General features: G+C 39.1%; 51 protein-coding genes (2 of these 51 running past the window's edge). 19 read left to right on the top strand and 32 right to left on the bottom strand.

The genetic code is table 11. The features are described from left to right. The 4 genes from C9J51_RS02920 to C9J51_RS02905 all read left to right on the top strand — a co-directional run. A protein-coding gene (locus C9J51_RS02920; protein WP_107274852.1) for an AsmA family protein crosses the window boundary here: on the top strand, nucleotides 1-3,541 show its 3' portion. 374 nt of this gene lie to the left of the window's left edge; only the last 3,541 of its 3,915 coding nucleotides appear in the window; its start codon lies beyond the left edge, outside the window; the stop codon is at nucleotides 3,539-3,541. 164 nt (nucleotides 3,542-3,705) lie between these two features. After that, the gene (gene norR, locus C9J51_RS02915; protein ID WP_045040076.1) at nucleotides 3,706-5,229 is read left to right on the top strand and encodes a nitric oxide reductase transcriptional regulator NorR; all 1,524 of its coding nucleotides are present in this window, start codon (nucleotides 3,706-3,708) and stop codon (nucleotides 5,227-5,229) included. A 179-nt stretch (nucleotides 5,230-5,408) separates the two neighbouring features. Beyond that, nucleotides 5,409-7,070, top strand: coding sequence for a hydroxylamine reductase (gene hcp / locus C9J51_RS02910; RefSeq protein WP_045040075.1), 1,662 nt, complete (start codon nucleotides 5,409-5,411; stop codon nucleotides 7,068-7,070). 116 nt (nucleotides 7,071-7,186) lie between these two features. Next, nucleotides 7,187-8,209: a hybrid-cluster NAD(P)-dependent oxidoreductase gene (locus C9J51_RS02905; protein WP_045040074.1), complete on the top strand. Its 1,023-nt coding sequence runs from the start codon at nucleotides 7,187-7,189 to the stop codon at nucleotides 8,207-8,209. 104 nt (nucleotides 8,210-8,313) lie between these two features. Here the strand turns inward: C9J51_RS02905 and C9J51_RS02900 are convergent, their stop codons facing one another. Beyond that, nucleotides 8,314-8,685, bottom strand: a complete 372-nt coding sequence (locus tag C9J51_RS02900; RefSeq protein ID WP_045035442.1) for a hypothetical protein — start codon at nucleotides 8,683-8,685, stop codon at nucleotides 8,314-8,316. A 422-nt stretch (nucleotides 8,686-9,107) separates the two neighbouring features. Here C9J51_RS02900 and cspE (C9J51_RS02895) point away from each other — a divergent pair, with 422 nt between their 5' ends. After that, a complete protein-coding gene (cspE, locus tag C9J51_RS02895) occupies nucleotides 9,108-9,320 on the top strand; it encodes a transcription antiterminator/RNA stability regulator CspE (RefSeq protein WP_045035441.1) in 213 nt (70 codons plus the stop codon). A 159-nt stretch (nucleotides 9,321-9,479) separates the two neighbouring features. Here cspE (C9J51_RS02895) and C9J51_RS02890 read toward each other — a convergent pair whose 3' ends face one another. From C9J51_RS02890 to C9J51_RS02880, 3 genes are all read right to left on the bottom strand, one after another. Next, nucleotides 9,480-11,855 carry a Lon protease family protein gene (locus C9J51_RS02890; RefSeq protein WP_107274851.1) on the bottom strand — a complete coding sequence of 792 codons (2,376 nt, stop codon included), beginning with the start codon at nucleotides 11,853-11,855 and terminating at the stop codon, nucleotides 9,480-9,482. 221 nt (nucleotides 11,856-12,076) lie between these two features. After that, on the bottom strand, nucleotides 12,077-12,958 hold the full coding sequence (locus C9J51_RS02885) for a 6-carboxytetrahydropterin synthase (RefSeq protein WP_045039800.1): 882 nt from the start codon (nucleotides 12,956-12,958) through the stop codon (nucleotides 12,077-12,079). Between the two features lie 172 nt (nucleotides 12,959-13,130). Further along, nucleotides 13,131-13,817 carry an outer membrane beta-barrel protein gene (locus tag C9J51_RS02880; RefSeq protein WP_052667925.1) on the bottom strand — a complete coding sequence of 229 codons (687 nt, stop codon included), beginning with the start codon at nucleotides 13,815-13,817 and terminating at the stop codon, nucleotides 13,131-13,133. Nucleotides 13,818-14,092: 275 nt separating this feature from the next. On the opposite strand from C9J51_RS02880, the gene C9J51_RS02875 reads away from it, so the two are divergent. Then, a complete protein-coding gene (locus C9J51_RS02875) occupies nucleotides 14,093-15,574 on the top strand; it encodes a C69 family dipeptidase (RefSeq protein ID WP_045039799.1) in 1,482 nt (493 codons plus the stop codon). A 78-nt stretch (nucleotides 15,575-15,652) separates the two neighbouring features. Here the strand turns inward: C9J51_RS02875 and C9J51_RS02870 are convergent, their stop codons facing one another. Continuing rightward, entirely contained in the window at nucleotides 15,653-15,931 is a 279-nt protein-coding gene (locus C9J51_RS02870; RefSeq protein ID WP_045039798.1) for a hypothetical protein, read from the bottom strand. A gap of 278 nt (nucleotides 15,932-16,209) precedes the next feature. On the opposite strand from C9J51_RS02870, the gene C9J51_RS02865 reads away from it, so the two are divergent. Next, complete coding sequence (locus tag C9J51_RS02865) at nucleotides 16,210-16,449, top strand: hypothetical protein (protein WP_045035436.1); 240 nt, start codon at nucleotides 16,210-16,212, stop codon at nucleotides 16,447-16,449. Between the two features lie 88 nt (nucleotides 16,450-16,537). Here C9J51_RS02865 and C9J51_RS02860 read toward each other — a convergent pair whose 3' ends face one another. Then, nucleotides 16,538-16,936, bottom strand: coding sequence for a hypothetical protein (locus C9J51_RS02860; RefSeq protein WP_231579342.1), 399 nt, complete (start codon nucleotides 16,934-16,936; stop codon nucleotides 16,538-16,540). A 212-nt stretch (nucleotides 16,937-17,148) separates the two neighbouring features. Beyond that, nucleotides 17,149-17,355, bottom strand: coding sequence for a DUF3283 family protein (locus C9J51_RS02855; RefSeq protein ID WP_045035435.1), 207 nt, complete (start codon nucleotides 17,353-17,355; stop codon nucleotides 17,149-17,151). Between the two features lie 440 nt (nucleotides 17,356-17,795). Here C9J51_RS02855 and deoD point away from each other — a divergent pair, with 440 nt between their 5' ends. Both deoD and C9J51_RS02845 read left to right on the top strand, forming a co-directional pair. Beyond that, nucleotides 17,796-18,506 (top strand): purine-nucleoside phosphorylase, encoded by a 711-nt coding sequence (deoD, locus tag C9J51_RS02850; RefSeq protein ID WP_045035434.1) that lies wholly within the window; start codon nucleotides 17,796-17,798, stop codon nucleotides 18,504-18,506. 196 nt (nucleotides 18,507-18,702) lie between these two features. Next, complete coding sequence (locus C9J51_RS02845) at nucleotides 18,703-20,193, top strand: lactate dehydrogenase (RefSeq protein WP_045039797.1); 1,491 nt, start codon at nucleotides 18,703-18,705, stop codon at nucleotides 20,191-20,193. A gap of 519 nt (nucleotides 20,194-20,712) precedes the next feature. Here the strand turns inward: C9J51_RS02845 and C9J51_RS02835 are convergent. After that, nucleotides 20,713-21,177 carry a hypothetical protein gene (locus C9J51_RS02835; RefSeq protein ID WP_107274850.1) on the bottom strand — a complete coding sequence of 155 codons (465 nt, stop codon included), beginning with the start codon at nucleotides 21,175-21,177 and terminating at the stop codon, nucleotides 20,713-20,715. Nucleotides 21,178-22,021: 844 nt separating this feature from the next. Between C9J51_RS02835 and cspE (C9J51_RS02830) the strand changes: the two genes are divergently transcribed. The 4 genes from cspE (C9J51_RS02830) to C9J51_RS02815 all read left to right on the top strand — a co-directional run bounded on the left by cspE (C9J51_RS02830) (nucleotide 22,022) and on the right by C9J51_RS02815 (nucleotide 27,141). Next, nucleotides 22,022-22,234 (top strand): transcription antiterminator/RNA stability regulator CspE, encoded by a 213-nt coding sequence (gene cspE / locus C9J51_RS02830; protein WP_045028318.1) that lies wholly within the window; start codon nucleotides 22,022-22,024, stop codon nucleotides 22,232-22,234. Nucleotides 22,235-22,919: 685 nt separating this feature from the next. Next, on the top strand, nucleotides 22,920-23,870 hold the full coding sequence (gene tal, locus C9J51_RS02825; RefSeq protein ID WP_045035433.1) for a transaldolase: 951 nt from the start codon (nucleotides 22,920-22,922) through the stop codon (nucleotides 23,868-23,870). A gap of 81 nt (nucleotides 23,871-23,951) precedes the next feature. Next, entirely contained in the window at nucleotides 23,952-25,946 is a 1,995-nt protein-coding gene (gene tkt / locus C9J51_RS02820) for a transketolase (protein WP_045035432.1), read from the top strand. Nucleotides 25,947-26,829: 883 nt separating this feature from the next. Next, complete coding sequence (locus tag C9J51_RS02815; protein ID WP_045039795.1) at nucleotides 26,830-27,141, top strand: cation diffusion facilitator transporter; 312 nt, start codon at nucleotides 26,830-26,832, stop codon at nucleotides 27,139-27,141. Nucleotides 27,142-27,271: 130 nt separating this feature from the next. On the opposite strand, the gene C9J51_RS02810 is transcribed toward C9J51_RS02815, so the two are convergent. Next, nucleotides 27,272-27,712 carry a bifunctional diaminohydroxyphosphoribosylaminopyrimidine deaminase/5-amino-6-(5-phosphoribosylamino)uracil reductase RibD gene (locus tag C9J51_RS02810; protein ID WP_045039794.1) on the bottom strand — a complete coding sequence of 147 codons (441 nt, stop codon included), beginning with the start codon at nucleotides 27,710-27,712 and terminating at the stop codon, nucleotides 27,272-27,274. Nucleotides 27,713-27,868: 156 nt separating this feature from the next. On the opposite strand from C9J51_RS02810, the gene C9J51_RS02805 reads away from it, so the two are divergent. From C9J51_RS02805 to C9J51_RS02795, 3 genes are all read left to right on the top strand, one after another. Beyond that, nucleotides 27,869-28,159, top strand: a complete 291-nt coding sequence (locus C9J51_RS02805) for a hypothetical protein (protein WP_107274849.1) — start codon at nucleotides 27,869-27,871, stop codon at nucleotides 28,157-28,159. Nucleotides 28,160-28,456: 297 nt separating this feature from the next. Beyond that, complete coding sequence (locus C9J51_RS02800) at nucleotides 28,457-29,788, top strand: peptidoglycan DD-metalloendopeptidase family protein (RefSeq protein WP_045039792.1); 1,332 nt, start codon at nucleotides 28,457-28,459, stop codon at nucleotides 29,786-29,788. 242 nt (nucleotides 29,789-30,030) lie between these two features. Further along, entirely contained in the window at nucleotides 30,031-31,083 is a 1,053-nt protein-coding gene (locus C9J51_RS02795; RefSeq protein ID WP_045035427.1) for a succinylglutamate desuccinylase/aspartoacylase family protein, read from the top strand. A gap of 100 nt (nucleotides 31,084-31,183) precedes the next feature. On the opposite strand, the gene C9J51_RS02790 is transcribed toward C9J51_RS02795, so the two are convergent. The 6 genes from C9J51_RS02790 to C9J51_RS02765 form a co-directional block, all read right to left on the bottom strand. Next, nucleotides 31,184-31,774, bottom strand: coding sequence for an NTP transferase domain-containing protein (locus tag C9J51_RS02790; RefSeq protein WP_244907459.1), 591 nt, complete (start codon nucleotides 31,772-31,774; stop codon nucleotides 31,184-31,186). Continuing rightward, a complete protein-coding gene (locus tag C9J51_RS02785) occupies nucleotides 31,746-32,726 on the bottom strand; it encodes an XdhC family protein (RefSeq protein ID WP_045039790.1) in 981 nt (326 codons plus the stop codon). Before C9J51_RS02785 ends, C9J51_RS02790 begins: the two co-directional genes overlap by 29 nt. Before the next feature lie 74 nt (nucleotides 32,727-32,800). Then, nucleotides 32,801-34,072, bottom strand: coding sequence for a cytochrome c (locus C9J51_RS02780; protein WP_082064107.1), 1,272 nt, complete (start codon nucleotides 34,070-34,072; stop codon nucleotides 32,801-32,803). After that, complete coding sequence (locus tag C9J51_RS02775; RefSeq protein ID WP_045035423.1) at nucleotides 34,069-34,599, bottom strand: (2Fe-2S)-binding protein; 531 nt, start codon at nucleotides 34,597-34,599, stop codon at nucleotides 34,069-34,071. Before C9J51_RS02775 ends, C9J51_RS02780 begins: the two co-directional genes overlap by 4 nt. After that, nucleotides 34,596-37,439, bottom strand: coding sequence for a xanthine dehydrogenase family protein molybdopterin-binding subunit (locus C9J51_RS02770; RefSeq protein ID WP_052667917.1), 2,844 nt, complete (start codon nucleotides 37,437-37,439; stop codon nucleotides 34,596-34,598). The genes C9J51_RS02775 and C9J51_RS02770 overlap by 4 nt, the downstream gene beginning before the upstream one ends. A 499-nt stretch (nucleotides 37,440-37,938) precedes the next feature. Beyond that, nucleotides 37,939-38,475 carry a Dps family protein gene (locus C9J51_RS02765; RefSeq protein ID WP_045035421.1) on the bottom strand — a complete coding sequence of 179 codons (537 nt, stop codon included), beginning with the start codon at nucleotides 38,473-38,475 and terminating at the stop codon, nucleotides 37,939-37,941. 253 nt (nucleotides 38,476-38,728) lie between these two features. Between C9J51_RS02765 and C9J51_RS02760 the strand changes: the two genes are divergently transcribed. Further along, entirely contained in the window at nucleotides 38,729-39,649 is a 921-nt protein-coding gene (locus tag C9J51_RS02760) for a M14 family metallopeptidase (protein WP_045035420.1), read from the top strand. A gap of 67 nt (nucleotides 39,650-39,716) precedes the next feature. Continuing rightward, entirely contained in the window at nucleotides 39,717-40,193 is a 477-nt protein-coding gene (locus C9J51_RS02755; RefSeq protein WP_045035419.1) for a methylated-DNA--[protein]-cysteine S-methyltransferase, read from the top strand. On the opposite strand, the gene C9J51_RS02750 is transcribed toward C9J51_RS02755, so the two are convergent. From C9J51_RS02750 to C9J51_RS02715, 8 genes are all read right to left on the bottom strand, one after another. Further along, on the bottom strand, nucleotides 40,190-40,408 hold the full coding sequence (locus C9J51_RS02750; RefSeq protein WP_045035418.1) for a TIGR02450 family Trp-rich protein: 219 nt from the start codon (nucleotides 40,406-40,408) through the stop codon (nucleotides 40,190-40,192). The two genes, C9J51_RS02755 and C9J51_RS02750, sit on opposite strands and share 4 nt — an antisense overlap. 21 nt (nucleotides 40,409-40,429) lie before the next feature. Beyond that, nucleotides 40,430-41,071, bottom strand: a complete 642-nt coding sequence (locus tag C9J51_RS02745; RefSeq protein WP_107274848.1) for an HAD family hydrolase — start codon at nucleotides 41,069-41,071, stop codon at nucleotides 40,430-40,432. Between the two features lie 157 nt (nucleotides 41,072-41,228). Continuing rightward, nucleotides 41,229-42,386, bottom strand: a complete 1,158-nt coding sequence (locus tag C9J51_RS02740) for an N-acetylneuraminate epimerase (RefSeq protein ID WP_107274847.1) — start codon at nucleotides 42,384-42,386, stop codon at nucleotides 41,229-41,231. A gap of 33 nt (nucleotides 42,387-42,419) precedes the next feature. Further along, entirely contained in the window at nucleotides 42,420-42,884 is a 465-nt protein-coding gene (gene nanQ, locus C9J51_RS02735) for an N-acetylneuraminate anomerase (protein ID WP_107274846.1), read from the bottom strand. Between the two features lie 77 nt (nucleotides 42,885-42,961). Further along, nucleotides 42,962-44,440 (bottom strand): sodium:solute symporter, encoded by a 1,479-nt coding sequence (locus C9J51_RS02730; RefSeq protein WP_045035414.1) that lies wholly within the window; start codon nucleotides 44,438-44,440, stop codon nucleotides 42,962-42,964. Between the two features lie 42 nt (nucleotides 44,441-44,482). Continuing rightward, nucleotides 44,483-45,379: an N-acetylmannosamine kinase gene (locus tag C9J51_RS02725; protein WP_045039789.1), complete on the bottom strand. Its 897-nt coding sequence runs from the start codon at nucleotides 45,377-45,379 to the stop codon at nucleotides 44,483-44,485. Then, on the bottom strand, nucleotides 45,376-46,092 hold the full coding sequence (locus tag C9J51_RS02720; RefSeq protein ID WP_045035412.1) for an N-acetylmannosamine-6-phosphate 2-epimerase: 717 nt from the start codon (nucleotides 46,090-46,092) through the stop codon (nucleotides 45,376-45,378). Before C9J51_RS02720 ends, C9J51_RS02725 begins: the two co-directional genes overlap by 4 nt. Before the next feature lie 264 nt (nucleotides 46,093-46,356). Further along, on the bottom strand, nucleotides 46,357-47,226 hold the full coding sequence (locus C9J51_RS02715) for a MurR/RpiR family transcriptional regulator (RefSeq protein ID WP_045039788.1): 870 nt from the start codon (nucleotides 47,224-47,226) through the stop codon (nucleotides 46,357-46,359). Nucleotides 47,227-47,510: 284 nt separating this feature from the next. Here C9J51_RS02715 and C9J51_RS02710 point away from each other — a divergent pair, with 284 nt between their 5' ends. After that, nucleotides 47,511-48,404: a dihydrodipicolinate synthase family protein gene (locus C9J51_RS02710; RefSeq protein WP_045039787.1), complete on the top strand. Its 894-nt coding sequence runs from the start codon at nucleotides 47,511-47,513 to the stop codon at nucleotides 48,402-48,404. Nucleotides 48,405-48,481: 77 nt separating this feature from the next. Here the strand turns inward: C9J51_RS02710 and C9J51_RS02705 are convergent, their stop codons facing one another. The 9 genes from C9J51_RS02705 to C9J51_RS02665 all read right to left on the bottom strand — a co-directional run. Then, nucleotides 48,482-49,159, bottom strand: a complete 678-nt coding sequence (locus C9J51_RS02705; protein ID WP_045035410.1) for a YoaK family protein — start codon at nucleotides 49,157-49,159, stop codon at nucleotides 48,482-48,484. A 452-nt stretch (nucleotides 49,160-49,611) separates the two neighbouring features. Further along, a complete protein-coding gene (locus tag C9J51_RS02700; protein ID WP_045039786.1) occupies nucleotides 49,612-51,219 on the bottom strand; it encodes an NAD(P)/FAD-dependent oxidoreductase in 1,608 nt (535 codons plus the stop codon). A 262-nt stretch (nucleotides 51,220-51,481) separates the two neighbouring features. After that, on the bottom strand, nucleotides 51,482-52,228 hold the full coding sequence (locus C9J51_RS02695) for a carbohydrate-binding family 9-like protein (RefSeq protein WP_045039785.1): 747 nt from the start codon (nucleotides 52,226-52,228) through the stop codon (nucleotides 51,482-51,484). Between the two features lie 125 nt (nucleotides 52,229-52,353). Continuing rightward, nucleotides 52,354-53,406 carry a glycoside hydrolase family 88/105 protein gene (locus C9J51_RS02690; protein WP_045039784.1) on the bottom strand — a complete coding sequence of 351 codons (1,053 nt, stop codon included), beginning with the start codon at nucleotides 53,404-53,406 and terminating at the stop codon, nucleotides 52,354-52,356. A 12-nt stretch (nucleotides 53,407-53,418) separates the two neighbouring features. Further along, nucleotides 53,419-54,174: a 2-dehydro-3-deoxy-D-gluconate 5-dehydrogenase KduD gene (gene kduD / locus C9J51_RS02685; RefSeq protein ID WP_045035406.1), complete on the bottom strand. Its 756-nt coding sequence runs from the start codon at nucleotides 54,172-54,174 to the stop codon at nucleotides 53,419-53,421. 85 nt (nucleotides 54,175-54,259) lie between these two features. After that, on the bottom strand, nucleotides 54,260-55,090 hold the full coding sequence (gene kduI, locus C9J51_RS02680) for a 5-dehydro-4-deoxy-D-glucuronate isomerase (RefSeq protein WP_045039783.1): 831 nt from the start codon (nucleotides 55,088-55,090) through the stop codon (nucleotides 54,260-54,262). A 62-nt stretch (nucleotides 55,091-55,152) separates the two neighbouring features. Then, nucleotides 55,153-56,316, bottom strand: coding sequence for an N-acetylglucosamine-6-phosphate deacetylase (nagA, locus tag C9J51_RS02675; RefSeq protein WP_045035404.1), 1,164 nt, complete (start codon nucleotides 56,314-56,316; stop codon nucleotides 55,153-55,155). A 2-nt stretch (nucleotides 56,317-56,318) separates the two neighbouring features. Beyond that, the gene (gene agaF, locus C9J51_RS02670; protein WP_045039782.1) at nucleotides 56,319-56,762 is read right to left on the bottom strand and encodes a PTS galactosamine/N-acetylgalactosamine transporter subunit IIA; all 444 of its coding nucleotides are present in this window, start codon (nucleotides 56,760-56,762) and stop codon (nucleotides 56,319-56,321) included. Nucleotides 56,763-56,847: 85 nt separating this feature from the next. Further along, nucleotides 56,848-57,671, bottom strand: the 3' portion of a protein-coding gene (locus C9J51_RS02665; RefSeq protein ID WP_045035402.1) for a PTS system mannose/fructose/sorbose family transporter subunit IID. 70 nt of this gene lie beyond the right edge of the window; 824 of the gene's 894 nt are visible here — the last part of the coding sequence; its start codon lies off the right edge, out of view; the stop codon is at nucleotides 56,848-56,850.

Genomic DNA, 57,671 nt, shown 5'->3' with positions numbered 1-57,671 from the left:
TATTAATCTAAAAGATATCTCGTTAGACTTACTTCGAGATCAACAAGGCAATGAAAACTGGATCTTTAACCAACCGACCACACCGCAGAAAGCATCAAAATCGTCAGCATTCAAATTAATATTAAGTAATGACATTAACGCTGAAAAAATTCATATTAACTATCAAGACCAAGCAAAAGGAACGTATTACAGCGGCTACCTTGATCATCTCGCGTTAACAAAGCCCGATAAATGGTTATTGGTCGCTAAAGGTAATGCCATTGGCAGTGAATATAATCTCTCATTAACGGGAGATTTACAAAAACTGATTAATAACCAACACGGGCAATTATTTGCCAAAGGCAGTTTTGCAGGTGCTGAATTAGATATTGACGCCAACATTACCCCGTTCAGTAGTGATGATGATTCAACCGCAAACATCAGTTTACAATGGAAAAACACCCATCAAATTTCACACCTTCTCGGTCTCGATTTACAACATGTTGCGCCATTATCAATTACCACCGAATTGAGTGCATCAAATAAAGGCTTTGCTTTCGATAACATTCAAGTTCGTAGCCCAATCACGTCTGCAAATGGTCATGTTAATGTACGTTTTGCACAAAATTCCCAACAATTAAATATGATTGATGGCAAATTAAATATTCCAGTGATTGATCTTCGTCCATGGTTACAACCGCAGCCACAAATGATGCGAGCAACCATGTATGCCGCTGCGCCACCACAATCACCATTACAAAAAGCCTTAGACCAATGGCTAGTAAAAACCCAAACTCACTTTGGATTAACTATTGGTAAAATCAAAGGACTAGGCACACCCGTTAACGGAATTTCACTCAAGATTACCGGTGAAAAAGGTAAATTATCTGCACCGATGACAGCCAATATTGCCAATGTTGCCTTTAAAGGTAATGCGAGTATTGATGCAACGCAATCGACCTCCAACGTTGACGTTACTTTAGGGGCTAAAAACTCATCATTAGGCGAAATGGCAGGCTGGATTTCAGGATTACCAAATGCGACAGGTCATCTTAAAAATGCCCAACTGCAATTGACAACCGAAGGCACAAAATTACAGCAATGGTTAGATAACAGTCAACTTGGACTCATTATTAATGACGCCAATGTCGACTGGGGCGCTAAAGCCTCATTCGCAATTGATAAAGCACAATTACATTCGGGTATGGAACAACCATTCAGCTCTAATGTTACTGGCAAAATAATGAATATTCCTGTTAATATCACGGCAAAAGCAGGCACATTATCTGACATTATTAATCATCGTAACTGGACACCATCATTGCACTTTTCTAGCCCAGTGTTAGATGTAAAAGCGCAAGGAAAGTTAGTTAACACTGACTGGAAAAAAGGCAGCTGGTTTGATGTTAATGTCCACAGTAACGATGCTGGAAAACTGAGCCCATGGTTAGGTACCCGTGCCGCTATGCACGGTGAAATTAATTTCAACGGTAAGCTAACCAACAATGGTCAATGGCTTGATCTTAATATTCCTGATGTCGCTCTACTTAACAGTCAGGGAAAATTAAATTTACAATGGCGAGCACAACAAGATCATCATTTTTTAAAACTTAACAGCCAATTTAAAACATTAGATTTCACCCAATTAAGTCAGTTTGTTAATAAAGCAAGTTTGCCTCAAGTTGAACAAACAGTCCCTACCCAAGGGGTTAATCTTGATGTGCCTATTTTAAGCAATAAAATCGTTATTGCAGATGCTGATGTTAATTTGCACGTTGATAAAATGTTATGGGCACAACAGCAAGTCAATAACATGGCATTTAAGGGGCAAATTAGAAATGGTAAACTCAGTACATCCCCGTTTAGTGCGACTTATGCGGGCAGCGTTTATCGTGGTGATATCGCGTTTGATATTAATAATCAGATCATTAATTCACAATTACACTTAGCGGTAAATAGACCTGATATTGGTCGAATTTTACATCAATTTAATATCATTAATCATTTCGATATGCGTTTAGATAGCGCCAAACTTGCCGTCTCATTATCAGGCAAAACACTATTAGAATTAATGGAACAAGCAAAAATTGATGCTCAGCTTAATGGCGGTCAATTAAAACTTGCTGATAATTACACGGGTAAAGCCTTTAATATTACTCTAAATCAAGGGCATTTTATTACTGGCCCCAATACTGCAACCCACCTCACCCTTGATGGCCGAGCAGCAAATAAACCCGTTGCCATTAACCTTGATTCAGTATCATTACAACAAGCCAATGATGGCCGTAAATCGATTCCCGTTAAACTAGATGCCAACATAGGTGACATCAAATTTAATGCTCAATCGCAAGTCGTATTGCCGATTGATCCTAAAAATCTCAATCTTAGTTTTGAAGCAACAACACCCAACTTAAACCGCTTTGATGATTTTACAGGGATCAAGTTACCCCCTTATGGACCCGTAAAAGTCTTGGCATCATTATCAATGGATAATATCGGTTATCATTTGCGTGACATGCTCATCAAAGTCGGTAGCAGCACACTTAAAGGCCGTGGTGATTTTTTACCGCCCCTTAAAGGTGATGACCGCCATCGCCCTGAGATTAAATTGGCACTGAATGCTCCGTTTATTCAACTTAATGATTTCAAACTTAAACACTGGCAAGCATGGCTACCTGAGAACCAAAAAAATAATAAGCTTATTGTTAAAAACCAACCCGTGAATGTTATCAGCCCGCAGGGATTAAATTTATTCAATGCTGATTTTAAACTAAACGTCGGCAATGTTCGTTCAGGTAAAGATTGGCTCGGCGCTGGTAGATTGGATTGGACCTTACATAATGGTCTATTAACGCTGAAACCATTGCATATTCAATTACCCGGTGGTGATATCAATATTGATGGTTCTGTTGCGCCTAAAGGGGATAAATTTGCCATCAAACTTAATGGGTTGGTGAAGAATTTTGATTACGGCATTATCGCCCGTCGTATCGATCCTAAAACTGATATGCACGGTAAGATCAGTGCCAAATTTGATTTAAGCAGTGTTGCTAATACACCAGAAAACTTAATGAATAATGCCAATGGTTTTATTGGGTTTGCGGCATGGCCTAAAGCTTATCAAGCGAATCTCATCGATCTGTGGGCGGTGAGTTTAGCCGATGCTGTATTACCGACATTTACCACCAAAGATAACTCGGTACTCAACTGTGTTGCTGGCGGATTTAATGTTCATAATGGCAATATAAAACAACGTGATTTATTGCTTGATACCTCACGCATTCAGGTTCACGGCGCATTTGATGCTAGCTATAAAAAACATGACTTTAACTTGTATCTATCGCCACGATCTAAAAGAGCACAAATATTTAGCCTACAAACCCCTGTAGAAGTGCATGGTACGTTTGAGAAGTTTAATCTTGAAATACCGCTCTCTGCCATTTTTGAGACCTCAATACGGTTTACAACCAGCCCTGTCGTCGCCCCTTTACAATGGCTATTTGAAAAACCTATTGCAGCAAATGGGAGCGCGGAATGCCAGCGAATTTGGCAAGCACAATAAATTATTAACTTAAAAAATGCTCAATACTTAACATTAAAAGATGGATTTATAATCCATCTTTTTTTTATTTTGTTGTTTTAGAATAAAGAATCCCAATCTTTACTATGATGTAATAAAGACATCAAATATATTGTCATTCCATCATCAGCATCGACTAGGTTATTATGAATTCAAAACTCGATAATGTACTGCTTAACATAGCCCTTAACCTCAGCGCTAACCTTGCGAGTAAACAGCATTATCAACATCTCATTGATGGTATCGATCAAGTCTTTCCCTGTGATGCAAGTGCACTCTTTATATTGGATAAAGAAGGTCTATTAACACCGATTGCGGTTAAAGGTTTATCCCCTGCCGTATTAGGACGACGCTTTTACCCTCAAGCCCATCCGCGTTTAGAAGCAATTATGGCCAGTAAACAACCGGTCCGGTTTGATGCCGATTCACCATTACCCGATCCTTTTGATGGCATTTTACTTAATGAACAACAAACCATTGATATTCATGATTGTTTAGGTTGCAGCTTGTATGTCGAAGGTCAATTAGTTGGAGTATTAACGTTAGATTCCTTAACCGTTGGCGCATTTGATGACATTGAAACCGTTGCTATTGAAACCTTTGCCGCTTTAGCAGCGGCAACATTACGTAATATTGCTCAATTTAATGCACTTAAAGATCAAAATAAAAAGCAAAAATCACTCACAAATACACTGATCCAACAAGCACGTTTACAACAAGGTGAAATGGTCGGAATCAGTGCCGTTATGCAACGATTACGAACCAATATTGCCACCGTTGCAAAGTCTGATTATGCAGTGCTTATTAGTGGTGAAACAGGAACGGGTAAAGAACTGGTCGCTCATGCTATTCATGCTCAATCTGCACGTGCTGATACACCAATGATTTATATTAACTGTGCCGCATTGCCAGAAGGATTAGCGGAAAGTGAGTTATTTGGTCATGTAAAAGGAGCATTCACAGGCGCAAATAGTCATCGAGCAGGTAAATTTGAATTAGCTGATGGTGGAACATTATTTTTAGATGAAATTGGCGAATTACCTTTAATTTTACAAGCAAAACTATTACGGGTGATCCAACAAGGTGAACTTCAACGTGTCGGCAGCGATCAACACTTACACGTCAATGTGCGAATTATTGCAGCAACAAATCGTCAGTTAGAAGCCGAAGTCGAGCTTGGTCATTTTCGAGCCGATTTATATCACCGTCTTAATGTATTCCCTATTTTTGTACCATCATTGCGTGAACGCCATGACGATATTCCCGTTCTTGCTGGCTACTTATTAGAAAAAGTCCGTCACCAATTTAATATTCCCAATCTTCATATTCATCCTAAAGTATTAAGTATGCTTGAATCAAAACCATGGCCTGGTAATATTCGTGAGTTAGAACATACACTTACACGAGCAGCCTTACGAGCAATACAAGATGAACAAAACACCATCACAAATCAATATTTTGATCTCCCGCCCACAAGTGATGTTAAAAACACATCGTCATTTTTCCCCGAACAATCACAACCCATGCGTCAATTAGTCGAACACTACCAAAAACAACTAATTGAACACACGCTTGAAAAAACAAACAAAAACTGGGCAAAATCAGCAGAATTTTTACAAATGGATCGCGGTAATCTCTACCGAATGGGGAAAAAATTAGGTATCAAATAATACTAGCATAAAAATAATGATGTCATATTTACAACAAAAGTGATGTATTTATAACATCATCAATAAATGAAAATTCAAATAAACATATTAAAAACAACAACATAAAAACTGGCACAGTTAATGCTATATAGTAAATAGATCATATTTATAATTAGATAATCAAACGCTGGAGCTTTTTCATGTTTTGTATTCAATGTGAACAGACAATAGAAACACCCATTAAAAAAGGCTGTTCTTACGCCGCAGGTATGTGCGGTAAAACTGCTGAAATTTCAGATCTACAAGATGTGCTAGTTTATACCTTACAAGGGGTATCATATTGGGCAGATCTTGCACAGAAGTTTGATATTGTTGACGACGAAATTAACCATTGGGCACCACGTGCATTCTTCTCAACCTTAACCAATGTTAACTTTGATCGCGATCGCATTCTAGCGCTAACCAATCTTGCTGCCAGTTACAAAGCACGCTTAACACAAGCTGTTACCGCTGCAATGACACTAGCACAACAGCCATTACCGACCCTACCCGCAGTGGCTGAATTTGAATTACCCGATAATATTGATGCTATCTTAGCGTTAGCACCACAAGTTGCGGTTAACCGCGGCTATGAAACCATCAATGAAGATGTCATTGGTTTACGTTTATTGTGTTTATATGGCCTAAAAGGCGCAGCGGCTTACATGGAGCATGCGCGTGTGTTAGAGCAAACAGACAATGCTATTTATGCACAATACCATCACATCATGGGCTGGTTAGGCACAGATCCTACTGATCTAAATGCATTACTTGAGTGTTCAATGGAAATTGGTCTAATGAACTACAAAGTAATGGAGATGCTTGATTTAGGCGAGACCAATACCTTTGGTCACCCAGTACCAAGCCAAGTTAACGTTAAGCCAATTCAAGGTAAATGTATTTTAGTTTCAGGTCATGACTTGCACGATCTTGAAAAGATCCTACAACAAACTGAAGGCAAAAATATTAACGTTTACACCAATGGTGAAATGTTACCTGCTCACAGCTACCCTGAACTGAAGAAATACCCTCACTTAGTGGGTAACTACGGTAGTGCTTGGCAGAACCAGCAGATTGAATTTGCCAATTTCCCTGGCGCAATCGTAATGACATCAAACTGCCTAATTAACCCGAATGTAGGTCAATATGCAGATCGTATCTTTACACGTAGCATCGTGGCATGGCCTGGTGTCGCACATATTGAAGGTGATGATTTTACTCAAGTTATTGATTGTGCATTAGCATTAGACGGCTTTAAGCACACTGAAATCGAACATATGATCACTATCGGTTTTGGTCGCAATGCATTAATGGCAGCCGCGCCGGCTGTTATTGATCAAGTTAAACAAGGCAATATCAGCCACTTCTTCCTTGTTGGTGGTTGTGACGGTGAGAAAGCAGAACGCAGTTATTTCACTGATTTTGCTGCACAAGTTCCTCAAGATTCACTAATCTTAACGTTAGCTTGTGGTAAATATCGCTTTAATAAAAATAACTTTGGCGACATTAATGGTATTCCACGTTTACTCGATGTGGGCCAATGTAATGATGCTTATTCAGCCATTCAGTTAGCACTCGCATTAGCGAAAGAATTTGATTGTGGTATTAACGAATTACCACTAACTCTAGTGTTATCTTGGTTTGAACAAAAAGCGATTGTGATCTTACTAACCTTATTTGCATTAGGTGTTAAAGGTATTTATACAGGTCCAACAGCACCTGCATTTTTAACCGATAACCTATTGGCTATTATTGCTGAAAAATTCGATATGCGTTCGATCTCAACCCCTGAGGCAGATCTTAAAACTATCTTAGGCGCGTAATCTTACACGTATAGCATTGACGTATAACATTATTGCCCCTGTTGTTTATATAACCTGTTGTTTATATAAATAATAGGGGCTTTATTTATTCATTTCGATTTTTTATAGGCATGATAATGTTAGATAAATGGCAAAATCACCAACCAGAAACATTTGTTTGTATTAATAAATGGCAACAAACACCAGACACTGTAACCATCGAATTACAGCCACTGGTTGGTGCCGAATCCATTGATTTTAAACCAGGGCAATTTGTTAGTTTAGGTATACGCATCGATGATAAATTACTATTTCGTGCGTATTCAATCAGTTCAACACCGCAACAATCAACCTTAGAACTCACGATTAAACGGGTGGATGGCGGCAAAGTATCAACTTACCTTGTAGATACATTGGCTATTGGCGAAAAAATACAATTATTAAAACCAACAGGTGACTTTAACTGTATTGATCATCCACCTGAAAACCAAAGTGTATTATTGATCAGTGCCGGTTGCGGCATTACGCCAGTTTATTCTATGGCTAAATATTGGCTTGAACATAACGCGAATATTGATATTTGCTTTATTCATGTCGCAAAAAGTCCGTCACAGACTCTCTTTTTTGAACAGCTTAATCAATTAGATCGTGATAATAGTCACTTTAATTTACAGCTACTTTTGAAAGATAAAGTGAACACAGACTGCCATCAAGGTCGATTAGATAAAACATGGCTAGAACAGCTCACGCCTAACTTGCATCAACGAACAGTTTATTTATGTGGCCCAGAAGGATTTATGGAAGATGTAAGTCAATACTTACAACAACTTGAATTTAATATGGCACAATTTTTTCAAGAAAGTTTCACCCCAATAGCCGCCACAGAAACACTCACCACCGCATTAACACTCAATGTACCGGCTTTTGGTCAAACATTAACGGCTAATCATGGTGATAATTTAGCAGCCGCACTTGAAAGTGCAGGATTACCTCTTCTTGTAGCTTGTCGTAGCGGTGTCTGTGGATCTTGCCGTTGTAAAGTAACACCGAACAGTGTCAACTCAAGCAGTAGCATGACCTTAACGGCAGCAGAGATTGAACAAGGCTATGTACTTGCCTGCTCATCAACATTGATCGATAACACCGACGTCAGTTTTTAATCATCGACCGCGCGCGAATGTTAAATAAAAACCCGCATCTTAATTCTCCATTTATTTGCAAAATAGAGAGTAAATGCAGGTTTTTTTATTATCAATTAATAAGATTAAATTTCTTTCATCGCTGAAACAACAGATGGATCATTAATCAAATTAAATAATAGGCTTTTAGCCGCAGTTCTCTGAGCATCGGACAACACTTTCTTAGGGTTTTCTCGCGATTGGATCAGAATATTTGTAATGAATTTGCTGTTTGTACCTGACAATTCATAGACAAAACGAAGCGTATCAAGCAATTCAGTTTGCGGTAAGCTATATACAGCCATTTCGCAACTAAGACCATCCATCGCAAGGAAGTTATTCACTACCGCCTTACGCTCAGCCTTAAATATTTCTTTTGCTTTAAACCCATCAATAAGTGCTTGCACTCTTTCAGCGATAGCAACAGGCACTTCCATTGTTTTAGTTTCATGAGTCATTATTGCTTCCCCTGTTTTCGTTCATTTCTAGTACTAATATACTATTTGTATATCCTATAAGCACGAACGATTATGGATACTCCAAATCATAATGCCATATTAAGCTTTGTTCTAAACAACTAACACCCAAAATCCATTAATAAATAAAACAAATAGGCTTCTTTTTGGCAGGAACCTATAAGTTTTTTCAAAAAAACAGAAAAATAAGTATACATCAGCAACACACCTGCTATTATCCGTCTCGCTCTGTTGTTTAAGAGTTATTAAATGCAACACCAAGTAAAAGTTAAACTAAAAGTTACAGTGACGTTTTCGTTTTGTATCTCTGTGTTTCCCTTGTATTGGCAGTAACATTAATAATTTAACCACGTAGCACATCGCATTTTAGCGGTTAATTAATCTCAACTAATAAGGGACATCACATGTCTAATCAAACAACTGGTCTAGTAAAATGGTTTAACGAAGAGAAAGGTTTTGGTTTCATTACTCAAGACAACGGCGGCGCTGACGTATTCGTTCACTTCCGTGCTATCGCTTCTGAAGGTTTCAAAACTCTTGCTGAAGGCCAAAAAGTGTCTTTTGAAGTAGAGCAAGGCCAAAAAGGTCTTCAAGCTGCAAACGTTGTAGCTCTATAATTTATCTTTATTGATAAATGAAAAAAATGCTGGCTAAGGCCGGCATTTTTTATATCTGTTATTTAGTAAAAAGAAAAAAAGCCAACGTTTAACAAGTCAGCTTTTAATTCAATCTCTTCAACAACGCGTCCGGCTATTAATACCCATTCACATCAATCACTACCGACGCAGTGCATTAAGCTTACTTTGTACTAAACCGAAAACTGTATTTGATGGATAAAAACCTTGTTCCGCTTCGACCCCTACCGCATTACCCGTAAATATTTCAATCGCTTGTGATACATGACTAATCGCCCAAATGGTAAACTCACCTTTTTCAACCGCTTCAACAATGTCTTTTCGTAACATTAAATTGTGCACGTTTGACTCAGGGATCATAACCCCTTGTCCTGGTGTTCTACCTTTGATGCCACACACATCAAAAAAGCCTTCAATTTTCTGATTCACACCACCGATTGGCTGAGCTTCACCAAACTGATTCATTGAGCCAGTGATCGCGATATCTTGCCGTAATGGTAACCCTGAAAAAGCAGACACAATCGCACACACTTCCGCCATAGAAGCGCTATCGCCATCGACACCACCATAGGATTGCTCAAAGGTCAGATGGGTGGTTAATGGTATCTTAGCGGTTTTACCAAACACAGATGCTAAGTACGCCGATAAAATCATTACTCCTTTTGAGTGAATATTGCCGCCTAATTCAACACTACGTTCAATATCAAACACTTCACCATTACCATAAGCGGTTGTCGCGGTAATACGACTCGGTGCACCAAACTGATAGTCAGACGTTGCAATCACCGATAACGCATTCACTTGCCCCACCGCATGTGAGTGAACATCTAACAAGGTAGTGCCTGTTACGAAGTTTTGCATCACATGATCTTTTAAGCGACTGACCCGCAGTTCTTGATTGAGCATCGCTTGTTCAACATGACTACAGCGAATCATAGTGGCATTTGATGCTCGCGCCACGTAATTCGTTTCACGCAATAAATTGGCAATATCCGCTGAATGTAACGATAACTTATTTTGATCTTCCGCTTGGCGTGAACTGTATTCAATGATTCGCGCAATAGCCTTACGATCACAATGCAGCATATCGTTATCATGAACAATACTGGCGATAAAACGTGCATAATGCTCTTCTGAGTCATCATTACGCGGCATATCATCTTCAAAATCAGCCGTTACACGAAATAGCTCTTTAAACTCAGGATCATAATGTTGTAATAATTGATAAGTTTGATAATCACCAAACAAAATAATTTTCACATTCAGCGGAATGGCTTCTGGTTCTAATGAAATGGTTCCAGACAGTGTCACTTCTCGTTCAAGTGAGCTTAAGTTTAGCTTTTGTGCGCGTAAAGCACGTTTAAGGCCATCCCAAACATAAGGACGCTCAAGCACTTTCACCGCATCCATCATCAACACGCCACCATTAGCACGATGAAGACTACCCGCACGAATTAACGAAAAGTCAGTAAAAACAGTGCCTTTATAAGTCGCATTCTCCACATAACCAAAGATGGAATGATAACTTGGGCTTTCTTCAACTTCGACAGGAAATTTACAGATATCAGATTGATGTACCAACACGTTAACTTGATAACGACGCGGCATTTTTTTATCCAATGAAGCATAGGCGAGTGCCACTTGTTCTTCATTTTCTTCTAAGAAAATATCAATGTTATCTAAAATATCTGCATACATATCCGCTAAATAAGCTTTTACATCGGCAATTTTTTTATATTTAAGCTGAAGATCTTTAATGCAATGACCCACAACTTCTTTTGCAATATTTTCATCAAGCTTTTGCTGCTTATCTGAATATTGTTCTTCCCATTCAGTCAGCTTTCGCACAATGTCACGCAACTCAACTTCTAAATCATTAATGGTATTTTCAAATGTCTGTTGATCATCCACTGACAATGCTGCAAAACTATCTTCACTGTGTGGTTCTTTGCCATTCATCGCCACTAACTGATAATCACCTTGGGTTGTGATTGAAACGCTAATACCGCGTTCTTCCGCACTTTTCGTTAATGACTTTAGGGTTGTCTCTTGTTTCGAGGTTAATTCTGATTTTAACTTTTCAGCCCGTGAATAATAAAGTTCATTATCAAACGCTAGCGGAAACGCTTTGACTAACCGTTTCATTAAATTTTCAATGTCTTTTTTAAAACTACACCCTTCCCCTGCGGGTAGTTTTAACACTTTCGGACAGCGCGTATCGCCAAAGTTCGACACATAACACCAATCATGCAATACATGACTATTACCATTAGGCTCATGCCGATTTAGATAACGCATGACCATAGTACGTTTACCTAAACCATTACGACCAATGGCATAAATGTTATAGCCTTTTTCTTTTATCGACATCGCGAATTCAACCGCATGTTGCGCGCGTTCTTGGCCAACTATTTCATCTAATGGTGTAAGGTGTTTGGTTGACTTACACGCATCACTCAATCCATTTAGGGCTGCAATACGATACAGCTTGTCACTGCTTAGAGGCGCTAAAGGCATAATCGATCCCTCTCATTTATGACATTTATCATTAATAATACGCACAAATAACAGACGATTAAGTGATATTAACTTGATTTAGTGCTAATGCTCTCACTATTAACGACTTTTTGATGAAATTTTAACCATAAAAAAGCCCAACCTGATATTTTTATAACAACAAATATCATATTGAGCTTATTTTTTATCGTTTAATCAATTACAAAGCAAACAATTGATGATTAATCTAGCGTTACCATCGCACCTTTACCTACACCTTCGTAAGCAAAAACATCAAGCCGATCGGTTGCGATTAATTGTGGTTTAACTTGCTCTGCAATATAGCTCGCCAGTAATTCAACCGTGGTGTCCGTGGCTAAAATTTCAGTCGCCGATTTAGCAATCGCTAATTCAAATTCCCCTTGCGGTGCGGTATAACGAAAACCGTAATGAGTTTCGTCATTAATATTAGCCGCGGCTGAACTTAAATTTAACTCACTAACACTGATAACATCTTCTTGTGAGCCTAAATAAATATCGTGCCAGCGTTGTGCCCATTGCTGCTCTAAATCAGCATTGCGTTGACCATTAACCACTAACTCTACTGGTGAACGGTGACCGTGAGCAATACGTTGACAGTTACCATCATGTTTTTTCAAGCCGTGGCTGTAATGGTAAAATGCACCGTCTATCTTTTCATGGCGCAAGGTTATTTCTAACCCTTGTACATTACTCGGTAAATGGCCTAACAATAATTTGTGTAAATATTGAGTCACACTCTCAATAGTGATCGCATCAGTATCAATAAAGCAAAAAGCTTGCTCAGGGCTATGCAGATGAATCGCATGCACATTACTGATTAAATCAACTGTCATATAATCAGTTTTAGTTGTTGCCGTATGAATAGCCGTAGATGTTGCAGGGATCAGTAATCGGTGATCAACATATTGATCAACAAGTTGTTTAATTTGTTTTTTTACACGGCTGAAATCAAGCACCATGCTCATTTCATTCAACTCACCCGACATCACCACATCAAGGATCCAGCTTTCACCCACCATTCCCCGTTGTGGGCACAAGTAAGATGCGTCAATTACAGTGAGGTCTCTAACGAATAGCTTCAAGGTGAAGTCCTTTATTGATAATGGTTGTCGTTTACTAGGGCAATGCATTATACGCGGCTAAACGGACGAGTAAACCTTCAGTTTTCTTACCCTTTAATAAAATAATCCAGTGTCGTGATGACACCAAGACATTGCCGCGATAACAACGCAGGTACACGATTGAAATTATCGCTTAAAAACGGTAATTCACTGATGCGTATCCTGTTGAGACACTCTTTATTTGTGAAGCCACTTTATTTGACGACCATGGTTTAATATCTTCGCCTTGGGTTGCAGTAACACGTAAGCCCATTTCTGCCGATATATGATTTGAAATGCGCCAAGCGACACCCGCTTGAACACCAAGAACTTGCCCAGATTGACTATGCGAACCATAATCTTGACCTTTAAGATCTGCGGTCATATACCCTAAGTGTGCGCCGATAAAAGGATTGATGGCTTGACCCGCACGGAAAATATAATCCGCATTGAGTAGGTGTAATGTCACATCTGTTTCAATCGCTTTAATACCGTCAAAATCAGACTGAGCACTCATTTTTTGCCAGCTGTAATAAATACGGCCAGATCCACCAGCAGTATAAAAACCCAAATCAACACCGACAAATCCCGCTGCATCCGGTGATGAAAAACGATTGATCAACGTCGTGTTATTACCATTAACAGTACCCGCCGTCATACTAATATTACTGCTGCCGCCTGTTAAACCAATAAAGTAATGAGTGCTATCATCAAATTTAACTAACGGTGTCGTCGTATTATTATCAGTAACAGGTTGTAATACAAAAGGTTCAGCAGCTTGAGCTGAGGTTGATAATAATAGCGAAGTGAGTGCACTAATAATAAGTGTTTTATTGATCATGACTTAGCTTTGTCCTCTTATTGTTATAATAATGACATTATATCAATGATAGTTAATATAAATTGCATAATACCTTAATAATGATTTAATCCCGAGAAATAACATGACCAGTCGCCGTGATAAATAATGTCGAATTTTTATTTGTAATAGTGAAATAACGTATAAAACTGAAAAATAATTATACTTATTAGAGATATTTAAAGGTGACATTCCTCACAAAACAAACACAAAATTCCCCGTATAACAGATCAACTACCCAATCAATTAATTAAACAATGAAAAAAATAACTTTTCTCGCATCAGCGATAACCACAGCATTAACCGCTGTCATCGCGCTTCCTGCAAGTGCTTGTACAACTATTCTAGTCGGTAACCAAGCAACAACAGACGGTTCTTACATTGTTGCTCGTAATGAAGATTACCAAGCGACTAATGCCAAGCATTTTGTTTTCCATCCAGCAGAAAAAATGCAACAAGCTGACTTCCATGGTAATGCCAATAACTTTAGTTATCCTGCTGCTAAAAACGCATTGCAATACACTTCAATGTCAGATTTTGATACCCATAATAAGAGCATGGGCGAAGTCGGCTTTAACTCTGCGGGTGTTGGGCTTTCAGCAACAGAAACCATTTATAATGGCGCTAAAGCACTAAAAGCTGACCCATATATAACCAAAACAGGGATTGGTGAAGATGCCATTGAAAATGTGATTTTACCGCGTATTCACTCTGCAAAAGAAGGCGTAGCGTTACTTGGTAAAATCATTGAAACTCAAGGGGCAGCAGAAGGTTTTGGGGTTGCGTTTGTTGATAATACGGGTATTTGGTATTTAGAAACAGGCAGTGGTCATCAATGGATGGCTGAAAAAATCCCTGCTGATCAATATTTTGTTTCTGCCAACCAAGGCCGTTTAAGTACGTATTTACCGAAAAATCCTAATTATATGGCATCGCCAGAATTAGTGAGCTTTGCAGAACAACATGGTTTATACCAATCAGAAGTAGGCAAACCTTTCAACTTCCACGCCGCTTACTCACAAGACACACCGAACGATGTAACCTATAACTATCCACGCGTGTGGACGTTGCAACATATGTACACTCAAGGTTTAACGACCAAGATTAATCAAGGTACAACTTTCCCTGTATTTTTAAAACCAACCAGAAAACTTAGCGTTGCTGATGTTGAACAAGGTTTGCGTAATCATTACCAGGGTACATCACACGACCCTTACGCAACACAAAACCCTAAAGAAGCTTACCGCCCTATTTCTGTATTCCGTACTCAAGAATCACACGTGTTACAAGTACGCCCTAATTTACCAACCGCTATTGGTGATGTTGAATACATCTCATATGGCATGAGTGCACTTGGCGTTTACTTACCTTATTACCAAGGTATGACTGAAGTACCACATGCATTAACGATTGGTACTAATAATGCTGACAGTGCCTCTGCTAACTGGGCTTTCCGTAAACTACAAACACTTGCGATGACCAACTGGAAAGTGTTCTCTCCAATTGTGCAAACGGCTTACCATAAGTTTGAAGTAAAAACCGCATCAAAACAGCGTGAACTTGAACAAAATTACCTTAAAATGTACAAACGCCAGCCTAAAAAAGCGCAAGCATTAATCAATGATTTTGAGAAAACCACGGTCGCTGACGCACTCGCTTTAACCGAACAATTGACCAATACTTTATTTACAAAAATGACATATACCACTGATATGACTTATCATTTCGAAGGTGCATGATTTTTGTAATTATTGTAATTAACGAAAATTAATCGTTTATATTAACAAGAAGATCACACATTGATCTTCTTGTTTTTTTTATCTCGGTTCTGATTCATTGGTCATTATTGTGGTTAATATGCGTTTCATACCGTAATAAACAGCAATCATTGGCAATAATAAAATAATAACCGCTATTCCATAACTGATACCAGTAGGCACACCCAGCCCCCACCCTAATGTAAACGCAATACCACCGACAACATCCTTTATTGCATCAATAAATGAATATTGACTAATAAGTAACGGTAGCCATGGTAAAATCAAGATGCCAACGCCAATACTGATCATTTTTATTTTCATGCTTTGCTTTAACATATTAATATACCCACATTTGAACACTGTTTTATTGTTAGCTAAAATACATCATTAAGCAAACAAATTCTTCGTTACATTCAAATACTGAAATAATTAACCTAATCGCCGCTTTATTATTACATTTTGGTAAAAGTCATTTAAGTATTTACCCGATTATCATTTCTTCAATATTGATTATAATTTGTGCCACATAACAGCAATACCTTTGTTGTTATTCAATCAACTTTCCTGTGTATTCCTAATTACTTCTCAGCAAATATTTCCCCTCGGAGGGCACAATGAATCAACAACGCGCAGAGAATCTTTATTACTATCTTAGAGAACAAAATACACCACAAAAAGAAATGGATGTGGTCATCAAACAACTTATCGATAGTTATAATATAAATTTATATCCACTCGATCGTCGTTATCGTACTCGCATTGGATATTCACCTAATCGCTATGACATTAATAGCTATGGTACTGCGGGATCACGGACCATGAATCAAACCCGTGGTATGCAAAAAACACATTAATTAATAAACAATAAATACGTAATAAAAAACCCTAATACTTCATCACAGCTATTAGGGTTATGGCTTAAAAAGTCAGTTTTATGCTACATCATCCTTTAAGACGATCAACAATAAGTGGTACTAAAGATGTGTAAGTATACCAAGCTACCGCAACAATAATCACTGTCCACACAATACGAGAAACCCATTGTGTTCGTTGCATATGGCGCGAAGGATCGGGTTCACCACAATGAGGACAGAAATGTGCACGACGAGATACCGTACCATCACAAGCAGGGCAATCCGTTAAACGCTTAGAACGAGGCTTTGTCATAATTTCAGTCGCTATGTTGTCATTACCTGCATCTAAACCCAATGCAGGTTGGCTAAAATCAGGGGTATTCGCCAGTGGCGCTTTATGCCCAGAACGTTTTTCTGCGTGTAATGAAAATGATAATTCAGGTTTATTATTATCGTCATCAAGAGCAGAAAATTCAGTTGTCTTCACTATCGTTCACCATTTGATTAATTTCCGCACGCATAATACGCAATATTAAGGCAATAATCTCTATTTTAAGCCAGTATTCGTACAGTAATAATACGATACGATCAAAACAGATAAAACGTCATATCATCAATAATTATAGCTATTATGCTAAATGCCCTAAGCGGCATACATAACCCTTTGTAGCTTGCAATTTATCTGACTAATTACGCCTATTAATTAACCCCCATTTGGGATTTATATTTAATAATCGCTTGTTGGCAAAACTCACGTTCATCATCATCTTCAATGTTATTGGTTAGCTCAGCAAACGCTTCATAACCTACTTTGCCATTTTTAACTTTCCAAACAGTATAGGAAGCTTGCTTATCTAGTTCGATACGCATTCTTTCACTGTCGGATAATTGGGTTAAATTATACATATTATTCTCAAACTGCCTTTTTTGTTAATTCTACCCAAGATCATGACCAACAAGAACCTCTTTCAACATTGATTATTTTTATCATCAAAAAATGACCTTTACTCAATCTTATTCAATGTAATCCATTACATTTTTATTGCGATCAATTTTTTAATAACAGATAAAAAAAACACACCCATAAAAATAAAAACCTATATTATTAATTAGTTAAATATTGAATTCATTAATAATCGCTTAATTTTACATTTAAACAACTATAAAAAAGAAAACGATACCCCTCACAGTTTCAACAGATTTGGTAATCAATGTTGTTGATTAAATAAAATAGCCTGAATTTTGTGATCAAGATCTCAAGATTTGGATATTTTATTTCATAAACTACTACCATAAATTGAAGCACAAACTCTGCTTCTGATAACTCATAAACCTAGGAGCTCTTCATGGCTACTCCACATATCAATGCTGAAGTTGGCGATTTTGCAGAAACAATTCTAATGCCGGGTGATCCACTTCGCGCGCAGTTTATTGCAGAAACTTACCTAGAAGATGTAAAACGTGTATGTGATGTACGCGGCATGTACGGTTTTACTGGTACTTACAAGGGTAAACCTGTATCAGTAATGGGTCATGGCATGGGTATTCCATCATGCTCTATTTACGTTCATGAACTAATCAAAGATTTTGGTGTTAAAAACATCATTCGTATTGGTAGTTGTGGTGCTGTTCATGATGACGTTAAATTAATGGATGTTATCATTGCAATGGGTGCTTCAACTGACTCTAAAGTTAACCGCATTCGTTTCGCTAATCATGATTTTGCGGCTATTGCTGATTACCACTTATTAGAAACAGCAGTAAACCAAGCACGTGCACAAAATGTTGCCGTTCGTGTTGGTAATGTATTCTCTGCTGATTTATTCTACAGCCCAGAAGTAGGTCTGTTCGATAAAATGGAACAACTAGGCATCCTAGGTGTAGACATGGAAGCAGCTGGCATCTACGGTGTTGCAGCAGAGCTTGGTGCTAAAGCACTGACTATTCTAACTGTTTCTGATCACATCAAACGTGGCGAGAAACTAAGTGCAGAAGCACGTCAACATTCATTCAATGAAATGATGAACGTAGCATTAGAAACTGCAATCAATCTATAATTTTTATAACGGTAATACACCGTCTATAACGCTATAGAACAAGAGTGAAAAACATGTCTATTGATACGTTTTTCACTTTTTTTATACCTGCTAATATTTACCTCGCTCAATAAATTAATAATGTTAACAGTATCTCCATATCATTATTTCAATTAGGTATAATTACGCTTTCTTAAATACAATCAGGCAATGTTCTATGACTTTATCCTCGATATCTACCACTCTAGATCAATTGCCGCCGGCTTGTGATGATATTCAGTTCAATTATTGTAAAACTGTCGCTTGCGCTAATTTTAGTCGTACCGATCCTGATTTATATGTTCTACAAAATAGCAATCTTCAACGACCAGTTCTGATCTGCCGTGAATGTGGTGCTTTTCCTCCCGTACTCAGTAATTATGATGTTGTTGCAGAAAAACAACGTTTAAAACTAGAACAAAATAGTGGTTTAGCGGCATGTTCAAATAATGACTGCCTGCATAATGGATTGCCCGTTCTCACTAACCGTCAGTATTATCATGCTTTTGGTTTTAGCGGCGAACGTCAGCGCTATCGCTGTAAAGCTTGTCATCATACTTTTGTCGATCCTTGGTCAAGCAGTAATAATAAACACCAATTACAACAAAAATTATTAGCGTATTTATTTACGGGTTATACCGTACGGGAAATTTGCCGACGTCTCGACATGAATCCTAAAACCTTTTATGACCAATTAAATAATATTGCAGCGCGCTGTCGTCATCAATTAACGATTTTTGATGCCCGTTTAGGTAAACAATCACAAGATCGCCAGCTAGCAACCGATCTTACGCCATTGCAACCTCAAAGTAATAATGGCGTATTATGGATAGCAACGGCTGAGGTTAATTCAGGCTATGTCATAAGCCAACACGTTAATTACCAAACTCAATCAGCAACCACATCAGTTACACACCACGACGCCTATTGTAATGGCACTCGCTTTATTACCCCACATAACAACCATTACCCACAAAGCGCACCGCCGTTATCACAAGGTTTGCTCGCCCATATTGATACTACTTACCGTCAAATTTTAGCTCGTAAAAATATGGAAAATCCACTTAGTGGCCAAGTCACAATTCATTATCCAACCAAAGGGTGTTTGATTCGGCCGCAATACACGGTATATAGTCATTTTTTATATTTACGTGAGTTACTCAATCAAAACATTCCCACTTTAGCGGTGTTTATGCCGCAAGAAACCTTATTACGTTCAGCGTGTTTATCTGTTTTTATTGATCGTATTAATAACCATACTATCGACCCGCTTTATGTGGTTGAAGATCAGCAATGGCAACACGGACAGCAAATTGAAAAAATTGATATTGTCTTAATGGGATGGTGGCGAGATCGGTGGGCATTTAGTCGTAATAAAAGCGCCAATAAGGGTATTTGTCACCTTGGGGGTAATAAAAAAAATCAACAACACTGGTTAACGATTGCCACTCATCATGCAGCAACAGCTTATCAACAGCGTTTTTATGATCAGTTTAACCATATGGTTAATGAGCCACGACGTAAACTGCGCCCTGCTAGCTTATTACCATTATTGGATATTTATCGTGCTTGGCATAACCTTTGCCATCAAAATAAAGCCGGAATAACCCCCGCACAAACACTGGGCTTAATGTCTTCACCGATGACGCTTGAACAGTTATTACAATAACGAATTTCATTGATAAAAAACCGCTACAGCAAGCGGTTTTCATTAATTTATTTGTAAACTAGACAATAATCTATAAGTCTTTTTTGCATATCTTGCTTATCACTAAGCAATAGCATTGCATACACAATACAATTAACGTCATCGTAACAATAAATGATTTTAAGCCCAAATAAAGACCACCACTAAAATTAAGCCTATCGAAAACCATTTCTTGAGTAAATTTTCATTATTTAGTCTCACAAATCTAATCTGCGATAACAACCAAATACAAAAATACCTCCTCGATAGGCGGTATTTAACATCACAAATTTTATGCATACTAACAAATCTAACTCAAACAAACTTAACTCGTTATTAGACAAAAGCGTGTTATGGATACAGCTCTATTTGGGCTGGTAGGTATTAGGAAAAGTGAGGGTAATGTTATGTTCGACTGTTCAACATCACCCTTCATGATATTTGCTGGGTTTGTCCCACACTTCGGATAGGTGTCGGCTACGCGGCACATATCCTTATTTGTTAACTCTCTTTTTTGAAGAGTTTGCGAACATAAAATCGCACGATAGAAAATACATGGTATACCCTAGCTTTAATCTTGTTGTCGAATGTTTCTTTAAAAGGTACTAGATATCCAACTGAGCCAGTTCCCATATGAACAATATCAATGTCTCGCACTTTCAATAAGTGATAACCGTGAGATGTCTGAGTTGAGACCACAAACTTATCTGAGTCGACAGCGATCGGTTCATCGCATTCTATCTTTATAGAACAGTCAGCATATGCTTCTATTTCATATTCATCTTGAGTTTGAAATACAAGATCATCGTAATCCAACAATTGTCGTCTTTCGGGACGACAGTTGTTCTTTTGTGATACTTGAAATGTCACTTTCGTGAAGCATTTTAAGTACCTAATTTTTACAGGATAAGCTTGCCGATTTATAAAGTAGAGAAAAAATGTCGTAGAAGTTTTCTTTTTATGCACCAAGACTCTTTTTAGTTTTAACGGCTTGAGTCGACTTCGAGACCAAGCGATAAGGACTGATACAATCGCTACAAGAGATGCGACTGAACTAAGTACATCCACAAAAGACTTAAAACTCAAATTTCACCTCTGTATTGAGTTAATGCTCGAGAGAGCTAACAGCTTATTAGTAAGCATTCTTACTATCACGCAACATAATGCCCATAAATCCAGACAATTATAATCAATTTAACTCATAAATATAATTAGCTTGATTGCATTATTTTGTTTCAAAGTGTTGATTTAAAATGTAGAAAGTAAGAAATGTATTAGATCAGTCTGATTAATTACAAATAGAAAAATAAAACTAATCAAAAATCACGTTAATACGATATGAATGAGTAAAAGGTCTAACGCATAAAGGGGCAGAAACGTGTTACGTAACTTTGGCTAATAAAGGGCTGTATTGAACAGTATCCATCTATACCCGCATCACGTGATCGCACGTTCACGCACAACAGATAGGATAAGGAAGATTTAGATAGGCTTTATCACATAAAAAATGTTCACTTCTCTCAATGGCGTTATACCTTTCTTTCTAGCGCCACACTAACAGCAAGAATCTTTTTTACTCATATCGATAAAAATAGCTGTACAAAAAACAAACAGCTGTTATTATCTGTCTCGTTCTGTTGTTCAGGACGTTATTAAATGCAACACCAAGTCACAGTTAAACTTTTAGCTACAGCAACGTTATCGTTTTGTACCTCAGTGTTTCCCTTGTTTTGGCAGTAACATTAATAATTTAACCACTTAATACATCGCATTTTAGCGGTTAATTAATCATCTATATAAGGGGCATCACATGTCTAATCAAACAACTGGTCTAGTAAAATGGTTTAACGAAGAGAAAGGTTTTGGTTTTATTACTCAAGACAACGGCGGTGCTGACGTATTCGTTCACTTCCGTGCTATCGCTTCTGAAGGCTTCAAAACACTTGCTGAAGGCCAAAAAGTGTCTTTCGAAGTAGAACAAGGCCAAAAAGGTCTTCAAGCTGCAAACGTTGTAGCTATCTAATTTATCCTCGTTGATAAATAATAAAAATGCTGGCTATAGCCGGCATTTTTTATACCTGTTATTTAATCCATTCCCCCCGTCTTCTCTATCGTCACTCAACGACGCCTTAACTGAACTATCACCGCATTTACTGTTATTACATTTCTTCTTACATCCATGAGTAAATATTTATACCAATCCAATTATTACGTTATCATCGCTTAAAAGCATGAGATCCCTGATCATCCTCGCAAGCATTCGCTGTAGATAATGATATAAAAGGATAATAAATTAGATTATCAATTGGTATTGATGGATGTCATGTAACATTTACCCGCGGTTATTTAATAAAATAGTAACTTTTCATCATTAACAAGCCAGTACAAATGATCAACCTCCAGATCAAATGTTCAACCAGTGAAAAGTAAAAAAACACATCACATCAATAACAAAACAATAAATAAAATCTAAAACTGCTTTTATTGCGATCTGAATATGATTTATTCCCATTTTAAATTGACAAAAAAGCCAAAAAAGACAATTATCAAACCATCAAATGCTCTAGTGCATTCCATCCGCTCACTCGGTGAGCTAATGGTTATCATGAATATGCTTAGAGTAAGTATTAATTCTTTTGAACATGGTGGCATTTCAGGCTATAACTGATGCCACCATGACATAAGCCCTATACATAAGGTCGATCGATATGAGCACAAAATTAGAACAACTACGCGCACTAACTACTGTTGTTGCTGACACTGGTGACATCAAAGATATCAGCAAATACCAGCCTGAAGATGCGACAACAAATCCATCATTGATCTTAAAAGCAGCACAAATCGCTGAATATGCACCTCTAATTGACCAATCAATTGCTTACGCAAAAGCACAAAGCAATGATAAAGCACAGCAAATCAAAGATACTTGCGACATGCTTGCAGTCAACATTGGTAAAGAAATCCTAAATGTTGTTCCTGGTCGTATCTCTACTGAAGTTGATGCTCGTCTTTCTTTTAACACTGAAGAAAGCGTAATTAAAGCTCGCCACCTAATCAAACTTTACAACGATGCTGGCATCAGCAACGATCGTATTTTGATCAAACTAGCGTCAACTTGGGAAGGTATCCGTGCTGCTGAAATTCTTGAAAAAGAAGGCATCAACTGTAACCTAACACTTCTATTCTCTTTCGCTCAAGCACGTGCATGTGCTGAAGCTGGCGTATTCCTAATCTCACCATTTGTTGGTCGTATTATGGATTGGTACAAAGCGAAAGAAGGCCGTAGTTTTGAAGCACAAGAAGATCCAGGTGTGATCTCTGTGACTAACATCTATAACTACTACAAAGAACACGGTTACAATACAGTAGTTATGGGCGCAAGCTTCCGTAGCATTGGTGAAATCCTTGAGTTAGCAGGTTGTGACCGCCTAACAATCAGCCCACAACTTCTTCAAGAACTTGAAGATGCAACTGGTGTTGTTGAGCAGAAACTACTTCCAGCAACTGAGCTAAAAGCACGTCCTGCGGCTATGACTCACGCTGAATTCCTATGGGATCACAACCAAGAAGCAATGGCTGTTGAGAAACTAGCTGAAGGTATTCGTAACTTCGCAGTAGACCAAGGCAAACTAGAGACAATGATCGCAGATCGTCTTTAATCGCTAAGCACTATTTCAGAAAGCGGCTCCTAGAGCCGCTTTCTTAATTTTAAATTTACTTAATATTTTGGTGGAAACACTATGGAACATAAAATGTTAGCTAACGCGATTCGTGCTCTAAGCATGGACGGCGTACAACAAGCAAATTCTGGTCACCCTGGCGCACCTATGGGCATGGCTGATATCGCTGAAGTTCTTTGGCGTGGTCATATGGACCATAACCCACAAGACCCTAAATGGGCTGATCGCGACCGTTTTGTATTATCAAACGGCCACGGCTCTATGCTTATGTACTCGCTACTTCACCTAACAGGTTATGACCTATCAATTGACGATCTTAAAAACTTCCGTCAATTGCATTCAAAAACACCGGGTCACCCAGAATACGGCTACGCACCTGGCGTTGAAACAACAACAGGTCCTCTAGGCCAAGGTATTACTAACGCTGTTGGTATGGCACTTGCTGAAAAAGCAATGGCTGCACAATTCAACCGTGAAGGTCATGATATCGTCAACCACAACACTTACGCTTTCATGGGCGACGGTTGTATGATGGAAGGTATCTCTCACGAAGCATGTTCTCTAGCGGGTACGCTAGGTCTTGGTAAGCTAGTTGCTTTCTGGGATGACAACGGTATTTCTATCGATGGCGAAGTAGAAGGTTGGTTCGCTGACGATACTGCTAAGCGTTTTGAAGCTTACAACTGGCATGTAATCCGTCACGTTGATGGCCACGATGCTGCTGCAATCAATGCTGCTATTGAAGAAGCAAAAGCTGAAACAACTAAGCCTACGTTGATCTGTTGTAAAACAATTATCGGTTTTGGTTCACCAAACAAAGCAGGTTCTCACGACTGTCACGGTGCTCCACTAGGTGCTGAAGAAATTAAAGCAGCTCGTGAATTCCTTGGTTGGAACTACGGTCCTTTTGAAATTCCAGCAGACATCTATGCTGAGTGGGATGCAAAAGAAGCAGGTAAAGCGAAGCAAGCATCTTGGAACGAGAAGTTTGCAGCATACACAGCAGCATTCCCTGAACTAGCGTCTGAGTTTACTCGTCGTATGACTGGTGGTCTACCTGCTAACTGGGAAGCTGAAACAAGCAAAGTTATTGCTGATCTACAAGCAAACCCAGCTAACATTGCATCACGTAAAGCCTCTCAAAACGCACTTGAAGCATTTGGTAAACTATTACCTGAATTCATGGGCGGTTCTGCTGACCTTGCACCATCAAACCTAACTATGTGGTCTGGCTCTAAGTCAATCACACCAACTGATGCTTCAGGCAACTACATTCACTACGGCGTTCGTGAATTTGGTATGACTGCAATGATCAACGGTATGGCACTACACGGTGGTTTCGTTCCTTACGGCGCAACATTCCTAATGTTTATGGAATACGCACGTAACGCACTACGCATGGCTGCACTGATGAAAATTCAGAACATCCAAGTGTACACACACGATTCTATCGGCCTAGGCGAAGATGGTCCAACTCACCAACCTGTTGAGCAAGTATCATCACTACGTCTAACACCAAACATGAGCACATGGCGTCCATGTGACCAAGTTGAATCTGCTGTTTCTTGGAAGTACGCGATTGAGCGTAAAGATGGTCCAACATCTTTAATCTTCTCTCGTCAAAACCTAACTCAACAAGATCGTACTGCTGAGCAAGTTGCTAACATCGTTAAGGGTGGTTACATCCTTAAAGATTGTGCTGGTAAGCCAGAGCTAATCTTGATCGCTACTGGTTCTGAAGTAGGTATCGCAGCAGAAGCATACGCAGAGCTAACAGCTGCTGGTCGTCAAGTACGTCTAGTTTCTATGCCTGCTACTGATTTGTTTGATAAGCAAGATGCTGCTTACCGTGAAAGCGTATTACCAGCAGATGTTACTGCGCGTATCGCTATTGAAGCAGGTATTGCTGACTTCTGGTACAAGTATGTAGGCCTTAACGGTCGCATCATCGGTATGACAACATTTGGTGAATCAGCGCCTGCTGAAGAGCTATTCAAAATGTTCGGCTTTACTGTTGAAAACATCGTTAACAATGCTAAAGAACTACTAGCATAAGTGCTTATTTATAACGTGTGATTAATCGCACTTATATAATAAATCTAAAAATGGTCTAACAAATGTTAGGCCATTTTTTTATCTCTTTTTAATTCGATGCATATAGATTCATAATAAGATCTCATACCAATCCAATTAATTAAGTGGGCATCTTTCAAAAAGAATAGATTATCTATCACTCTCTCTAGTATTTATTGTAGGGATGACACAAAAAGACACTAAATTAGATCATATATTGGTTTTGATAGGGATACACAATCATCATTTTCTCTTCATTTAAACGGTGTCCACCATAAAAAACTAATTTCAACGGGTATCTGTAATAAATTTCACCGTATTAAAAGACAAAATTCTACTTGCTGCGTGATAAAAACCATCAAAAATCAGCCCTACATTCACTTCTTAAGCAGGATATATTTAGATTAGCGTTCTTTATCACTATAATTACGCCCATTTAGCTGCTGTAATTGACGCTACTTTTTATACTCATTTTATAGGTTATTATTTAACATTTACGTCACCCCATTCATCGGGTGGATAGAATATTTAGCTCTAAAGCCCATTAATCATAATAGCTAACTATTACTTAACAACAATACTTTTTAAAAACAAATAATTACTTCATTTCCCTTTAAATAAATCATTATTATTAATAGCTATGATTTCATTTTTATATACTAATATAAAAGTTCAGCGCCCTCTTTAATTAAATTCTTACATGACATTTTTTGCTTCTTATACCTATTTTAAATATTCATCAATTATCAAAAATAAAATGTTTGATTATAAAAAAGAATATTGTTCAAATTTAAAATAAGAGTAAATTAAATCCCATAGACAGACACCAACTTATTATTAACGCTGTTTATTGAAGGATTAAGATATGAGTCATAATAGCCAAGAACATAAAGGTTCACAAAAAGGTCACCAACATACTGCTGAAGCTGAGCATGAAAAAATGGAACGTCGTTACGGTGAAGAAGTAGAGCACAAGCATGACCGTGACCACCATGAAGTACGTGACCATGAAAAAAGCCATCCACATACTCAACATGGTGGCGATCCTAAAGGCCATAAACACCCAGAACAAACTCATGGTGACCACCATGAACATGACGAACATCGTCATCACAAAACTAAAGAGCATGATCATAAAGAATCATCTCGTGAGCATCACAAAACTTCAACTAAATAATTAATTATTTAAGTTTACGTTTTTATTAGTGATACTTAAAAGCCGATTTAATAATGGTAATAAATTTATTATCTATTTAAATCGGCTTTTGTTTTTTTATTTTAATAAAAATTTTATTTTATGTTTTATATTATTCTTTCAATAAATAAGGTGATATAAATTCAAAAACTTCTTGCTCACACAAACCAATACTCACCTCTATCCCCGCTTGCCTTAAAACATCAATACCTTTACCACTATTTCGTGGATCAGGATCAAGAGTTGCAACCACAACACGCTTAATCCCCTTTTCAACTAAAGTATGCGCACAAGATGGTGTACGACCAACAAACGAACAAGGCTCTAAAGTCACATAAGCGGTCACGTCACTTAATGGTAATTTATAATTGGCTAATGCCATTGCTTCTGCATGATGAAAGCCTGGCGGTTGTGTAAAACCTTCACTTACAATTTTCCCCTGTTTGACTAAGACACACCCAACAGGAGGATTCGGACGGCAAGCTGGCAATGCTTGATGTGATAATGCCAATGCCCGTTGCATAAAGCTGATTTCTTGCGCTAAATCTGTCATAACAACTTCACTTTAATGATCTCAGAACGACTATTCTATACTGAAATCACGCTTAACCGTTATGTTGAGACCATGAATGATATATGAATTAGCAACTCACCCTCAATTCAGGTGCTGTAGGATTAAATGCCCTCACTGAATAACATGAGGTTTTTCATGAAACGATTAATAATAACCTTAGCTTTGTCGCTGTCACTGCATTCATTATCGGCATTAGCATCAATACCACCCAGACCGAATCCGTTGGCTACTCAGCATATGATTGAATATATCGATCATACTCATCAACTAACAGCAACAGAAAAAATTCAAGCCGATGTTGTACGTGCAATGAATATAAATAACTATTTACAGATCAATTCTCACAAAGATCCACATTTAGAACAGCGAGAAGTCACACTTCTCCCTAAGAAAAAACACACCAGCGTTTACCAAAGCCGCAGTTAGTGCACACCATCACGAAGATAATCAAACATTATCTTTTCCGCTGAAAGTTACATTCGTCCAGCTTAAAATTGCATCAACTGGCTGGACGAAATTGTCATTTCTACATTATTGAGACGTAAAATACCTTATAATCATTATTTATATGCTTTCTAGCTGTAATTAGTGATAAATTAAGTAAAAAATAGCGCCTACCGTATTAATTCATTTAAGGTTCAGAAACGCTATGTTTTGATACCTATTCGCCAAATAAACCAAGTGCAGACGCACTCATTAAAAATAAAAGAACTGACGAGCATTATGTTTACGTTGAAAACGACAGTACTAACCAATTTTGTAAACTATCGCCTAATTGGCCTTCTTGGGCTCTCAATTATCACCACCGCTGCCGTATTATCAATTAACACCACATCATCAGCACATCATAAAGAAGTACAACTGCCTTTAATTACTACACCCAAAGTTGTACTAAACACCCTTACACCAGCCGCTGTAATAAAAAACATCATACTGCCACCTACGTATGAATATGAAGTAAAACAGGGGGATACACTGAGTGAAATTTTCTCTCGTTTAAATCTGCCACAAGCTGATGTAAAAGACATTATGGCGGCAGATCTCAATAGCTTACAAATTGATAATTTACGCCCAAATGATATTTTACGATTTTGGGTAGCCGACAGTAACCATCGATTAAATAAAGTCCAACTGCAATTTAACGTGGCGCATACGATTGACTATACGCGAGATAAAAATAACGACTTTGATGTTAAAGAAGTAACCTTACCGGGTGTGTGGCGAGAAAAAGTCATTAACGGTAATATTCATGGCAGTTTTAGCACTTCAGCTAAAAAAGCAGGTCTAAGCCACAGTGAAATAAATGAAATTCTTGCCATCTTTAAAGATAAGCTGAATTTTACACAAGATGTAAAAGCAGGCGACCGCTTTGAAATAGTCAGTAAAGCTAAATATGTCAATGATCAGGCAAGTGGTGATACAGAACTTCAAGCGATTCGTATTTACACCAAGAAACACCAATATTCCGCTTATTTAAGCAGTGACGGTAATTTCTATGATCAAAATGGTGAAAGCTTACAGCGCGCGTTTTTGCGTTACCCAACAACAAAGCGGTTTCGTATTAGTTCACCGTTTAATCCTTATCGCCGTCACCCAGTTACAGGTCGAATTCAGCCTCATAACGGGGTCGATTTTGCCGCACCAACAGGAACACCAGTATTAGCAACCAGTGATGGTGTAGTTACTCGTGTAACCAATCACCCTTATGCTGGTCGTTACGTGGTGATCAAACACAGTGCTAATTACAGTACCCGTTATTTGCATAATAGCCGTATCTTGGTCAAAGTTGGTCAACGCGTAAAACGGGGTCAAAAAATCGCATTATCTGGCAGTACTGGACGCGTTACCGGCCCCCATATTCATTATGAATTGTTGGTTCGTGGCAAACCTGTTAATCCATTAACAGCGAAGATTCCATTAGCAGCATCGGTTTCACATCAACAAAAGAAAGCCTTTGAACTTGATGTGGTGCAATACAACCGCTTAATGCAGCAACCATTACCGCCTAAAGAGAGTGAGATTCAAGTCGCTAGCAACGACCCAAAAGATTCGTAATTACCCTATAAAAGGCATTGCAGACTTACGGCAATGCCTTTTTTTAGGCATCAACACAACGCTTTTTACTCATATCTGACACATCTAGACATATTACAGCGACAGTAAATCCTATTAAACGTGATCTTGTTCCTATATTAAAATAGACTTTATGATTATTCTCAAGATGTTATAACGCGGTTATCAACGCAACAATATTTATCAACAGTAATATTCTAATAGCCTATATACAGGACGTATCTATGGTCACAAAAAATATCCCGTTTGAGTTTTCAAATCTAATGGTTGAACCGGGAAACCATGCTAACTGCGAACTCGAAATTGCTCGCCTCTATACGCATTCTCCTTTATCAGTATCGGTTGATATTCTACATGGAAAACACCCAGGCCCAGTATTACTGATCAATGCAGCCATTCATGGTGATGAGCTCAATGGCATTGAAGTTATTCGTCAAGTTATTGAAAAAATAGACTTATCTAAACTTCACGGTACGATTATTGCGGTGCCTGTGGTTAATGTTTTTGGTTTTATACATAAATCCCGTTATTTACCTGATCGTCGTGATTTAAACCGTTGTTTCCCGGGAGCTGAACGCGGTTCTATTGCTGGTCGTATGGCATATCAATATTTTAATCACGTTGTACGCCGTGCAACGCATGTTGTTGATTTACACACTGCCGCTATTTATCGTACTAACTTGCCACAAATTCGCGCTAATCTATCTAACCCACAAGCAAAAGCGATGGCAATGGCGTTTGGCTCTCCGGTTATGATTGACGCGAGTTTACGTGAAGGTTCACTGCGTGCCGCAGCAGAAGATTTTGATATACCAGTCATTACCTTTGAAGCAGGAGAAGCACTCCGCTTAGACGCTCATGCCATTGGTTCTGGCGTACAAGGGGTATTAAAGGTCATGCAGCACCTAGAAATGCTACGTACTCATCGCAGTAAAAAAGTGATTGAGCCTATGGTGCCAAAAGCAACACGTTGGGTACGTGCTGATTCTGATGGCTTACTACGATCACATGTTGCACTAGGTGAAAAAGTAGATAAAAACCAAATCATTGCGACTATCAGCGATCCGGCAGGCAGCAATCAAGTAACGGTGATTGCACCACAAGGTGGCATTGTTATTGGTCAGCAAACCTTACCACTAGTCAATGAAGGTGATGCTATTTTCCATATCGCGTTCTTTGAAGAGCCAGATGGCTTAGTAGAAGAACAAGTTGAATCTTATCTTTATGATGCGATTGAAGAGCTTGATGATGATTTAAAATGGGGCATGACCAGTTAAATCAGCGTTACCAATATCATTAAAGATCAAAAAATAACCCACAAAAAAAGAGAAGTATTTGGCTTCTCTTTTTTATGGTGTTTATTTTATAACTTGTTGTTTATTTGCATGTCCGAAGTAATTGCTGATATTTTTCAGGTGTATCAATATCATGATAAATACCACTCGTGGCATCTAACTGTAAATATTGCTCTTCACCTGTTTGCAGTACTTGCTTCATTTTTGCCATGATAGGTAAGGCTAAAATTCGAGGAATTAACGCAGCATCAATTAAAACGGGATGCCCTGTTTGTTGCTTATTACCAGGAAAGACCACTCGCCCATGACGCATTTGCGATAACAGCGTAAATACCTGCGGATCGATACACGGCATATCGGCATGAGTAATAAAAAACCGTGAACTAGTGACGGCTGCAATACCCTTTTGAATCGAGCTTAACATGCCTTGTTGATAGTCAGGATTCACCACCACCAGAATATGTGGCTGATGTTGATATCGCTGTACCAGTTCATCGGCGCGATAACCCGCCACCACGATCACTCTTGAACAAAAGACCAAGGCGTGTTCAATAGCAATATCGAGTAGTGTACTGTCACGATAAGGTAGCATAGGTTTCCATGCCCCCATTCGTGATGACAGCCCCGCAGCCGGTATCACACAATCAACCATGGTGATAATGCCATGAATCACAATTAACCCCATTTTTTACTGCGATAACTTCTGCGATCACAGCAATGGCTATTTCAAATGGGGTTTTACTTCCAATGGCAATGCCAATTGGCGCATGCAATCGTGCTAATTCAGCCTGAGTATATTCACCAATTCGCATTAATCGTTCACGACGACGATCACTGTTCGCATGCGATCCTAATGCGCCAATATAAAACGCATTGGACTCTAATGCCCCCATCAATCCCATGTCATCAACGCGAGGATCATGGGCAAGTGCTAACACTGCGGTATAAGCATTGGTGTAACGCTCAACAAAAGCATCCGCAGAGCACCATTCAACATCAATGCCCCCCTTTGCCGCTGTCCAACGCCAACTTTGACTGTAATTTTCACGAACGTCGCACAATCTTACGGTAAATCCAGCTCTGATCGCTAACCGTGCAACTTCTTCACTGACTTGGCTAATACCCAATAATAATAATTGCCAATGTTGTTGGTAATGCACCGTTAACCAAGGTGAAGGATATGCCGTAGTCTCTGTACCCATCACAATACTGCGTTGTTCTGTCTCAATATTGACAGTACGAATAAAGGTAGACGTTTGTTCCGCAGCCATTAACCAGTCGTCAACCAAATAACAATCATCAGGGTATAAATGTTCGATTAATAAAGAGATATGACCACCACATGGCAGTTCATATTGGCTACCATTCGCGGCTAAGTGAGTACCATAATCAAACACTTGTAATGGTTTATCAAGACCATGTTGTTGAATTAACTTCATAAAAGCATCTTCAATACATCCGCCAGATACCGACCCCGAGCGAATATGACCATCAGTTGCAAATAAAGCGCCAACAGGACGAGGAGCCGACCCATAAGTGGATAAAATAGTACATAACCACACCGGTTTCCCTTGTTGTAGCCATGTCTGACAATCTAATAATACGTGTTTATCTAAGGCATTCATAAGTCGTCTATCACTTTGTTTACTATAACAACAGTACCAAAGTTAGCCTGCACTAATGCAGGCTAATCGCATGATCAATTAGTCGCTAATTGCTTTTTAATGTCAGCCACTTGCTTCGCCGTTGTGGTTGTCATCTGTGTAGTAAAACGCTTATGTAAGTAAGTTATCAAATCAGCCATTTGTTGATTATTCAAACTGTTCTTATAACCCGGCATTGCATAATATGTTTGCTCTTGGCTATAACTTTGGCGCTCAATACCATTATTTAACACTGCTACCGTATTAAAAATATTGCTGTTTTCAATGGTCGCATTATTTTGTAACGCAGGAGCTACGTTTGGTGTTCCTTGTCCATTCTGACCATGACAGCCAGAGCACTTATCCATATAGATACGGTATCCTGGTAGTTTGGTATCAAATTGTGATGCAACAAGTGACGTTAACTTCGGTTGTGATACCGCTGATTGTGATGGTTGTGCTTGATTCAATAAATAACTGGTTATCGCAGTAATATCATGATCATTAAGTTGAGTTAAACTATGTTTCTCAACGATGAACATATCATTAAACGCAGTACCTTTAGGCGATTGGCCTGTTTTTAAGAATTGCGCTAAATTACTAAATGTCCAATGTTCTTGAGTCAGATTTTTTGACGTAATATTAGGCGCATTAAGATAATTAACCACCGCACCTTCAAGTGGATGATCTTGTTCCGTTGCCATCATAAAATTACGTGGAGTATGACACTCACCACAGTGACCTAACCCTTGCACTAGATATTTACCACGATTCCATAATGGCGTTTTATCCGCAGTAGGCGTAAAGGTCGGTTTATCAAACGCGACAAGATTCCATACTTTTAATCCCATTCGAATATTGAAAGGGAAACCAATCCCATTTTCTCTATTCGGTTGAGTCGCAGGTTTGGTTTGCATGAAATACGCATACAACGCGTGCATATCGTGATCGTTAATACGGTGATATGACGTATAAGGCATTGCCGGATATAAATTACCTTTAGGCGCAACACCATTACGTACCGCATCAACAAATTGCTGATAACTATAATTACCAATACCGTGCTGTTTATCACTACTAATATTGGTTGAATATAAAGTACCAAACGGCGTATCAAATGCACGCCCGCCGCCATACGCCTGACCGCTTTCAATAGTATGACAACCACTGCAATCACCCGCAGCCGCTAAATATTTACCTTGTGCGATCAATTGTGCCATATTTTCAGATAATGGCGCTTGTGTATCCGTTGATGATGCCTCTGCATACACCGCACCGCTACTTAATAACAAACCACAAACGACACTGATTTTTAAACTCGGTTTCATTTGACTAACCCCGGCTGTGACAGTACTAAATCTCGCAAACCAACATAGTATTTACGGTAACCAGAACAACGACAGATATGTTTTTTCAATGCGTTTTCAATCACATTCTCAACCTGATCTTTATCGACAGGTTGTTTGGCTAATTGCTCAACTAACACGGTTGATTCATTAACAAAACCAGAAGTACACCAACCACATTGGAAAGAAAAATGATCGACAAATGTTTGCTGTACTGGGCTTAATGCGGTGATTTGTCCCATTAAATTACGTTTAGCGTGACCTTCTACTGTGCGCAGTTTTTTACCGTTAAAATTACCGACGCCATTAATACAAGTACGCTCAGTGTGTGATCCACCATCGGCATCATCCACAATGATAGAGCAGGCGTGACAAACACCAATACCACAACCAAATTTAGTACCAGTTAATCCTCGATATTCATGAAGAAAATCAATCATTTTCACTGATTCATCAACCTCAACTGGACCGACAACATTACCGTTAATAGTCATTGTTACAGTGATCATGCAAGTACTTCCTTAATATCATTAGCCGTTACAGGTAAGTGGTAAAAACGTTTATTGGTAATTTGGTAAAGAGCTTCAGTAACAGCCGCGACAATTGGGATCATCACCACTTCAGCGATACCTTTACGTTGGTCAGAATTATTAAATGGCGGCAAAATAGTATGATTCATTTGCCATACACCCACATCAGTAGCTAATGGCACCTGATAGCGATTAAGATTCCAAGTACCATTACCCGGACCTTCTTCACCTGGTGGTAAATATTCGTGCAACACATGCCCAATACCCATTACTAAACCACCTTCAATTTGACCTTCAACCAGTTCTTTGACGATCACTTTACCCGCATCAAGCCAAGTTTGGGTTGCCACAATTTCAACCTTACCAGAGCCCTTTTCAACGGCTAATTCAACTAATACGGCACAAGGAGCGTAATACACTACCATCGCATTATTTAGAACCGTCGCTGGGTATTTAACATTGCGACGATCCAATAAATGCCAACCATTACTGGCCATTAGTTTTTTCTTATTCGCATTAGCACCATGACCATATTTCACGGCCATTGCATCTAATTGATAAGTTTGAGTCTGCCCTTCAACAGTGAAATCAGCATCAACCCAACCCCAACGGTTAAATGTATGTACCATTGCGCCCGTTACTAAACCTTGTTGATGAACATGTTGTGCTAGCATATCAAGGGGTAATGGCTCCATGCCTTTAGCACTTAACTTACCATCAACCCAAACAGCATCTTCCATTGCACCAAAATCCATCGCAGCCAAATCACCGCTGTAGTACAACTTACTCCAAATAGCTTTTGCCGCAGGCCATAAGCCATATTCAAAAATAACTTTAGCGGCATTTTCTGTTGCTTTAGATTGGAAATAAGCCGATGTCGATGCAGATGACGCATAAGGAATTGTCGGTGTCCAACGTGGATTTTGTTGCATTTTATCTTGGTAAGCTTGGCTCATCGTAAACGGTGATTGAGTATTGATCATTTGAAGCGGATCCCAACCATGCACTTCAGCAAGATTGACAGCATCAGCAGGACGACCAAAATAATCTGCCAAAACAGCAGCTTGTGATGTTTGTACACCAGTACCGATCTCCACAGAAGAGATCCCCATCACTAGGCGACCGGTCTTATCCATTTCAATATAGGTCGAAGGCGCATCATCACCCGCACCATAGTCTTTAGTACAAATCGCAAAGCCAGTACCGAAGCGTTTATTAGGATGCTTAGCTTCATACGCTTTACGACGCTGCTCGCGTTGGGTCCACATTTCATGTTGTTGAGCTTGCTTTAATATCTCAACATAATGTTCAGTACTGGTTGGCACTGCACCTTGAGTATTCAGTTGACCCGTTTTAATTGTATTACGAAGTCTTAAATCAATCGGATCAATATTGAGCAGTTGTGCCGCTTCATTGACCATCATTTCCATGGCTGACATTGTCTGTAACGTACCAAAGCCACGCATAGAACCTGACGCTGGGTTTTCAGACACATTGGCAACAGCGGTAATATCATTTTTAGGGAAATAATAAATTGACTGCAATGCACTCGCGCCGACTTCAGCAACAACAGAGCTGAAGTTTTCACGACCACCACCATCAAGATCCATGTAACTCACAATTCCTTGGAATTTACCGGTAGTTTTATCAATCGCTAATTGATTGTGCATCTTAAAAGGATGGCGTTTTAGACCAGATTGAAATTGTTGAAAGCGATCGTTTGCCATACGCACAGGATGTTTACTGTACATCGCCGCTAATAGACCATAGAAAGGCAATATAGAGTGATCTTTACCGCCAAAGCCACCACCAATAAAAGGTGAATGTACGACTAAGTTTTTAACGTTACCCGCTAAAGGCCCATTGTTAAGCATCTTGGTTGCAAAACCAAAGAAGTTAGCTGGAGATTGCGAAGAAGGAATGGTATGCATGGTCTGTGTTTTAGGATCAAACCAACCATTAAAACATTCTGGCTCTAAGAACATCGGATCAATAAATTGAGTTTGATAATTACGGTCTAAAACAAAATTATTATCATCTTTTAAACTTGCTTTAATATCATCAGCAACCGCCATTTGTTGCTCTAATGCTGAGCCTAAATAATTAGGTTTAGGCCAAAATGGTTTATGGTCAACATAGTTAGGGAAATTAACCCCATTTTTTAATGGACTGTATTTATCAGGCAAGACACCCGCAGCATTACCTTGTTCACGAGTAATTCGCCACACGCCCCACGGATCTTTTTCTGCGGCAACTAATGGTTGTTGTTTACCATATTTAATAATTTCACTATTAAATTGCAATATACCTTTAGCGCGATGATAAGTGATAAAGTCATCAAAAATAAGTAGCATGACGGCTTGACCAATATAGTCAGGCATTGCACCTTCAGTAACCAACATATTAGTGCCATAAAATTGTGGTAATTCAATCTTATCTTTGGTTAATGTTGATCCAGTAACAATATTACTTGGCTGAGCATTTGCAGGTAATAAACTTAAATCAACACCTTGATAGATACGATCAGCACGATCGGCACGAATATAAAAAGCCCATGACTGCTCACTTGGCCAACCATCAATATCGGTTGATCGCAAATCACGTCCATACACTTTTTCACCCGTGACTTTAGCAATAGCATCACTTCTAAAACGTACTTTAAAATCAGATTGCCAAGATGCCGCTAATTCAGGAGCAACTAAACTATTACTGCCATCTAAATTAAGATTAAATCGGGCTAAAGCGGGAACAGTATAAACGCAGATACCAGCGATGATACCATGTTTAATAAAACTCCTTCGCGAAAGTTCCATTGACATGATTAACTCCTTCAACATTCTCATTATAATTTTTATTATATTTCAAAATGAATATTCTATTTTATTAAATACCACACAATAGTTATGGCTATTAACAACAATAAGAATATCAACTCAAAATTACTATTTATGCACAATAGATATGCTTAATCTTGCGCATTTTATACCTCTGCATCATATACGCAACAATCAATTAAAAACAAAAATATGAATACTTATCTAAATTAGAAAAAGAGAACATAAAAATAACAATCAGGTTTGTATTTGATACTTATTTTTACTAAACACACAATAAATAAACTATATTCACAAAAACAAAGAGATCTCCATTCAAAAAATAGTAAATATTTCATTAATATTGATTTATAAGTTATCAACTTAGTTTATACATTAACGCTATTTAAGTGAGGCCTAAATTACAAATAATAAAAAAGGATAAGTTATAAAACCTATCCTTTTTTATTATAGATAAACGCAATAATTAAATTATATTACTCTATCAATGACGGTATGATTCATAAAGAAACCAAACACGACGTTCTGTTTCATCAATCCAATTATCAATCATACTCACTGAAGAAAAATCATTACGCTCGTCACATAAAATATGTGCTGCGCGAAGCTCTGCTGCTAATTGTTTATTATCTTCACACAATTCAGCCAGCATATCGGCAGGCTCAACATAATCAGCGTCATTATCTAAAATACGCTGCATACGAGAAATTTCACCAATTGAACGTATAGTACGACCACCAATTTTACGTGCACGTTCAGCGATATCATCCGTCATTGCAAATAACTGTGCACTCTGCTCATCTAACATTAAATGGTAATCACGGAAATGCGCACCACTCATATGCCAGTGGAAGTTTTTGGTTTTCATATAAATCGCAAATACATCAGCTAAAATTGCAGTTAACGCACCACTGATCTCTTTAGTCGCGTCTACACATAAATCGGTAGGTGTGGCTAGAGGACGAGTAAGATGTTGTTTTGCGTCTTCAATCTGAACTTCATTCAATATTGTAGTACTCATCGTCTTTTCCTTAGTAATTATGTTTTGAACGTCATTACTATAGGCCTTCTCATTTGTATGACAATAGAGTGTAGCAGCAGATTAATGCAACCTAACATTACTGTCTTCTGCTTAATAACGACGCTTTTATTTCAGTATAATTATAAGTATTTCTATTTTTTTGAGACGATAATTAGATAAAATTTGCTTAAATATAATCAGCTGTTTACCCTCTAAAAATAGATACCTCAATAATAATGACATAGGTAAAGCAATGGATAATTCATTTGGATACGCAATTGGTACTGCTGGTATAAAGTGGGGGGCCACAGAAAAAGCCGCTTGGTTAGCACAAACGACCATCAAACGTAGTTATCTTGAGCAAGTTGTTTCCCACATTCATGCTTTGAGTGATAACTTCGATATTGAACAGTACGGTGCACTCTCTTATTCACCAGAAAAGTACCCTTTATTTGCGATTAAAACGCGTGATTGGGACAACACTAAACCTACTGTATTAATTACTGGCGGTATTCATGGTTATGAAACCAGTGGTGTTCATGGTGCATTAGCTTTCTTGTCACAAAAAGCACAGCAATATAGCCGTGATTTTAATATTCTGGTGGTGCCTTGTGTTAGCCCGTGGGGATATGAAACAATTAATCGCTGGAACCCTAATGCGGTTGATCCTAACCGTTCATTTTATGCTAATAGTCCAGCAGAAGAATCTGCGGCATTGATGAAATTAGTCCAAGCTCAGCAAATACATTTTCTCGCTCATCTTGATTTACACGAAACCACAGATAGTGATGAAAGTGAATTTAGACCCGCCCTTGCGGCACGTGATGGTAAAGAATATATTGCAGATGTCGTGCCTGACGGTTTTTATGGTGTTGGTGATACTGAAAATCCACAACATGATTTCCAAAAAGCCATTATTGATTCAGTGCGCCATGTTACTCATATTGCACCTGCTGATAGTGACGGCAACATTATTGGCGAGCCGATTACCCAAGAAGGCGTGATTAATTATCCACTAAAAGCATTAGGATTATGTGCTAGCGTAACTGACGCTTTGTATACTTCAACGACTGAAGTTTATCCAGACAGTCCACGCGTTACGGATCAAGAGTGTAATATGGCGCAAGTTGCGGCAATTATAGGTGCACTTGAGTATTTAAAAAACAATCATTAAACGCTTTTTTAGCCACCATTAAACGCGCTATACTGATTATTTCAAGTGTAGCGCGCAGGTTTTTATCATGTCTAATTACTACCACACTATAGAAACCCCTTTAGGGAGTTTAACCTTATATGCTTCTGACGAGGCATTAACAGCCATTCTTTATCAACATCAAACACCGCAACCTGAAACAGCAACCGCTATGCCACAACACCCATTATTGATTGAGTGTGAACGGCAATTACAACAATATTTTGCAGGGACTCGCCAACAATTTGATTTGCCATTAGCACCTAAAGGTACTGATTTTCAGCAACGTGTATGGCAATCGTTAAGCACAATCCCATATGGTGTATGTTGGAGTTATCAACAACTCGCTATATCAATTGGTAATATTAAAGCCTGCCAAGCGGTTGGAATGGCAAACAGTAAAAATCCGTTATCAATCGTCATTCCATGCCACCGAGTTATTGGTAAAAATGGCAAATTAACCGGTTACGCAGGCGGGCTAGATAAAAAACAAACCCTGCTCGCATTAGAACAAGAGCATGCTTAATTCCAACCAATGATCCATACTTGGTCATTTTTTAAATCATGCCAATCAATGTCATACAGTTTATTTGTCATTACGGCTTGAATAACACATTTTTCAATTTGCTGATTATCATTAAATAATACGGTGACTATCTCAAAATGTTTTTCTTTGTGATCCACAACCACTTTCGTCCATTTACTATGAAGTAACGCTTTTGAGTTTACTGGATTAGCCATAATTAATTACCTAACTGAAGACTAGACTTCCACACTATCATGCTCTCGCTGTAACATACATGTTTGCTCACGTAGAATATCCGTCAAGCCATCGAGTTGTTGAACCACTATTGATGCTTGGTTAGTAAAACGGACATCGTCACCATTGGTCACTAAACATGATGGCATATTCGCGCGAAAAGCCGCTTGTAAATCATAAATATAATCACCAACATAGAGTATATTTTGCGGTACTAATTGCCATTGTTTAGCAATATCAAGTAGCGCATCAGGAGCAGGTTTAGGCGGAAATTCTTCACGTGAAACAATGCGATCAAATTGTAATTGATGGTGATCAATCTTCAGCTTTGCCGCTTGAGCGCAATTACGTGTTACAACAGCAGTAGGGATTTTTTGTTGGCGTAGATATGACAGTAAATTTTCACATTCGGGCATAATCGTTGATTGACGCGCATCCGCTAACTCATGCTCAATCACTTTCTCTTCAAGCTGTTTACGGTGAGTTACATCGGGAATATCAGCAATATATTGCAACAAATCGATATTTGCGGCACAGCTTAATTGTTGGCGTAACCAATCAAAATCTAATGCTGAACTTACCAGAGTGTTATCTAAATCAAAAATAACACCACTGATCATATTGCAAGGGATTGGGGTAGACATGCCATTCTCCATCATCAATAAAGCAATAGTAACAGTGTATGAACATATGCACTTGGTGGCAATTATTGACGTTTAATTCAGCGAGTACGATCACGTCTTATTTTGTACCTCAAGCTACTTTATAAAACAGTAGCTTGAGGTGACGGTTATAACCAGATCAATCGATAATACGCACATCCGATTGCTCATAACGTAACAGATACACTTTCGCTTGTGGTTGGCCCTTAGCATTTTCTCCCCCGACCATTAATACCCCTGCTGGCGTAGAAAAAGACGCGCCATAGGCTAACCCTTGCGGTAATTTTGTAGACGCTAACACCCATTTATCACCATGGTAAGTATAAATATCGTCACTCCAATGTTTACGTAAACCATCATGGGCAAACCAATGACCTTGCTCGGCTTTTGCCCTTGCACCAACAAAATTCGCACCACCAGCGACAATCAATGAACCTTGATTTGTCCCTGCATAAGCGCCAGCAACACCTTCTTGTAATTGGCCATTAGCAGCATCTGGTAAAGGTGCAAGTGATTGCCAATTAACGTCATCCCCTTTAATGGTCACTGTTTTAACTATTGGGGTGCGTAAGCCGGGTTTAATCTCACCACTGATTAGCGTAATACGATCTTTATCCCCAACCAATGCCGCTCCACAATTTGCTAAATAAGGGCTGGTGCCTTTTGTCGACCAACTATTGCTATCGGTATGGTAAATCTGAATAGCTTGATTCCAATGATAAGATTCAGGTGCACGTTCCATAAAATCAGTAACGGTTTGTTGCCATTTTTTTGGATCGGCTTGTTTATCTATGGTTGTAATAGCACTCAAATATTGATCAAACTGCGGCTTATTATAACCACCAAAAATAGCAATCTCGGTTTGATTAAGAGGATAAGCCGCCGCCCCTAATAACCCAACTGGAGTACGGGTGTTTTGTTTACTCCACGTATTATTATTAATATCGTAAACATAGACGCTATCAAAAATAATGGGGGATTTATCGGTTACGGTAGCTTTGCCTGATCCAGAAAAAATATAGATCTTTCCGTTAATTGCCGCCGCCGTTGCTTGATCTGTAGTTGGGCCAATAAAATCCGCTAGCTTTTGCCACTGAGGGTGACTACTTGCCGTATTCATCGCATAAAACGACTGGCCCGCCGCACCTAAACCAACATAAACAATATTATCAGCTTGCGCACTGATACCATTTTTAATGGGTTGTGGTAAATCAGGCCACAATTGTTGTGCCGTAACGCTAGTCGATAAAGAAAGGAAAGCACACACCATTGCGAATCGAGTACATGACTTTTTCATACCATCTCCAATCAATGCTAATCATCATTACAATCACACCAAACATTGTTGATGAATTTTAATCACCACTTTTTTAATCATCATCGGGGTTGTAATAACACACCCTGGTTTATGCGGTTGCTGCGGAAAAATAACTAAAAACATACCCGGCTTTAATAATAAAGAACTGGTGTTAGGCATGGTTTCAACTAACGCAAAATCATTGTCATGATCATAATCAGTTGCAGGAATACAGTCAGTTAAATTAAGTGAAACATCTATCCGCTCTTCTCCGCTGATTAAATACTGAAAATCAATATATTGTTGATGTACTTCACCTTGTTTATGTTCTGCTGCTTGGGTTTCAAAACTCATTACATTAGCAAAAATACGATCACCATCTATCTCATAGCGACCATTCTCTAACAGTGCTAGATCTTGGGTGTTTATGAAATTTATCGCTTGTTGAAAAGCGGCGGGTAATGCATGTAACGGTTGTTTAATTTCACCAAAAATCATTTTTTTATCCTTTTGAAAAGCGGAAAAGCATCCATCTTCCCCGCTTTATTTTAAGTTTATTTTTAACCGAATTAATATTATTCAGTAACTAACGCTAATTCTTCAGCTGATTTATTTTTAAATAATGGTGCAGTAATAAAACCGACGACCACAACCATTAACGTACCAATAACACCGTAGAAGAAGAAATTCAGGTCAGTAAAGCCACGTACAATCAACACAGCAATCACTGCTGCAATAACCCCACATAAAGCACTATTTGCATTGGCTCGACGAACAAAGATACCCAGCATAAATAAACCAGTCATTGGGCCACCCATTAGCCCTAATAAACTATTAAATGCATCCCATATTTGGCTTTCATTACTTTTAATTAAATAAACAGAAGCCGCAACACCTAAGACACCAGCAATAACCGTTACAATTCGTGCGGTATTAAAACTTTGCTGTATATCCTTTTCTTTACCAAAACGATTATAGATATCTATGGTGAAACAAGCAGAAATACTATTTAAGCTACTTGAAATACTAGATTGTGAAGCAGCAAATATAGCGGCAATAATTAATCCTGCAATCCCAGCAGGCATTTGAGAAATAACGTAGAAAGGCAGAATACCGCCCGTATTAAAATTCTCAGGTAACAATTGTGTATTTTGACTATAAAAAGCATATAACGCCGAACCGATAGCAAAGAAGAACACTGGCACACAAGCGACTAATTTAGCATTAGTGATCAAGGTTTTTTTCGTTTCTTCAATAGAGTCCGTTACGATATAACGCTGTACGACATCTTGGCTGGCAGTAAATTGCTGTAAATTAGCAAATAAGAAACCAATAATTAATACCGGTAAAGTACTATTGGTCCAACTCCATTCAAAACTTGAGCTTGGAAAGTATTTATCTTGTTCAGCACTTAAACGGAACACTTCAGTTACACCACCGTCAACTTGAAAACAAATAGTGATAAAGATCAATACCGCAGCAACTGACAACATAATACCTTGAATAACGTCCGTCCAAATAACCCCTTCAATACCACCAAGAAAAGTATATACAATACATAACACACCAATTAAAAAGACAATGGTTAATGGGTCAATATTCACAAATGGCATTAATGCAAGCGCGGTTAAATAAGTAATAATCGCAATACGTCCGATATGAAATAGCATAAAGGATATACTGGCAAATAAACGCATTTTAATATCAAAACGACGCTCTAAATATTCATATACTGAGGTTAAATTAAGCTTTCTAAAAAAAGGAATATAGAAATAGAACACTAAAGGCAAAATAAGAATCGCTAAATATTGCCCAACAAGGAACGTCCAATCAGACGTGTAAGCCTTTGCCGGAATAGACATAAAAGTGATCGAACTTAATGTGGTCGCAAACACACTAATACCCGCCGCCCAACCCGGTATACGGCCACCCGCTTTAAAATAATCATCCGCAGTCTTCTGACGACGAGCAAAATAGACACCAACTAACATGACACCAATTAAATATGCGAACAGTACAATGTAATTTATTGTACCAAATGCTTGAATTTCCATATTAAGCCTCACCATTTAGGGTTGAGATAAGATAATTAATTTCTATGTATGACTTTCTTGTCGTGCAAACCAATGAGCTGCACCTAATAACCCCGCATCCCCACCCGACTTGGCTGGAATAATACAAGGTCGATAAAATTCTGGTTTTTCATTTAGATATTGTTGAATATAATCACAATAATGAGGCGCAAGACCGACACTTCCGCCAATAACGACCGTATCGAGATCTAAAGTAATGGTCAGATTGGCAATTAATTCCGCTACCGCAGCGGCTGAAGAATGAATAATATTTAACGCTTCACTATTACCTTCAAATGCCAGTTGATACACCTCTTGTCCAGTACATGGACGCTTAAATAAGGCACTACCAAGCTCACCGATCGCCGTACCTGAAGCCACTTTTTCAATGCATCCTTGACGACCACAACCACACACAGGACCATTAGCATCAACAACAGTATGTCCAATATGACCACTAATACCCCGTGCGCCCGTTTGTAATTGTTGATTCAACACTAATCCACCACCGATACCGGTAGAAATAGTAATAAACAACATATTGTGGGTATTATTATTAGGGGTTAACGAAATAAATTCATACCATGCCGCCGCTTGAGCATCGTTCATTGCATACGTCGGTAATTTTGTAATCTGCTGAATCTCGTCAACTAATTCAAAGCGATTTAAGCCGCCTAAATTCGCGGGATTTAATGCTGTTAAAATCCCGTTATTAATGATCCCTGTTGAGGCAATCGCTACAAAATCAGCCTGCGCGATAAACGGCGTTAATAAAGAGGCTAATGCTGCGGAAAATACCGCTGGTTGTTGCGACTTAGGGGTTACGATTTGATGACGGTCAACAATCTGATTGGTCGCACTATCAACTAATGCTGCTGCTATTTTTGTGCCACCAATATCAACCGCTAAACAAATACTCATGCGATATCCTTAAGGGATAATTCATCTGTGGTTGCGGCGGTATTTACCGCTTCTTTAAACCATTGGCAGATATACTCAATACGGGTGATTGCAGAACCAACCGTAACGCAATTTGCCCCAGCAGTCATTGCTTGGGCCGCTAACGCTGGTGAGTTATAACGCCCTTCTGCCATCACAAAATAACCACGTTGATGTAAAGCCATCACCAGTTCTAAATCAGGCTCTGTCGGTATCTCACCGTCGGTATAACCTGATAATGTCGAACCAATAATGTCAGCCCCTAGTTGATGACACATATCACCATCAGCCAAGGTCGCACAATCCGCCATTGCTAAACACCCGTGTTGATGAATAGCATTAATCAAATTTTCAACCGTTTCAGGACGCTGACGTTGCGTACCATCAATCGCAATAATGTCAGCCCCAGCAGCCGCAAGATCAGCAACATCTTGTACAAAAGGTGTAATTCTTACTGCTGAATCCGTCAAATCTCGCTTAATAATACCGATGATAGGCACATCAACATGAGGACGTATTGCTTGTAAATTTGCAATACCTTCAATACGTAAACCCGCAGCGCCCCCTAAAACTGATGATTGCGCCATTGCCGATACAATCTGAGGCTGATCCATTGGGCTATCATCAACAGGCTGGCAAGAAGAGATAAAACCATTATTTATATGAGCAAGAAGTGTTTGTGAACGCTTAACCATGATCGTTAGCTCCAAAAATATCAACGTTATGAAGTTTGACTCCATCATGTCGCTATCGTTGGAGTGACGCAATAATGAACTTTTTAAATAGAGAGATATTGCACACTCTTTGCCTAAAATAACGCCAAAATCACGATGTAAATCACAGTTAAAAAATAATCAATCAATTGCGATTAATGTTTAATGAACAACCAACAAGGCTATATTGCACCCATAAAAAAAGGCCACATTTGAATGTGGCCTAATGGTATTTCTGGTAAAATTTTAATCTAGCGCTTGGGTTGTTTTATACTTCTGCTGCCGTGTATGTTGAGGATTGTCACGAACCAGCAATGTATAAAGCATGTCTAATACAAACAGTTGTGTTATTTTAGTGCCAATAGAGTCACCTTGCAGTTGCCCCTGTCTATTACCATTAATTAATACATAATCAGACAATTCAGCCAACGGAGATAATGGATTATGCGTCAGCGCCACAGTAGTTGCGCCACACTCTTTGGCCAATGCTAACGCTTTAATGGTTTCTTTTGACGTTCCGGAATGACTAATACCAATCGCAACATCATCACGGTTTAATAATGCAGCTTTCATATACATAAAATGATTATTAGTTAACGCATCGACATCAAATCCAATCCTCATGAGTTTATTTTTCGCATCTTCTGCGGTGATGCCAGAGGATCCCACGCCAAAAAAATAAATCCGTTTTTGTTGCTGCAAAGCGCGAGCCACCGCTTCTAATTTAGAAAAATCTAATAAATTTAATGTTTCACCTAATACATTATTGATCGTCTGTTGTAACTTTCGACCGATATGCTCAGCATCATCATCTGCGGTTAATTCAGTATCAAGCATGTGTTTTTCAGTATCATGAGGTGTTGCAACCTCAATCGCTAATTTCATTTTAAGATCTTGAAAACCTTTAAAATTAAGTGCCCGACAAAAACGAATAATACTGGCTTCGCCAACGGTAGCTTGCTGAGCGAGTTCTGCAATTGAAAGCTCAGTCACACGTTGAGGTTGTACTAATACATAATCAGCGATTCGACGTGCCGATGGTGTCAAGCTATCACGTAGACTACCTAACGTATCTAAAATTTTACCCACTTGAATTGCATCTGTTGCTGCATTCATACGTTATCCTTGCCATTCTTCAGCTTAGGTGACGATCTTTATCGTATTATCATTATGAAGTTTTACTCCAAAATCAAATCCAATCATCATTTCGATCTAAAATAGCGCTAAAAAACATTTTATAAATTTCAAAAATCAATTAATAGCAATAGATCACAGTTTCTATTAAAAGCGCTCAAAGTCGTTTCTTTTTTATTGCAAACCCAAATTTCACTTCGTATGATAATACAACTCCAAAATAATTGCAGTTTAGAAGTAAAACTTCACAAATAAGGATCTGAGACATGGAAAAGCTAACAGGTTTAATTGCAGCCCCTCATACGCCATTTCTAGCTAACGGTGAAATTGACTATGTCGCTATTGATGCTATTGCTAAGCATCTTATTGATACCAACATTGTCGGTGCTTATGTTTTGGGCACAACAGGCGAAGGCATTCATTGTTCAGTAGCAGAACGTAAAGCGGTTGCAGAGCGATGGGTACAGGCAAGTGCAGGCCAACTAAAACTTATCATTCATACAGGTGCGTTAAGCATTACAGATACACTTGAATTAACCCGTCATGCTGATCAGTTAGATATCTATGCGACCTCTGCCATTGGTCCTTGCTTCTTTAAACCAAATAATGTTACCGATTTAGTTAATTACTGCAAAACAATTGCCGAAGCAGCACCATCAAAAGGATTCTATTACTATCACTCAGAGATGAGTGGCGTAACGGTTGATATGGAACAATTCTTAATCACTGCTGATAAAGTGATCCCTAATTTATATGGCGTTAAATTTAACAGCGTTAATTTATATGAATACCAACGTTGTTTACGCGTTTGTGATAGTAAGTTTGATGTGCCATGGGGTGTTGATGAGCATTTCCCTGGTGCATTAGCGGTAGGTGCAATTAGCGCTGTCGGCAGTACTTATAATTATGCAGCGCCACTTTATCACGACATGATGGATGCTTTTGCTAAAGGCGATCATCAAACCGTGATCAATAAAATGGACAATGTGATTGCACTTATTCGTGTCTTAGTTGAATACGGCGGTGTCGCGGCAGGTAAAACTGCCATGATGCTACATGATATTGATGCAGGCAACCCTCGCCTACCATTACGCACATTAACAGCAGAACAAAAACAAGATGTGATGTGCAAAATGCGTGATGCTATTTTAGCGTCTTAACCGTTTTTTCTCATATAAAGAAGCCAGCAAATAATTGCTGGCTTTTTATTATTTACAGTGTGAATTGATACGTATAATTACAACTCAGTATCCATTGGTGTCGAGCGATGGCTATATTCAATATAAAACAAAGTGATTGCTATAAACGAGGTTAATGCCAATGCTGGTAATAATGAATATTGGGGAATTGTTTGCATTATAAGCCCGCCATTCATTGCACCTGAAATCAAAGAACCCCATAAACAAAGGTATTGTATCAACCGTTTACGATCACCTTGCCCAACAATTGCCAATGCCAATAACCGACCGATATTAACTAAATACCCAGTGGCATACGTTAGTGGAATTGATTTTTCAATCGTCAATCGTAACGCGATATTTTGCATTCCCATGGCATAACATAGAATAAAATTAATCGCTAAAAAAGGTAGATAAGACTCCATAATAATGGCGAATATCAGCACAACCGATACCGATGCCATCACCACGCCACGATAGAACCGACGTCCCGACAAGGCAATTAATTCACCTGACATGGAACCGATAATAAAAATGCTCAAAATTGCAATATAAACAGCAGCACGTGGGTAGTCATGATAACTTAATACCATTCCCATATGGGTCGAGTTACCACTCATGAAAGAAGCAAACACGCCATTCTTTAGATGTAAAAACCCAACCGAATCAACAGTACCAGCAATAAACAATAACAAATATGGCATTAATGATAAAAAGAACCGCCTTTCATTTAACATTTACTATGTATATCCGACTATATTTCCATATTATGACTATCAGTAAACCCTTAGCACTCTATTAATCAAAAGAGGCTATTTACCCTTGCTGAGCGCTATTGTAACCAAATATTTCAGCATAGCTAGCAACTTCAGTTTAGTGATGCAAATCACATAATAAAAATAAAAATACAACCCAATATTGTTTGATTTTTATAACAACAATCAATAATAAAAAATTAAGATATGTTATTTTTTACTTTTAAAACAAACAATTAAAAAATACACATAAAGAATTCGCTTTATATTAATGCGACATTCTGACGTTATTTCATTTAATGAACAAGAAATGGAGGGAGAAAAAAAGCAGAACAAAAACCAGAAAATAACCGCCAAGGGCTCATGAGGAATAACAATAAAAGGTGCAATAACATTGTGCTGATTTGCTGTTATTACACCTTTAATTTAACTAATTATGCATTTAACATATCAAGCGCAATCGCTTCGGCAACTTTGATACCATCGATGCCCGCAGATAAAATACCACCCGCATAACCTGCACCTTCACCACCAGGATATAAACCTTTAGTATTAATGCTTTGGAAGTCTTGTCCACGTTTAATTTGTACTGGAGAAGATGTACGCGTTTCAACACCCGTTAGCATGCTATCGGCATTTGAGAAACCTTTGATCTTTTTATTAAACGCAGGTAATGCTTCGCGAATCGCTTCAATCGCATAATCAGGCAAACTGCTGCTTAAGTCAGTTAACTTAACATTGGGCTTATAAGACGGTTCAACATCGCCCATTTGGCTGATAGTTTTTCCTGCTAAGAAATCACCTACACATTGTGCTGGCGCGTCATAGCTACTGCCACCAAGAACATAAGCATTACGCTCTAATTTACGTTGTAGCGCAATACCTTGCATTGGATCATTAGCAAAGTCTTCAGGTGAAATACCGACAACAATCGCACTGTTAGCATTACGCTCGCTACGTGAGTATTGGCTCATGCCGTTGGTTACAACAGACTCAAGCTCAGATGTGGCGGCAACAACCACGCCACCAGGACACATACAGAAGCTATAAACAGAACGACCATTTTTACAGTGGTGAACCAGTTTATAATCAGCAGCACCTAATAATGGATGACCTGCATTTTTACCAAAACGCGCTGCATCGATCATTGCTTGTTTATGTTCAATACGGAAACCAACCGAGAATGATTGCGCCTCTAAATGAACACCTTTGTCGTGCAACATCTTGAAGGTGTCACGCGCACTGTGGCCAATGGCTAATGCAACATGCTTTGATGGAATCACTTCACCGGTTGATAATGTCACGCCAGTAACTTGGTTATCATCAATATTGATTTCTTCAACGCGAGTTTCGAAACGAATTTCGCCGCCAAGTTCGATGATTTTACTGCGCATTTTTTCAACCATTGTTACCAATTTATAGGTACCAATGTGAGGCTTGCTAACATAAATAATTTCAGCTGGTGCGCCTGCTGCAACAAATTCTTGTTTAACTTTAAGACCTAAGAAATGTGGATCTTTCACTTGGCTGTATAATTTACCATCAGAGAACGTACCTGCACCACCTTCACCAAATTGCACATTTGATTCAGTGTTTAGCTCACGCGTACGCCAAAAACGGAAAGTATCTTTCGCGCGCTCATGTACTGATTTTCCGCGCTCTAAAATAATAGGATTAAATCCCATTTGAGCGAGAATCAGTCCCGTAAATAAACCACACGGACCCATACCAATCACGATTGGACGTTCAGTTAAATCTTTAGGTGCTTGAGCAACATATTTATAGCTAGTATCTGGTGATTTTTTCACCTGATGATCGTCAGCAAATGTCGTTAGTAATTGCTCTTCATCAACGTCTTTTAACGTGATATCTAAAGTATAAATCAGATAGATATCATTCTTTTTACGGGCATCATAGCCACGTTTAAAGACATGAATATCAACTAGTTGGTCTTTATTTATCGATAACTTGTTGATGACAAAATCATGTAAAGCTACTTCACTATGATCTAACGGTAATTTAACTTCATTAATACGTATCATTAAGTCCACTAACTCGATTGGGAATGCAATAAAAATATCTCGGAGAGAATAAACCTAGCCACAGATGTTGGCAGATTTATACCTTAGCCAAGTATTATCTCACAGACTTTAGTGTTTATCCCAATATTTGCATTATATTCCCATCGAAAACACCACCACAAAAAATAGGCAAATTCCCATAAAAGAAAAAAAGGCGTATGCCATATGATATAAATATCAGCATAAACCTTATTTTTTAATCACCTATATTACTTCAAGGGCATTATTTAACTAACTGACAACGACCAAATGTTTGTGGATTATGGAAGTTTGGTTTTGGTGTTTTTGGATCGATCCATGCCATCCAGCCCATATCCAACTTACCATCGGCTTGTTGCGTGAACTCAGCCCGCATTAATGCACATAACAACTGTGTTTGTTGCTTATTTTGCCATAACGATAAATCAGTCAATGTTTGTAGCGGCAACTTACCTTCAACAATGTAACCACTATCGGTTAAACTTGCTTTAGTTTCTAAGCCTTTCCATGCCCAATGACTGTCTAACGATGCGCGTTTTTGATTAGCCATGTCATAACTCGCCTCAGCACTAAACACCCGCGCTTTAGGATCAATTTCCATGGTGTAATAACGGGATAAGTTAGCATCTTTCGCTAAGAAAATTTCAACCCGATCAGAATCTAAAATTGCTCGCTCAGGATCAGTCCCAATCGCTACATTTGCATCTGTCACTGTGTATTGAAAATAAAGTGAATCTGCATTCCACACCGCCTTAAACTCCGTTGCGGGTGCAGGTGTATCACGCCAAGGAAAGGTAAAATCGGTTAACGCTTGGGCTGATTTCCATTCATTATCATGAGCGATACCATCAATAACAGGGGCAACCTTGGCATAATTAATGTTATATACCGCAGTAACTGGTTCAACTGTTGGAGTCACTGTTTCAGCAACCACATGATAGCTTGTCATACTCGCAGTCACAGCAGCAGCTATGATGACTAACTTATTCATTACAATATCCTTATTTATCGTTTTTCAACTAATCTGCAATGAAGCATAAAAAAGCCGACCTGACGAGCAAATCGGCTTGAAGTAACCTAGCTTTTCAACCAATTAGATTGACGTTATTATTTTATTTATGACACTAAATCAGCAACGGCGGTGGCAGCTAACAAAAATGCCCCAGCACCGTAATCAATATTATGTTCAAACGCGACATCACGGGGATTGAACGCTGGTAATTGTACCCAACCCATCATGCCGTTATCGTGAATACAGGTTTGTAATGCCGCCCATGAAGTCTCAACCACAGGCAGATATGTTTCAGCATCAAGATGACCGTGTTTTATGCCCCACGCTAAACCGTAACAGAACAGCGCTGTAGCACTGCTTTCTGGTGCAGGGAAATTGTCAGGGTCAAGCAAACTTGTACGCCAAAAACCATCCGCTTGTTGATATTTAATCACTTCAGCAGCCAGTGAGGTAAATAGCGCCAGATACTTTTCACGGTGTGGATAATCGGCAGGCATACGCGCTAGTAAACGCGGCACGGCGGCTAATACCCAACCAATGCCACGACTCCAGAAGACTTTATTGCCGTTCGCTTCACGTAACTCGCCACCATTACCATCAGGAATATAACGGTAATCACGGTAGAACAGACCGGTTTCAGGATCGAGTAGGTGCTCAACTGAATCCCAAAATGCAGTATTCATGTAATCGAGGTACTTAGGATCACCTGTGCGTTGGGTTAATGCCGCAAATGCTGGCGGCGCCATAAATAATGAGTCACACCACCACCAATCTTTACGACCCGCTTGTGGGCTCTCAACCATAAGATCTAACGCTTTAATGGTTGGCTCTAACGCTTCAATTTGATCAATTAATGGATAAACATCAAGGTAGGCTTGGCAGCAAATATGATCATCAGCAAAACGATCATTAGGCCCAGGGCGAAAACCAGTATGGAGGGTATAATTCATTACCCCATCAAGATATTCATTATCGTCCGTTGCTAGCCACGCTGCGGAGACACATGACCAAAATACACCACGTTCCCAATCCGTATCTTTAATAAAACGGGTTTTACCGCTACGACGAATCACACTGCGAGTCTGGTGTTGTGCTTGGTAACGATAAACACGCTTCATTGCGGTTAAAATCGTTTCTTTTGTACCTAATGCTGCCATAAACTGCTCTCCTTAGCGTGCTAACCAACCACCATCAACCGCAATGGTGTAACCATTAATGTAATCACTCGCACTTGATGCTAAAAAGACCGCAGGCCCTTCTAAATCAGACGGTAATCCCCAACGATTAGCAGGAATACGCTCTAAAATTGCCGCGTTACGATCAGCATCGGCACGAAGCGCTTCAGTATTGTCAGTCGCCATATAACCAGGGGCTATCGCATTGACATTAATATTATATTCAGCGAGTTCAGTCGCTAATGCACGGGTTAGACCCATAACGGCTGATTTACTTGCGGTGTATGACGGTACGCGAATACCCCCTTGGAAAGATAACATTGAAGCGATGTTAATGATTTTGCCGCCATTGCCTTGCTCAACAAAACGTTTAGCAACCGCTTGGGATAAGAAGAACAGTGTCTTTTGGTTAATGTTGATCACATCATCCCAATCACTTTCAGAAAATTGCAGCAGATCTTGACGACGAATAATACCAGCGTTGTTAATAAGAATATCAACATGGCCCATCACTTCTACCGCTTCTGCAACAATGCTTTCAAGCTTATCTTGCTCCATTAAGTTAGCGGTGATGTAATGAAATTTACGTCCTAGTGCTTCAATTTGTGCTTGGGTTTCAGGTGCTGGTTGATGACCAATACCCACGATATCAGCGCCTGCTTTTGCAAGCCCTAGTGCCATGCCTTGGCCTAAACCTGTATTACAACCAGTCACAATCGCAACTTTACCGCTTAAATCAAACATATTCATCGAGTTCTATCCTTGTAAAGTAGCGCCAACAATAGCCAGCACTACTTGCTAAATTAATTAACGCTTAACGGTCAAAAAGTAAGGCTTATTTAAGATCGCTCATCGCGACATGATCCATATCGTGGAAGGTTTGGTTTTCACCCACCATACCCCAAATAAAGGTATAAGACGCCGTACCCACACCAGAGTGAATTGACCAACTTGGGCTGATCACCGCTTGTTCATTACGCACGACAATATGGCGCGTTTCTTGGGGCTCACCCATGTAATGGAATACGATATTGTCTTGGCTCATATCGAAGTACAAATACACTTCCATACGACGCTCATGGGTATGACATGGCATGGTATTCCACAAGCTACCAGCAGCAAGCTCAGTCATGCCCATTAATAGTTGGCAGGTTGGTAACACAGAAGGATGTAAGTATTTATAAATAGTGCGAACGTTACAGTTTTCTTGGCTACCAATTTGCTCTGGAGAGGCTTCTTCACGGGTAATTTTGCGGGTTGGATAACTGTGATGAGCAGGGGCACAATTTAAGTAAAAACGTGCAGGTTGATCCGCAACCACACTTTCAAAACGAATATCTTGCGCGCCCATGCCTACATAAATCGCTTCGCGTGAGCCAATTTCAAAAGTCTCACCATCAACAATCACTAATCCTGGCGCACCGATATTAATCACACCTAATTCACGACGTTGTAAAAAGTAATCAACCCCGATTTCTTTGCCACCTTCAAACACAATAGCCGCAGTGGTCGGCACTGCCGCACCGACAATAATCCGGTCGATATGGCTGTAAGTAAGGTTGATTTGACCTTCTTGAAACATATTTTCAATTAGGAACTGCTCACGAATACCCGCGGTATCTAATTGCTTGGCATGCTGACTATGAATTGGTTGACGAATTTCCATGAAAAACCTCTTAAATCATTACATTATTCACCACGCTTATATAAGGCGTGAATGATGACGAATTATTGTTGTTGATTCGATGATGGGTAATACCATTCACCGTCAATTAACGTTGCTTGAATTTCAAATTGTGTATTCAGTACGGCAAAACTGGCGTTATATCCGGTGGCAATAGCACCTAATTGGTGATCAATACCCAAATATTTTGCAGGTACTGCGGTTGCCATCTGAATAGCTTCCCATTCAGGAACATTGGCTAATAAGATCATGTTGCGAATGGCTTGATCTAAACTGCAAGTGCTTCCTGCCAAAGAGCCATCATCAGTACGCGCTTCACCATTAGTCACGTTAACCATCTGCGCGCCAAGTTGGTACTTACCATCATCAAGGCCACCAGCACGCATACAGTCAGTAATTAATGCCATGCCTTGATAACCTTTGATGCGATAAGCGAGTTGCATCATCACCGGGTGAACATGAATACCATCAGCAATCAGTTCAACTAACATATCGTGATAAAGCACAGCTCCAGCACAACCCGGCTCACGATGATGCAAACCACTCATGCCATTAAATAAATGCACACCACAATCCGCTCCATGTTGATGGGCTTGGGTCACTTGTTCAAAATTGGCATTGGTATGTGCTATCGAAGTTTTAATGCCGTTATCGGTTAACCATTGAATCGCTTCATTAGCACCGTCATACTCTGGTGCTAACGCAACGCGTAATAATGAATCAGCCGCCACTTCTTTTAGCTCAGCTAAGGCTGTAATGGTTGGCGCAGTTAAGTATTGGGTTGGGTGTGAACCACGATGCGTGGCCGTAAAATAAGGTCCTTCAAGAAAGCTCCCTAACAGAGTTGCGCCTGATGTTTGTGGCCGCTCACAGAAAAGTCGAACTTGCTGTAAAGCTGACACAATATCTATCCAAGGTGCGGTGACGGTTGTTCCAACCCATGCCACTACCCCGGTTGCTGGTAATGCTTGCGCGATAGTTTGTAAAGCTGCTGGCGTTGCATCCATAACATCAGCGCCTGCACGGCCATGAATATGAATATCAATAAAGCCAGGGACTAATGTTTGACCGTCTAATTCTATGATTTCACAATCAGAAGGTTGGCTATCAGTGACGCATTCAACCTTACCGTTATTCACCACCACATAATGGTTATAGCGAATTCCCGTTGGGGTGAATATACGTTGGGGATGAAGAGCAAAGCGCATAATTACAGTCCGTCTTCACATTCAAGTTCAGTCGACTGCGCCATCATGCTATTAAGCTCACGACGCATATCTTTCATGCATGACATACCAATATCAAGCAGCGTATCGACAAGGTCGGTTAAATCAGCATCATCACGCTCAAAAGCAGCATTGGCGATCATCGGTAAATTAGCACCACCAATCAATTCAACATTGGGGGTATCCATCACTATTGCTAACGCACGATTAGCAGGAGAACCGCCAGGAATATCAGTTAGAAACAACACCCCATCGCCACTATCCACATCTTTCGCTGCTTGACGTAAAGCTTGTTCTAGCTCATCGGTAGACATGGTTTCAACAAAATCCACATATGTCATTTGCTGTTGCTCACCAGCAATAGCACGAACAGCCGATTCCATCCCTGATGCAAAGTTAATATGACCTGAAACAACGATACCAATCATGATTCTTTCCTTGAAAACAAGGGGGAACGATGTCCCCCTTGATATTATTGACAATGACAACCATCAAAATAAAACAATGGGTTAATTACAAAATACCGATTAGATGACCAATAACACCCGCCGCTAGTGTGCTGAAAATCAACACTGGAGGCTTAGCCCAGAATCCTGTGCCTTTCACCATTTTGAGCATGAAGAACACCAACATCAGCGGTAGAATATTTGGCATTACTTTGTCAAATAATGCAGTTTGCAACTCCACCACCTTCCCCCCCAGTTCGAGACTGAGGGTGGTCTGCACCTTGATAAAGGTCGCGGAAAGCGCACCGATAACAAAGATACCCATAATATTAGCGGCTTTTGCCAGTTTCTCGGTTGAATCACTCATGTTAACCATCGCGGCAGTACCCGCTTTGTAACCCATGAACATCAAACCAAAGTAAACCGCAAAGTGAACAATTTGATACAAGAAGAAGAACACAAACGGACCAGCAATAGAGCCTTCCATTGCAATTGAAGCACCTAACGCTAGCGTTAATGGCATCAATGTCATGTGGTCGATAGCATCACCGATACCACCTGTTGGTCCCATTCCCGCGACTTTCATTACGTTAACGGTTGATGGTTTTTCTTTGTTCTCTTCCATCGCAATCGCTGTACCTAATAAGAAGGTAAACAGCTTAGGTGAAGCATTGAAAAACTGTAGATGGTTCTTTAATGCTTTCGCCAAATCCGCTTTGTTATCGCCATGGATTTTTTTCAGCGCTGGAATAATTGAGTAAGCAAAACCACCCGCCTGCATACGTTCAAAGTTGAAGTTACCTTCCATGAATAAACCACGGATTGCACACATCCACAGGTCTTTCTTGGTGATCACTTTTTGTGGCGTGGTATCTTCATATGCATCGATAT

The sequence above is a fragment of the Photobacterium iliopiscarium genome, assembly GCF_003026395.1.
Lineage (GTDB): Bacteria > Pseudomonadota > Gammaproteobacteria > Enterobacterales > Vibrionaceae > Photobacterium > Photobacterium iliopiscarium.
Note: the sequence above shows the minus strand (reverse complement) of the source record. Positions and strands in the feature narration are given on the sequence as shown.

Excerpts from the sequence above, each read along its gene's own strand:
- C9J51_RS02745 (WP_107274848.1), bottom strand. The coding sequence starts at position 41,071 with ATGTCTACCCCAATCCCTTGCAATATGATCAGTGGTGTTATTTTTGAT.
- C9J51_RS02715 (WP_045039788.1), bottom strand. The coding sequence starts at position 47,226 with ATGAATGCAGCAACAGATGCAATTCAAGTGGGTAAAATTTTAGATACG.
- C9J51_RS02800 (WP_045039792.1), top strand. The coding sequence starts at position 28,457 with ATGTTTACGTTGAAAACGACAGTACTAACCAATTTTGTAAACTATCGC.
- C9J51_RS02780 (WP_082064107.1), bottom strand. The coding sequence starts at position 34,072 with ATGAAACCGAGTTTAAAAATCAGTGTCGTTTGTGGTTTGTTATTAAGT.
- C9J51_RS02775 (WP_045035423.1), bottom strand. The coding sequence starts at position 34,599 with ATGATCACTGTAACAATGACTATTAACGGTAATGTTGTCGGTCCAGTT.
- cspE (WP_045035441.1), top strand. The coding sequence starts at position 9,108 with ATGTCTAATCAAACAACTGGTCTAGTAAAATGGTTTAACGAAGAGAAA.
- C9J51_RS02770 (WP_052667917.1), bottom strand. The coding sequence starts at position 37,439 with ATGTCAATGGAACTTTCGCGAAGGAGTTTTATTAAACATGGTATCATC.
- C9J51_RS02870 (WP_045039798.1), bottom strand. The coding sequence starts at position 15,931 with ATGTTAAAGCAAAGCATGAAAATAAAAATGATCAGTATTGGCGTTGGC.
- C9J51_RS02755 (WP_045035419.1), top strand. The coding sequence starts at position 39,717 with ATGTCTAATTACTACCACACTATAGAAACCCCTTTAGGGAGTTTAACC.
- C9J51_RS02805 (WP_107274849.1), top strand. The coding sequence starts at position 27,869 with ATGAAACGATTAATAATAACCTTAGCTTTGTCGCTGTCACTGCATTCA.
- C9J51_RS02905 (WP_045040074.1), top strand. The coding sequence starts at position 7,187 with ATGTTAGATAAATGGCAAAATCACCAACCAGAAACATTTGTTTGTATT.
- C9J51_RS02695 (WP_045039785.1), bottom strand. The coding sequence starts at position 52,228 with ATGAATAAGTTAGTCATCATAGCTGCTGCTGTGACTGCGAGTATGACA.
- C9J51_RS02810 (WP_045039794.1), bottom strand. The coding sequence starts at position 27,712 with ATGACAGATTTAGCGCAAGAAATCAGCTTTATGCAACGGGCATTGGCA.
- agaF (WP_045039782.1), bottom strand. The coding sequence starts at position 56,762 with ATGATTGGTATCGTTGTTTCAGGTCATATTAACTTTGCATCAGGGATG.
- C9J51_RS02865 (WP_045035436.1), top strand. The coding sequence starts at position 16,210 with ATGAATCAACAACGCGCAGAGAATCTTTATTACTATCTTAGAGAACAA.
- C9J51_RS02815 (WP_045039795.1), top strand. The coding sequence starts at position 26,830 with ATGAGTCATAATAGCCAAGAACATAAAGGTTCACAAAAAGGTCACCAA.
- C9J51_RS02785 (WP_045039790.1), bottom strand. The coding sequence starts at position 32,726 with ATGAATGCCTTAGATAAACACGTATTATTAGATTGTCAGACATGGCTA.
- cspE (WP_045028318.1), top strand. The coding sequence starts at position 22,022 with ATGTCTAATCAAACAACTGGTCTAGTAAAATGGTTTAACGAAGAGAAA.
- C9J51_RS02765 (WP_045035421.1), bottom strand. The coding sequence starts at position 38,475 with ATGAGTACTACAATATTGAATGAAGTTCAGATTGAAGACGCAAAACAA.
- C9J51_RS02875 (WP_045039799.1), top strand. The coding sequence starts at position 14,093 with ATGAAAAAAATAACTTTTCTCGCATCAGCGATAACCACAGCATTAACC.
- norR (WP_045040076.1), top strand. The coding sequence starts at position 3,706 with ATGAATTCAAAACTCGATAATGTACTGCTTAACATAGCCCTTAACCTC.
- C9J51_RS02705 (WP_045035410.1), bottom strand. The coding sequence starts at position 49,159 with ATGTTAAATGAAAGGCGGTTCTTTTTATCATTAATGCCATATTTGTTA.
- C9J51_RS02725 (WP_045039789.1), bottom strand. The coding sequence starts at position 45,379 with ATGAGTATTTGTTTAGCGGTTGATATTGGTGGCACAAAAATAGCAGCA.
- hcp (WP_045040075.1), top strand. The coding sequence starts at position 5,409 with ATGTTTTGTATTCAATGTGAACAGACAATAGAAACACCCATTAAAAAA.
- kduI (WP_045039783.1), bottom strand. The coding sequence starts at position 55,090 with ATGGAAATTCGTCAACCAATTCATAGTCAGCATGCCAAGCAATTAGAT.
- C9J51_RS02795 (WP_045035427.1), top strand. The coding sequence starts at position 30,031 with ATGGTCACAAAAAATATCCCGTTTGAGTTTTCAAATCTAATGGTTGAA.
- tkt (WP_045035432.1), top strand. The coding sequence starts at position 23,952 with ATGGAACATAAAATGTTAGCTAACGCGATTCGTGCTCTAAGCATGGAC.
- C9J51_RS02845 (WP_045039797.1), top strand. The coding sequence starts at position 18,703 with ATGACTTTATCCTCGATATCTACCACTCTAGATCAATTGCCGCCGGCT.
- deoD (WP_045035434.1), top strand. The coding sequence starts at position 17,796 with ATGGCTACTCCACATATCAATGCTGAAGTTGGCGATTTTGCAGAAACA.
- C9J51_RS02760 (WP_045035420.1), top strand. The coding sequence starts at position 38,729 with ATGGATAATTCATTTGGATACGCAATTGGTACTGCTGGTATAAAGTGG.
- C9J51_RS02690 (WP_045039784.1), bottom strand. The coding sequence starts at position 53,406 with ATGGCAGCATTAGGTACAAAAGAAACGATTTTAACCGCAATGAAGCGT.
- C9J51_RS02855 (WP_045035435.1), bottom strand. The coding sequence starts at position 17,355 with ATGTATAATTTAACCCAATTATCCGACAGTGAAAGAATGCGTATCGAA.
- C9J51_RS02890 (WP_107274851.1), bottom strand. The coding sequence starts at position 11,855 with ATGCCTTTAGCGCCTCTAAGCAGTGACAAGCTGTATCGTATTGCAGCC.
- C9J51_RS02740 (WP_107274847.1), bottom strand. The coding sequence starts at position 42,386 with ATGAAAAAGTCATGTACTCGATTCGCAATGGTGTGTGCTTTCCTTTCT.
- C9J51_RS02720 (WP_045035412.1), bottom strand. The coding sequence starts at position 46,092 with ATGGTTAAGCGTTCACAAACACTTCTTGCTCATATAAATAATGGTTTT.
- nanQ (WP_107274846.1), bottom strand. The coding sequence starts at position 42,884 with ATGATTTTTGGTGAAATTAAACAACCGTTACATGCATTACCCGCCGCT.
- C9J51_RS02750 (WP_045035418.1), bottom strand. The coding sequence starts at position 40,408 with ATGGCTAATCCAGTAAACTCAAAAGCGTTACTTCATAGTAAATGGACG.
- C9J51_RS02700 (WP_045039786.1), bottom strand. The coding sequence starts at position 51,219 with ATGATACGTATTAATGAAGTTAAATTACCGTTAGATCATAGTGAAGTA.
- C9J51_RS02880 (WP_052667925.1), bottom strand. The coding sequence starts at position 13,817 with ATGATCAATAAAACACTTATTATTAGTGCACTCACTTCGCTATTATTA.
- C9J51_RS02710 (WP_045039787.1), top strand. The coding sequence starts at position 47,511 with ATGGAAAAGCTAACAGGTTTAATTGCAGCCCCTCATACGCCATTTCTA.
- C9J51_RS02900 (WP_045035442.1), bottom strand. The coding sequence starts at position 8,685 with ATGACTCATGAAACTAAAACAATGGAAGTGCCTGTTGCTATCGCTGAA.
- C9J51_RS02730 (WP_045035414.1), bottom strand. The coding sequence starts at position 44,440 with ATGGAAATTCAAGCATTTGGTACAATAAATTACATTGTACTGTTCGCA.
- nagA (WP_045035404.1), bottom strand. The coding sequence starts at position 56,316 with ATGCGCTTTGCTCTTCATCCCCAACGTATATTCACCCCAACGGGAATT.
- kduD (WP_045035406.1), bottom strand. The coding sequence starts at position 54,174 with ATGAATATGTTTGATTTAAGCGGTAAAGTTGCGATTGTGACTGGTTGT.
- tal (WP_045035433.1), top strand. The coding sequence starts at position 22,920 with ATGAGCACAAAATTAGAACAACTACGCGCACTAACTACTGTTGTTGCT.